The following is a 57,671-nucleotide window of genomic DNA, read 5'->3' as shown; positions in this document are numbered from 1 at the left end:
GTTGGGCACGAAGTCCACGGTGTCCTTGTCGATGTCACGCACCATCTCCATGGCGAGCGGCATCATGCGGCACTCCGTGTAACGCATGGCGGCGGGCGGATCGTCACCGGCCGAGCCGAAGTTGCCTTGGCCGTCGACCAGGGTGTATCGCATGGACCACGGCTGGGCCATGCGCACGAGCGAATCGTAGATGGCGGCGTCGCCGTGCGGATGGTAGTTGCCCATCACGTCGGCGACCGGTCGGGCGCACTTGGAGTAGCCGCGGTCGGGGCGGTAGCCGCCGTCGTACATCGCGTACACGATGCGGCGATGAACCGGCTTCATGCCGTCGCGCACGTCCGGCAGGGCTCGCTCCACGATGACGGAGATGGCGTAGTCGAGGTAGGACTGACGCATTTCCTGCTGGATGTCGGTGTGCTGCACGCGGTTCTCGTCCAGCACGAGTTTCTCGCCGGCCTGCGGGCTGGTGGGCTCCATCGAGCGTTCGGCACGCTCGTCGTTCTGCTCAGCCTCGTTGCCGCTGTTGGTTTCGTCTGCCACTTGGTTTTCCTTTTTGTATTGGTTAGGTCCAGGACCTCCCTCTGACGAGGGAGGTGGCACGCGCAGCGTGACGGAGGGAGAGATCGTGGCCGTCAGGCCACCGAATCCGTCGAATCAGCCTTCGACTGATTCGATTTTTCGGCTCCTTGACGGGGGCCCTCCCCTCAGTCAGCTTCGCTGACAGCTCCCCTCAGCGAGGGGAGCCGGAAGGGGTTACGCATCAATAAAGCGGACGTCTTTGGCGTTGCGCTGGATGAAGAGGCGTCGGGGTTCGACGTCGTCGCCCATCAGCATGGAGAACGTCTCGTCGGCGGCGGCCGCGTCCTCGATGTGGATCTGCTTGAGGATGCGGTGCTCGGGGTCCATGGTCGTCTCCCACAGCTCCTGGTAGGTCATCTCGCCCAGACCCTTGTAGCGCTGGATGCCTTCGCCCTTGGGCAGCTGACGGCCGGCGGCCTTGCCCTCGGCGAGCTTGGCGTCGCGTTCGGCGTCGGTGTACACGTAGTCGTGGTCGCCGCGCGTCCACTTGAGTCGGTAGAGCGGCGGCATGGCCACGTACACGTAGCCGGCGGTGATCATCGGCCGCATGTAGCGGAAGAACAGCGTGAGGTTCAGCGTGGCGATGTGGGCGCCGTCCACATCGGCGTCGGCCATGATGATGACCTTGTGGTAGCGCACCTTGGAGATGTCGAAGTCCTCGCCGTAGCCGCCGCCGACCGCGGTGATCAGCGACTCGATGGTGTCGGACTTCATGATGCGGTCGATGCTCGCACGCTCGGTGTTGAGGATCTTGCCCCTGAGCGGCAGGATGGCCTGCGTCTCCGGGTTGCGGCCCTGGATGGCGGAGCCGCCTGCGGAATCGCCCTCGACGATGAACAGCTCGCACTCCTCGGGGTTGCTCGACTGGCAGTCCTTGAGCTTGTCGGGCATGCCGGCCGTCTCGAAGATGGACTTGCGTCGCGTGGATTCACGTGCCTTCTTGGCGGCGATGCGGGCTCGGGAGGCCTCGATGCCCTTCTGCACGATGAGCTTGGCTTCCTTCGGATGCTCGCCGAACCAGTCGGTCAGCTTCTCGGTCATCACGCGCTGCACGAAGGTCTTGGCCTCGGAGTTGCCGAGCTTGGTCTTCGTCTGGCCCTCGAACTGCGGGGTAGTGAGCTTCACGGAGATGACGGCGGTCAGGCCTTCGCGCACGTCGTCGCCGGAGAGGTTCTCGTCCTTGTCCTTGAGGATGTTCTTCTCGCGGGCGTAGCGGTTCACCAGGCCGGTGAGCGCCGCGCGGAAGCCCTCCTCGTGGGTGCCGCCTTCGGTGGTGGAGATGGTGTTGGCGAACGTGTGCACGGATTCGGAGTACGCGCCCGTCCACTGCATGGCGATCTCGGCGGAGATGCCGAGCTTGAGGTCCTCGGCCTCGATGTCGATGATGTCGTCGACCACGGGCGCGGCCTTCTTGGCCTTCACCAGATACTCCACGTAGTCGCGGATGCCGTTGACGTACTGGTAGGTCACGGTCTGGTGCTGGGTCTCGGCGGCGTTCGCGTCGTCGCCGGCCACCTCGTCGCCGGCCTCGTCCACGTGGCGCAGGTCGGTGAGCGAGATCTTCAGGCCCTTGTTGAGGAACGCCATCTGCTGGAAGCGCGAGCGCAGCGTCTCGAAGTCGTATTCGGTGGTCTCGAAGATCGCCGGGTCGGCCCAGAACGTCACGGAGGTGCCGGTGTGCTCGTCGGCGCCCATCGGCTCGCCCTGCTTGAGTCGGCTCTGCGGCTTCTGGTCGATGTAGGTCTGCGTCCAGTGGAATCCCTGACGGCGCACCTCCACGTCCACGCGGGTGGAGAGGGCGTTCACCACGGAGATGCCCACGCCGTGCAGGCCGCCGGAGACCGCGTATCCGCCGCCGCCGAACTTGCCGCCGGCGTGCAGCTTGGTCATCACGGTCTCGACGCCGGAGATGCCCTCGCCCGGCACGATGTCGACGGGGATGCCTCGGCCGTCGTCGACCACGCGGATGCCGTTGTCGGGCAGGATCGTCACCTCGATATGCGACGCGTAGCCGGCGAGCGCCTCGTCGACGGAGTTGTCGACGATCTCGTACACGAGATGGTGCAGGCCGCGCGGGCCGGTCGATCCGATGTACATGCCCGGGCGGATGCGCACGGCCTCGAGTCCTTCGAGCACCTTGAGGTCGCTGGCGTCGTAGTGCTTCGGTGCAAGCGAATCGTCGAGCTGGGCGTCCTCAAGCCGGTCGTCGTTCGAGGAACCGTCGTTCTGATTTTCAGGTGATATGGATTCGGGCGGATTCTGGGTCTGGTCTGTCACCAACTGTCCTTTCCAACTAGCCCTGGCGTCGCGGAGGCGCAAACCGACGTTTCAGACGTCTTGCAAGGCTTTTTTCCAAGGTGCCATGCCCAAAATCTCGAAATATGGGGCCTTCCGCGCGCTTTTTATGCTGACTAAAGGGTACTAGCCAACAGGGACATTATGCCGTCCTGAGGCATTCTACGCAATACCTGCCGCATATGCGTCGTGGGGAGGCCGCCGTCATCCCAACGGAGGAGCGAAGGCCTTTCCCGTCATCCTGAGCGAAGAACGCAACAACCCACCCGTCATCCTGAGCAAGCGTAGCGAGTCGAAGGGTCTTTTTCTGACGCCGGTTGGAAGATCCTTCGACTTCGGACTTCGTCCTTCGCTCAGGATGACAAAAGGGGATGCTTCCAACACGTCCAACACGACGGTCCGGAGTCAGTAGCGTCCTCTTGGCCGCCACTGGCCGGTGGCGCGGTCGTTCGCGCCGTGCTTGAACGTGCCGGAGCGGGGCCCGGTCACGATGATGCGGTCGAGCGGCATGCCGGGCAGCCGTTCGGCGATCTTTCGCTGCATCTGCGGGATCATGTAGGTCAGCTGGGTGGCCCAGATCGTCGATTCGGCGCGGATGGTGAGCACGCCGTCACGGTACGACGCCACACGGGAATGCTGCGCGATGCCGGTGCCGACGACCTGGTCCCAGTGCCGACCGAGCTGCGCGATCATGAGGTGGGGCTTCCAGTTGCCTTCCTCGGCGATGCCGGCGACCACGGCGCCGAACGGGCTGGGGTCGCGGCCGGGCTTGCCGAAGTTCAGCCACGCCTGCCGCGAGCGCTCCCGGCGTTTGGCGATGCCGGCGGCACGGTTGGTGTACCGTTCGAACACGGTGGATTCGAGTCTGCGCGGGTCGAGGTTCAGCGTCTGGGCTATGGGGGCGCGCCCCCGGCCGGCGCCGCTCATGTGTTCCTCTTTCCGGCCGTGGCCGCCACCAGCGCCGCCATCTGTCCATCGATGGCGATGGAGCCGTCATCGGGGCCGTCCCCGCCGATCCCGTCCCTGAGCGCCCCCACGTCGATGCGGTGGGCGTCGAGGCCGTCAGGCATGTCAGTGGCGGCGGCCATGGTGATGAGCACCTGGCCCTGCCGGCGTGCGAAGTCGACGATCTGCCGCCGTCGGGATTCATCGAGCTGGGCGAACACATCGTCGAGGATGAGCAGCGGCTCGTCTCCACGGACGTCCCGGAGCAGTTCGAACAGCGCCATCTTCAGCGCCAGCGCGAGCGTCCACATCTCGCCGTTGGACGCATAGTCGCGTGCCGCCATCCCGTTGAGTTCAAAAATCACGTCATCGCGGTGCGGTCCGATGAGGTTCTGCGCCCGAGCCACCTCGCCGGGGTAGATGCGCTGGAAATGACGGCTGATCGCCGCATGGACCTGCATATCGACGTCGGCGTCGATACCGTCCGAATCCCCCGCATCGGCGTCCGAGGCGTCGGAGGGGTCTCCGCCGGCGTGCAGCACCTCGTCGAACGACGGCGCGTACGTCAGTCTGGCGTGCTGGCCCTCGCCGGCCAGTTCGCCGTAGATGCGGGAGAAGGGGCCGTTCAGCCGTTCGACGACGTGCCGCCGCATCCGCGTAAGCGCGATGCCGGTTTCGATGAACTGCCCGGTCCATATCTCCAGGCCGCTCAGCGCGGCGTCGACCGGCTCGCCGGCCGTCTGCCGCTGGCTGAGCTGGCGCAGCAGCGCGGAGCGTTGCCGGGCGGTCTGGTTGAACCGCTGCAGCGCATCGTAGTAGTCCGGCATGAGCTGGCTTGCCGCCTGGTTGAGGAACGTCCTTCTGCCGGCAGGGTCGGCCGAGACGAGACGCTGGTCCTCGGGGGAGAAGGTCACGGAGGGGACCTTGCCCACCACGTCGCGCATGTACAGCGACTTCCCCGAGTCGATGCGCGCGCGGTTCGCCCCCCGCACGGGAATCGACACCTCGAACAGCGTGGTCGCGCCGTCGTCCTCCACGTTGGCGCGGATGGTCGCCTTGGGACGTCCCGCCAGGACGAGGGGCATGGAGGAGGTCACGCGATGGCTGGAGCCGGTGGACAGCACCTCGACGGCCTCCACGATGTTCGTCTTGCCCAGCCCGTTCGCGCCGAACAGCACGTTCAGGCCGGGGCTGAAGTCGACGACGAGGCGATGCCACGACCGGAAGTCATCCAGCGCCAATCGGGAGACGAACATGATGGATATGCACCTTCACTCTGTATAACTATGCAATGCTATGCATAAGAAAATGGTATGCGTACCATTTTTGATGGGGCGGGGTCCACCGGCGGAAAGGACTCCCGACCGGTAAACCCCTCACACCCCCACGAGGGGTTTGCCGACGTCAGTCGGTGAACCGCATCGGCACGAGCAGGTAGCGGTAGTCGAGCGATTCCTCGGAGTCGGCCTCCTGCTGGCCGTTGAATTCCACGGCCTTCACGGCGGTCGTCATCTTCATGCGCACATACGGTTCGGCGATCGCGGACAGGCCCTCGATGAGGTAGTTCGGATTGAACGCCACGGTGATGTCGTCGCCGTCCATGTCGACAGGCAGCGACTCGGTGGCCTGGGATTCGTCGGCGGCACCGGCGGAGAGCACCACCTCGTCACCGGAGAACACCATGCGAATCGGGGCGTTGCGTTCGGCGACCAGCGCGACTCGGCGAATCGAATCGAGGAGACGCTGCTTGTCAAGCACCGCATGAATCGGGTACTCGTCGGCGAACAGGCGGTCGACCGCCGGGAATTCGCCGTCGATGAGCTGCGCGGTCGACGTACGGCCGGCGTTCTCGAAGCCCATGAGCACGGGCTTTTCGGTGTCGAAGTCGAGCACGACGTTCTGGCTGGTGTTCAGCGAGCGGGCCACATCCTTGAGCAGCGCGCCGCGGACGAGCGCCACGGTCTCAAGCTCCGGGTTCTGCGGCGTCCATGTGAAGCTGGCACGGGAGAGACGGAAACGGTCGGTCGCCGTCATGACGACCTTGTCGCCGGAGAACTGCATCTTCACGCCGGTCAGCACCGGGCGGCTCTCCTCGCGGGAGACCGCCACCGAGGCCTGGCCGATGGCATGGGCGAACGTGTCGGCGTCGACCTGGCCGAGCTTCGCCGGCACGATCGGCAGATCCGGGTATGCGGTCTCGGGCATGAGCTGCAGCGAGAACGACGACTTGCCGGAGGTGATGAGCAGCTTGGAGCCCTCGGTGCTCAGGTAGGCCTTCTCTCCCGGCAGGCTCTTGGCGATGTCGGCCAGAAGCTTGCCAAGGACGACCGCGGTTCCCGGTTCGTCGATGCCGGCCTCGATGTGATGTCGGGCGGAGACCTCGTAGTCGAATGCGGAAAGCTGCAGCGTTCCGTCGATGGCCTCCAGTTTTACACCGGAGAGAATGGGCGTCGTAGGGCGAGCGGGGATGACGCGTGACGTCCATGCCACGGCATCGGCAAGCGCTGCGGAGTCGATTTCTGCCTTCATTGCTGTTGTCCCTTAATGTTTTCGTTGGGTGTGATGGAATCTGACTTCATTGTATGTGGTGTTCACAGGTCAGGTGATAACTATCCCCAGAGTTGTGCATGGGGATTCATTGTGATGATTGTCATCTGAAGTATATAACCAAGTAATCGTCATAATAAGCGCTGTGGATAATGTGGATAAGTCGCGGATTCGTTGCGCCTCCGCGGTTTTCCACATTGCCTTTACTGTGGATAACTTTGGGATGGCCTGTGGATAACTTACCCGGTTTTCCACGCTTGCGGTAAATGCCTAATTTTTCAACATTTTCGACCGATTTTTCCACGGCTTATCCGCCGGTTTTCCACAGCAAAAGCAGTGGTTATCCACGGGCTTTCGCCGATGAAGTGGATAACTATGTGGATAACTTTGCACAAAAAAATTGCGCCTCCGGCGTGTTGAAATCCCCAATCCCGCACGTAGTGTGGATAACCCATCTCCCGCAATCGACGACAATGCGCCGGCCGGCCCCTGCGGACATCAACGCCCACGGAATTGGCCTCCACGGAAACGGCACTCTTCCCCCGGAAACGGTACGTCACGGCCAAGAGAACAACCCTACGACGAGTATTCCTCCGCGCTTTCCTGCATCCAAAGCGCTTTCCCATCCAACGAGAGCGCGCACCCTTAAATCGTTTTATGCCCCCGGATTGGAATGGCGTTTGATACGCCCGGTCAGCTCGTTGACGTAGTTGTACACCTCGCGTTTCTGCGCCATGCCGGCCTGGATCTTCTTATAGGCGTGCATGACCGTGGAATGGTCCCTGCCTCCGAAGATCTCGCCGATGTCGACCAGCGACAGGCTGGTGAGCTCGCGCGTCATGTACATGGCGATCTGCCGGGCCAGCGCCACGTTCTTCGCGCGCCACGGGCCGACGAGGTCGTCGAACGACAGCTGGAAGTAGGCGGCCACCTGGGTGATGATGTCGGTCGGCTTGATCTCCACCTCGGTGGTGAAGAAGTCCTGCAGCGTCTGCTCGGCCAGCATCCTCGTGATCGGCTGGTGGTTGAGGCTCGCCATGGCGCTCACGCGCGTGAGCGCGCCCTCCAGCTCGCGCACGTTGTCCGTGACCTGCTCGGCGATGAGACCGAGCACGTCGTCGTCCACCTCGAGGTTGGTGATCTGCGCCTTCATCCGCAGGATGGCGATTCGCGTCTCCACGTTCGGCGGCTTGACCTCGACCGACAGGCCCGACTCGAACCTCGAGATCAGGCGCTCCTCGAAGCCCTTGAGCTTCTTGGGCGCCACGTCGGATGCGATGACGATCTGCTTGTTGGCATCATGCAGCGTATTGAACGTGTGGAAGAACTGCTCGAGCGTCGCCTCCTTGCCGCCCAGGAACTGGATGTCGTCGATGAGCAGCACGTCGACCTCGCGGTAGCGGCGGTTGAACTCGGCCATCAGGCTGTTCGACTGCGCCTCGTTCTGCAGCGATTCGATGAACTCGTTGGTGAACTCCTCGGAATTCACGTACCGCACCTTCAGCGCGGAGTTCTCGCTCAGTGCATAGTTGCCGATGGCGTTGAGCAGATGGGTCTTGCCCAGGCCGGAGCCGCCGTACACACACAGCGGGTTGAACGAGCGTCCCGGCGCCTCGGCCACGGTCATGGCCACGGTGCGTACGAAGCGGTTGGAATCGCCGGGCACGAACGTCGAGAACGTGGCGTTGCGGTTGAGATGCGTCTCCTCGTCACGGGCCACCTTCTGGCCGCCCACCGGCACGCCCGGGATCGGGATGGCGCGCTCGCCGGCCGCCCCGGTGACGGGTACGTCGGCGAAGTCGTCCAGCTTCTGCTGCACGAACTTGCCGCCGTACGGCGGGTTGCCGAATCCGCGGGGCCGCGGTCGGGGCTTCGGCTTCGGACGCGCCGGCGACTGCTCGGCGCCGGCAGGTTTCGCGGCGCCGGCGGGTTTCCGCGGTGCCGTGTCGGTCCTGCCGGTGCCGTCGTCGCGACGGTCGCGGCCTTCGGACGGCCGTTCATCGGCGTCCTGCCGGGGCTTCCTCCGGGCGGGGGAATCCTGGGGCTTGCGCGGGGCGTCGATCTTGATGAGCGGGGTGAGCGGGACTCCGCCGTTGGCCGCCTGCAGCGCCTCCAGGATGACGTCCTTGCTTTCCACGGTCTTGCGCGTGAACTCGTTCGACGCGTTGAGCACGATCATGGAATCGAATACACCGACGGGGGTAATATCCTCGATGCAGCTGATGTCACGCGCGCTGAGGCTGTCGTCATGACGCAGGCTGCTGCATGCCGTGGTCCAGATACGGGACGCATCCTCGGCAGATGACGTGGCGTCGTTCCGGGCCATTGCTGCTCCTTCCTGTCGGTGCTGATTCAGATACACTTTTATACGCCCTTCAAAACAAGTTATCCACAAGCTCGCGTGTTGAAAACACTGGATTGTGAATAACAACGCTGTAGTTTGTGGATAACACGGGTGCCGTTTGTGGATAACTTATCTGTGAAAATCGCCGGAATTTCAGCGATTTGGACGAACCACCCAAGTTATCCACATTCGGCATTGTGGATAAATGTGGATAACGTGAACAACTTTGTGAATGTTCCATGACCGCAGGGTTGCCGGCGGGTTTGACTACGTACAGGGAGCCGTGTACTCTAGAACAGCTTGACTCATGAGGAGCCGCGCTTTAGCACGGCCAAAAACACCGGGAGCAAATATTATGAAGAGGACATTCCAGCCTAACAACCGTCGTCGTCACATGAAGCACGGATTCCGTGCCCGCATGCGCACCCGTTCCGGCCGCGCGCTCATCAACCGCCGTCGCAACAAGGGCCGCAAGGTTCTTTCCGCCTGAGATTCCACGACGGCAACGCAACGTTAGCTAGTCGGTAGACCGCAGACCAGAGAATCACCGGTTACTGAATGGAACGGCTGAAAAGCCACCGCGACTTCGTCGGCGTATTGAAAACCAGGGCCAAAGTATCCAGCAAGGATCTTGTGGTCCATTTTCATGTTCGCGGCCGGGAGGCGGGCGATGGCGCAGGGACCCGCAGGGCGGGCGTCTCCGATCTTGGATCGGGGCGGCGCCTCGGGCTGGCCGTATCCAAAGCGGTGGGTAACGCGGTGACCAGGAACGCCGTCAAGCGCCGCTTCCGCGTATTGGCCCGGCAGCACGAATCGCTGCTGCCGGACTCATGCGACGTGGTCATGCGCGCCAAGCCGTCCACCGCAGGGGCGGAGTTCGCTTCGCTCGACCGGCAGGTGGAGACGCTGTTCGCGCGTGTGGCGCACCGGGTGGCGAAGACCGCGGCGTCCGAGGGGCGACCGGGCCGGGGCGTCCGGCCGGAGGACGGGGTCAGGCCATGAGCATCGTGGCCGGGGCCATGGTCGGGGCGATACGCTGGTATCAGCGCAGAATATCGCCGTTGTTCGGCCCGTGCTGCAAATACTATCCTTCCTGCTCGCATTATGCCGTGACCGCGGTCTCCCGTTTCGGGGCGTTCCGCGGCGGCATGCTCGCCGCGCTCAGGCTGCTGCGTTGTCGCCCTTGGAGCGTCGGGGGAATAGACGACGTTCCCCAACAATTTTCCCTGTTCTATCGTTTTTCGTGGTCCAAGGCCCATGAGGAGCCTCGACTGACGCCACTGAACTACGAGGAGACATCAACGGAGCTTAGCAATCGTAGTGATCACAGTGATGCCTCCGTTCCTTCCGCTCCGTCGAACATGTAAGGAGGCAAATCCGTGACACCGTTGAATCAGAACGTGTTCTATCTGGACAACGCCAGTTTCTTCGCGTTCTTCTATAAGATCCTGTACCCCATCGAGTGGCTGATGACCCATCTGCTGGTCATCTTCCACAAGGCGCTGACGTTCCTTGGCTTCAAGGACGGCCCGGGCGCCGCATGGTGGATGTCCATCGTGCTGCTCGTGATTTTCGTGCACCTGTGCATCCTGCCGATCTTCGTGCGGCAGATGAAGTCCATGCAGAAGATGCAGGCGCTCCAGCCCAAGCTGCAGCACATCCAGGCCAAGTACAAGGGCAAGAACGATCCCGCCAGCCGTGAGGCGCAGCAGCGCGAGACCATGAAGCTCTACCAGGACATGGGCGCCAACCCGGCCGGCTCCTGCCTGCCGCTGCTCATCCAGTCGCCGATCTTCATGACCATGTTCTACGTGCTCTCGTCCGTGAGCTACGTGGCCCGCGGCGTCAAGGCCCCGTACGGTGCGTTCACCGTCGAGGTGGCCAAGGACTTCGAGGCCACGCACGTGTTCAACGTGTCGCTCGCCAGCATGTTCTCCACGTCCGGCTCCAGCGCCCGCATCACCATCGGCGTCTTCATCGCGCTCATGTGCGGCCTCATGTTCCTGCAGCAGTACTACAACCTGCGCCGCAACCTGCCGCGCGAGTCCATGCACGGGCAGCAGTACAACATGCAGCGTTCGATGATGTTCATCTTCCCGCTGATGTACATCTTCTCCGGTGCCACGTTCCCGTTCGGCGTGCTCGTGTACTGGCTCACCAACAACGTGTGCAACCTCATCCGTACCATCTGGCAGGTCGAGCACATGCCCACGCCGGGCTCCCCGGCCGCCGAGACCCGCGCCCGCCGCGTGCGCAAGCGCGAGGAGGAGCGGCGCAAGCGCAAGGGACTGCCGAGCGTCGAGGAGGAGGCCCTCGCCAAGGCCAAGGCCGCCGAGGCCGAGCGTGCCGAGAAGGGCCACCAGCGTCAGCAGCCCAACCGCAGGAAGAACAAGAGCAGGAAGAAGCGCTGACGTTCCACGTGGAACACGCCGACGTCGCGTCGTTCCCGTTCCTCGCCGGAACGGCGACGGTTCCGCGATGGGTCCTCCGGATACGTTCCGGGGGATTCCCGCGGTCCCGCCGCCGTACATGACCCGCCGGACTACGTACTTTTCCACGTCCCGGCGCGTGTTCGGTGTGGTGTTGCGGGACCGGTGCGATTACACTGGTCGGTATTGCGCGATTTGTAAGGAGTTTCAATGTCTCAAGCGGATGAGAGGACGATCGATCAGCTCAATGAGGAAGCTGATATCGCGGCCGACTATCTCGAGGGTCTGTTGGACATCGCCGACTACGAGGGCGATATCGAAATGGGTGTACGTAACAACCGTCCGGTCGTGCAGATCGTGGCCGACGACGATACCGACATCAAGCACCTCATCGGCCGTAACGGCGAGGTCGTGGACGCCCTGCAGCAGCTGACGCGCCTGGCCGTGCAGCAGAAGACCGGCGAGCGTTCGCATCTCATCGTCGACGTCGGTGGATTCCTCAAGCGCAAGCGCCAGCGTCTGCGCAACATGGCGCTGGACGCCATCGACGAGGTGCGCGAGACCGGCGAGCCGGTGTCGCTGGATCCGATGAACTCGTTCGAACGCAAGATCGTGCATGACGTCGTCCGCGAGGAGGGACTGAAGTCCCGTTCCCACGGCGAGGAGCCGCACCGCTACGTCACCGTCTACCGCAAGGCCAAGGCCGTCGCCGAGGATTCGGACGCCGAGACGGAGGACGACGGCGAGTTCGCCGAGGAGTGATATCACGCTTCGCAGGGGCCAGTCCGATGGGACTGGCCCCACCCATATCTCACTGGTTCCGTGGGCCTACCAGGTCGGTTTCGTGGGTCTGTTGAATCGGGTTTATGGGTCTATTGGTCGTCCGTGGGACTACTGAATCGGGTTTGTGGGTCCGCCGGGTCGCGCAACGCATGCTCGACTTGAATTTCGTGGGTCTGCCGGACCATAACGGCAGTCCGTGGGCCTATGAGTTCGGTTTTTGTGGGTCTCCCAACTCGTAATAGGGTTTTGTGGGTCCAACCTATTCAATAGTTGCAGGTCAAATCGTTCATTACGAGGTTTGTGGGTCTATGACATACGTGAGGAGACCGAAAACCCCTTCCTTATGAACGATTTTGCCAACTTTCGGATTCTTGTGGCCGTTTCGCTATCATTGACGTGATTGACAGAGGATTGAGGTATGCAATGACTGATCAGCTCGCAGGATCGCCGCTTATCGCCGAGGTACTCGGCCCGGCCGCGGAGGCGTTGGAGAAGTTCCATGACAAACTCGAGAAGGAGGGGGAGCCGCGTGGCCTCATCGGGCCCCGCGACGTGGACATCCTTTGGGAGCGTCACATCCTCAATTCGGCGGCCGTGATCCCGTTCATCCTTGATGCGCTGGGCGCACCCGGCACTGGTATGGAGGACAGGTTGGCCGCGACCGGCCGTATAGCCGACGTCGGCAGCGGCGGCGGGTTCCCCGGCATCATCGTGGCCGCGTGCCTGCCGCAGACGAAGGTCTCGCTCATCGAACCGATGGAGCGTCGCGTGGATTGGCTGAGCGAGGTCGTCTTCGAGCTCGGGCTGAAGAACGTGACGATCGTGCACGCCCGCGCCGAAGACGCACCCAGGCCCGGAGACGGATTCGACGTGGTCACGTGCCGCGCCGTCGCGCCGATGCGCAAGCTCGCCGGATTCACCATGCCGTTGCTGCATTCCGGTGGTCGGCTCGTGGCGTTGAAGGGCAGGAGTGCGCAGACGGAGGTCGACAAGGGCATGAAGCTCATCCTGCGTGCCAAGGGCGTCAATCCGCGTGTGGTCGAGGCACCCGTGGCTCCCGGCCTCGAATCCACCCACGTCGTGCTGGTCGACAGGAAATAGCGCACGTACAAGCGCGTACCCGGTGACGTCGTGCATGGACGGCGTCCAGCCCCCCGAATCGTCCCTGCCTGCCATCGATTTCGTGTCGGAGACCAGCGGGGACGACGGATGTTTCACGTGAAAAAATCGACAATCCAGGGCGCTGTTACTAGATATGGGGATGATGGTTACGGCCATCACTAGATATGGCGTTTTGTAAGTTATCCACATAGGGTGTGGATTGATTGTGGATAACTTTCGGTGATGTGGCAGGCATAATGATGCATCTGTAAAACGTTGGAATTCCAACGTTTTACAAAAGAAGGACGATTGTGGAAAACCCGAGAGATGAGGATTGTGGATAACTTATCCACAAGGTTATCCACACTTGTTCACATTCGTCCACAATGGCGTGGGAGCTTGCATTACCCTTGTGCAAGGGTGAAAATAGACTTCTAGTTACAACACAGAAGAAAGGTGAACCATGGCCAATGTTTCACGTGAAACATCATCGAAAAATGGTCGTGGCGATATCATTGAGTCCGCATCCGAGGTACTCAACCGCATATTCGGGTCGTCTTCTGGATTGGGAGCTCAGATAGTTGAACTGACCGAGCGTCGTCAACATCTCGAAGAAGAGACCTATCCTAAGCCCTCCACTATGCGCGTTATCGCCGTGGCGAATCAGAAGGGCGGCGTGGGCAAGACGACGACGGTGGTGAACATCTCCGCCGCGCTCGCCGAGGCCGGCGCGCATGTGTTGGTCATCGACATGGATCCCCAGGGCAATGCCTCGACCGCATTCAACGTGGAACATTCCTCCGGCAGCCCGTCCGTGTACGACGTGCTCGAAGGGCGCATGACCATCGGCGAGGTCCGCCGTACATGTGAGGACTTCCCGAATCTCGACGTCATCCCGTCCACCATCGACCTGAGCGGCGCCGAACTGGAGATCGCCAACATCGAGGACCGTACGATGCTGCTGCGCGACAGCATCGCCGACTATCTGAAGGAGACGGGGGAGCACTACGACTACGTGTTCATCGACTGCGCCCCCAGCCTCGGCCTCATCGTGCTGAACGCGCTGTGCGCGGCGCACGAGGTGATGATTCCCATCCAGGCCGAATACTATGCGCTTGAAGGCCTTGGCCAGCTCATGAAGACCATCGGACTGGTGCAGCAGACGTTGAACAAGCATCTCATCATCTCCACCATGCTGGTCACGATGTTCGACCGCCGTACCATCCTCAGCCAGGATGTATACGATGAGGTGAAGAAGCACTATCCCGACATCGTGCTCGACACCACGATTCCGCGCTCGGTCAAGATCGCCGAGGCCCCGAGCTTTGGCAAGACCGCCATCGCCTACGATCCGAGCGGTGCCGGTGCGATTTCGTATCGCGAGGCGGCGTTGGAGATAGCCAGACGTTCCGAGCATGTGTTGAAGACCATCGCGGCGCAGAAGAGTGGGGACTGATTATGGCAACGCGTTCACGTCGTTTGGGCAAGGGGCTTGGTGCCCTGTTCCCTACACTGCCCGGGGAGAACGAGGAGAAGAAGGAGACCGCGCCTGCGGCCAATGCGAACGATTCGTCGGCCGAGCGTCGGATTCGTCCGCGGGCGAATACGTCGACGGTCGAGACTGGAACCGCATTCGCGGTCTCCAAGGCCAATGCCGAGCGGAAGAAAAACGCTGGCGAAGAGCAGTCCGACGGTCCGGTCCGACAGACGCCGCATGCGAAGACGACGCGCAGCAAGAGCAAACGTCCGAGCATGCCGTCGCTGACCGATTCGCTGCATCCGAGCGACATGTTCTTCGGGGGAGAGGACTCTTCGGCCGCCGGCACCGTGCCCGCATCGGCGTCGGTGCATTCGGCCGCGGACTTCACCGCCCCTACCGGCGTACGGCCGGAACCGGTGCATGACGACTCCACTCCGGAGAAGAAGGACGCCGCCTCGGAGCCGTCGCATGGCGCTGCCGACGCCGACGACGCCAGCGACACCGAAATGCGACCGGTGGCCGGTGGCTACCTCGCCGAGCTCGACATCGACGACATCGTGCCGAACGACCACCAGCCCCGCCACGTGTTCAGCGAGGAGGAGCTGGATGAGCTCTCGCGTTCCATCAAGGAAGTCGGCGTGCTCCAGCCCATCGTCGTGCGCAAGCGCACCCAGCGTTCCGAGGAGACCGGCAAACTGGTGCACTACGAGCTCATCATGGGCGAACGTCGTTGGCGCGCCACGCGCCGTGCCGGGCTGGACGTCATTCCGGCCATCGTCAAGACGACCGCCGATGACGACATGCTGCGTGACGCCCTGCTGGAGAACCTGCATCGTGTGGCGCTGAATCCGCTCGAAGAGGCCGCCGCCTATCAGCAGATGCTCAACGAATTCGGACTGACCCAGGAGCAGCTGTCCAAGTCGGTGTCGAAGTCCCGTCCGCAGATTGCCAATACGCTGCGTCTGCTGCAACTGCCGTCCGGTGTGCAGAAGAAGGTGTCGGCCGGCGTGCTGAGCGCGGGTCATGCCCGTGCGCTGCTCAGCCTCTCCACTCCCGAGGAGATGGAGAAGCTCGCGGACAGGATCATCGCCGAAGGGCTTTCCGTCCGTGCCACCGAGGAGATTGTCTCTCTGGCGTCGTCGAAGCGCAGTGACAAGAAGAAGCGTGCGAAAAAGCCCGACATCTGGGCGAATTCCCCGGCGCTGCATACGCTGGAGAACCGGTTCGACACTAAGGTCGCCATCAAGGGCACCGCCAAGCGGGGCCGTATCGAAATCAGCTTCGCCTCGGAGGAGGACTTCAACCGCATCGTCGCGTTGCTGGGGGAGGAGGGCTCGAAGAAGCCCGGCTCCGACGGCTGGGTGTGACGCCATGGTGATGTGATGAACCGGGCGGGATGTTTCACGTGAAACATCCCGCCCGTTCTGTTTCACGCGGACAGCGTGCCGTCTCGACCATGCCCGCCTTGATGCTCGACTATTCGGTGATTCCGACTCTATCGAGCGGCGCATCATCCGCCGGCAGCAGATCGTAGGGCATCTGCTTCTTCACACAGTAGAACACGAGTAATGCGAGTATGAACGTGACGGACTGCGGAATCAGCAGTGCGAACACGACGATTACGAACACCGCCGTCCGTGCCGCGTAGAACAGCACGCGCCGCCAGCCGGAACGCGGCCTCGTCTCGCACGTCATGTGCGTGAACCAGCCACCGAGCGTGCTCCCGCCACGCAGCCACGGCATCAGCAGTTCGAAGATGAGCAGCGAGACCAGCATCACCACGTCGGAGAACGCCACCTCATTGCCGAACACGTGGCCGACGGGCGGAATCGCATGCCACGTCGTGATATCGTGCACCACCGTTATGTCGTAGATAATCGTGGCCAGCGCGGTCACCGGCATCGCAGCGGCTATGACGACCGTCAGATCGATGATGTACGTGATGCAGCGACGCAGGAACCCCGGGCGCGTCACCGTCGTCAGATCGTGCGAGCGCGGCGGCACGAGACGGTCGAACAGTCCGGCCGCGGCATAGCCGAGCATCGCGCCCAACGTGTTCGTCATCAGGTCATCCACGTCGAACAGCCGATACGAGCACGGGTAGAAGCCGAGAAATCCCGTCAGCTGCAGCGTCTCTATCATCAGACTCGTCGCGAAGCCGACCGGCAGCGCCACGGCGATCGGCCAACGGAACACGCGGCCCATGATGAAGCCAAGCGGCAGAAAGAACACGACGTTCAGCGCAATCTGCATGATTGCGGACAAGCCGTCGGTGCGGATGTCGCCGATGAACTGCAATGGGTTGAGTTGCGGGGTGAGATGATGCGCGGCGCAGTAGGCGGCAGCATCCTCCGGCATCGGATACAGCGTGAAACAAAGCAGACCGATGGCATACAGCACCGTGCTATACGCGACGAGCGCCTGCGAAAAACGGATGCGGTTGTATCCGTGGTACAGCAGCGCGAGCACCGGCACCGTAAGCACCGCCGACACGAACGGCCACAGCACGACCGCCAGCATGAACGGCCGGCTGAAATATGCGATGTATCCCATGGGTCTTTCTTGTTCTCCTTCATTCTCCGATTCCCGTTGCCCCACGTAGCGACGGCCATACGGCACAATAGTGGCCATTCGCATCGCCCGGCATCGATCGGAAGGATGATGTATGCGGCCGGAGTGCGGATGGTTCATCCCGCAGACCGATGGAGGACCGGACATCAAACCCCTAGCCTCGGAACCATGAACGCAATGACAATGACACAGCAATCCCCGTGCCCCGCACCGGCGGCCCAGTCGGTGCAGCCCCGACTCCGGCAGTCGAACCAGTGGTCGCCGATACTCGGAGCGCACGATCTCGTGATGGACTACACCGCCACATCCGTTCCGGGTACCCCAATCGGCAGGCATATGCTCGCCCTGGATCACGTGGACTTTGCACTGGGGGAGGGCGAGACGGTGGCCGTTATGGGACCGTCCGGCTCCGGCAAATCAACGCTGCTTCATGCGCTCGCCGGCATCATCCGTCCGACCGCCGGAACCGTGACGTTCCGTGGCGTGGACATTGGAACCATGAGTGACGCCGACCGCACCAAGCTGCGTCGCAACGCCTTCGGCTTCGTGTTCCAATCCGGCCAGCTATTGCCCGAGCTGCCGGCGGTGGAGAACATCGCCCTGCCGATGATGCTTGACGGCATGCCATACCGCGCCGCAACGGACATGGCCATGCTCTGGCTCGAGCGCATGGGTCTCAAGGCGCTCGCCACGCACCGGCCCGGCGAGATGAGCGGTGGCCAGATGCAGCGCATCGCCATCGCCCGCGCGCTTGCCGTGAAACCCGCCGTGGTGTTCGCCGACGAGCCGACCGGCGCGCTCGACCAAGCCACCGGCCGCGAGGTCATGGGCATGCTCATGGCCGCCGCGCACGACAACGGCGCGGCCGTGGTCGTCGTCACCCACGACCCGAACGTGGCCGCCTTCTGCTCGCGTACCGTGACCATGCGGGATGGGCGACTGTGCCAGCCGGCATCCCGCCCCGACGCGAACGTCGAGTTCGAGCCGATGGGAGCCGCATGATGAGCACGCTTGCACTCTGGCGTCTGTTCCATCGGCCCGGTCGGTCGAGCACGTCCGGGCACACCTCGGCATTGGCCATCATCGCGTTCGCCGCGGCCACGGCCATCTTTCTCACGGTGCTCGGCGGCGTGCACGGTTTCGTGTGGCGTGCCTCCGCCGACCACACATTCGGATGCATGCTCAATGAAACGGTGTGCCAACCCGGCACGTTGGACGTCTGGCGGCATCGGGTCGACAGCCCCACCGATCCGGCATCGGACGCCTCCGGATACGTGATGCTCGCCGGATTCGCCTGCACGCTGCTCGTCGTGCCGTTCGCGGCGCTCGCCGGTTCCGCGGCCCGATTGGCAGCATCCCGACGCGATGCGCGCCTCGCCGCCTTGCGACTGGCCGGCGCCACCACCGGTCAGGTGGTCCGTCTCACCGCGCTCGATGCCGCCGGCCAGGCCCTGGTCGGTTCGTTCATCGGTGTGCTGGGTTACTGCGCGCTCATGCCGCTGATCATGCTGCTACGCTTCCAGAATGAGCGGTTCACGTTCGAACAGCTCTGGGTCGGGATTCCGGTCCTTGCCGCCACCGTCGCGGGCGTCGCCGTGCTGGCGCTGGTCTCCTCGCTGATGACGTTGCGCCGCGTGGCCATCACGCCATTGGGCGTCACCAGTCGTGTGGCGGGCCCGTTACCGTCCGCGCGACGCGCGGTGATGTTCGTCCTCGCAATGCTCGTCGCCGTGATCATATTCAAAAACCCGGCCATGCTGGCACGCTTCGGCCTAGGCGGGGTGATGCTTTACGCCGTGGTGATTGGGTTTGTGCTGCTTTGCTTCGCGCTGTTCAACCTCATCGGGTCGTGGGTGGTCACGGCCCGCGCCAAGTCCAAGGTCCGCCGTCCCAAGGATGCTGCGACCATGATTGCCATGCGTCGCATCCTTGACAATCCCAAGCGTGCCTGGCGTAATGTCTCCGGCATCGCGCTGGCCGTGTTCATCGCCGGCATCACGTCGATCTGCGGCTTCCTCGGCTCGGCTGCGTCGGCCGGCAGTCCGAACGATCCGTCGACCATGTTTCTGCGCGACATCGGCACCGGCGGACTGCTGACGCTGGTGTTCGCCGCCGTGCTTGCGGCTGTCAGCTCAGGTGTGATGCAGGCCGGCAGCGTCTACGATCAGGTGAACGAATACCGTATGCTCGTGCTGGAAGGCACGGATGTGAAGACCCTGAACCGTGCGAGATTCATCGAGGTGCTCACGCCGCTCAATGTCGTGGTGATTGTGGGCGGCGGCTGTTCGATGCTGCTTATGGCGCCGTTGTTCGCCTTGGCGATGGCCCAGCCGGCTACGCTGCTGAGTTTCCTCGGCGGCCTCGCGCTGTGCTATGCACTGGTCGCGGTCGGCGCATTCGCCTCCAACCGTGTGGCAACCAATCTCAATCTGACCGATTACCGCGCCGACGACTGATTAAGACGTATGGGATATGGAATCCCGTCGTTGTTTCACGTGAAACACTCGTGATTGCCGATGGCTCCGTTTCTGCCTCATCATGGGTTTTCTGCCTCATTTTCACGTACAGTGAGGCAGAAAATCTCTTCATGATGCAGAAACGGATGCCGCGCATCTGTCCCGGTCCTTTGTGTTTCATCACCATCCGCCATGTACTTGGGGGCTGTCAATCATATTTTTGTCAAACTCCTTGCCGGCCATGTCTATGATGGAGCATTCCGTCAGGCGATTATGGAGAAGTTCCGTCCACTGGTGAAAAAAGCCTTGAAGAGGTATCTCAATGACCAGGTCAACGATCGTCTGAAGGCCGCATTGGGGGCGGACGATATCAGAATCAGTTCCGGCGGCGATGCACAGTCGGAATCCGATGAAAACCCCGACGACAATGCGCCCGCCGAATCTGAACCGGATGATGGGATTGTCACGACGGAGGAGGAGATTGCCGCATATCGCATCATCAAGGCGATTGCGTGCAGTGAGGCCGACCCGGAACGCATCACCATGCGTGACTCCAAGAGTTATTGCGCCGTCTTTTTGGATGACAATAATCGCAAGCCGGTTGCCCGGCTGTTCTTCAACACCAAGCAAAAATACATCGGCTTGTTCGACGAGAACAAGAAGTGCGAGCGATATCCCATCGATAACTTGAACGGCATCTATCTGTACGCCGAGCAGATTCGCGCCGAGGTGCAGTGTTTGCTGCAGTAGTCATTTCGCATACATGCCGTATGCCATATCGGAATCCCGTCGTTGTTTCACGTGAAACAACGACGGGATGATGGCGGATGTTTCACGTGAAACATCCGCCATACGGGCTATGCGTGGGAATCGATGAGATACGTCTGGGCGTCGAGGGCGGCACGGCAGCCCATGCCGGCGGCGGAGATGGCCTGACGATATACGGAATCCGCATTGTCGCCGGCGGCGAAGACACCGTCCGCTGACGTGCGCGTGGAGCCGCCGTCCACGCGAATCGTCCCATCGTCGTTCTTCTCCACGGCGTCGCCAAGGAAATCCGTCTGGGGGTCATGGCCGATGGCCACGAACACGCCGTTGGCGGGAATGGTCCTGACGCTGTCATCGACCGTGTCGGTCAGTTCGACCTCGGTGGCGCCGGACTGGTCGTCGCCATGGATCGCGGACACGACGGCGTTCATGGCGAGCGTGATCTTCGGATTCTGTCGTACACGGTCCACCATGATCTGCGAGGCGCGGAACTCATTGCGACGATGCACCAACGTGACCGACGAACCGAAGCGCGAAAGGAAGTCCGCCTCCTCCATGGCCGAATCGCCGCCGCCGACGACGACGATGGGCTTGTTGCGGAAGAAGAACCCGTCGCACGTAGCGCAGTAGGAGACGCCGCGGCCGGAGAACTCCTCCTCGCCGGGGACGCCAAGCTTGCGCGGCTGCGAGCCCGTTGCGACGATCACCGTCCGTGTCTGATAGGTTTTGCCGGAATCGGTGCGCAACGTTTTGACGTCGCCATCGAAATCGACGGATACGACATCGTCCTGCACCAGTTCGGCGCCGAACTTCTTCGCCTGCTCGCTCATGCGGTCCATGAGTTCGGGGCCGAGGATGCCGTCGGGGAAGCCGGGGAAGTTCTCCACCTCGGTGGTGTTGATAAGCTGGCCGCCGGGCGTCAATGCGCCGGTGATGACCAGCGGACGGTAGCCGGCCCGTCCGAGATAGATGGCCGCGGTGTATCCCGCCGGGCCGGAGCCGATGATGATGGAGTCATGAATACGCTGTTCGGTCATGGTTTCACAGTACAACGAGTGATGTCGCCATGCCGCTTCTCGTGTGATTCTGAGCGAAGGGCGTAGTCCATAGTCGAAGGAGCTTGCCTTGTCCAAAGATCCTTCGACTACGCCGCAAGCGGCTCCGCTCAGGATGACAGCAGAGACAGGCTTTGCTCAGGATGACAGTAGGGGAACAGCTACCCTTGCTCGGGATGGCAGCAGGGACGGGCTTCGCTCGGGATGACGGTAGGGACGGGGTTCGCTCGGGATAACGGTAGGGACAGGCTTTGCTCGAGATGACAGTGAGGGGAGTCTTTCGCTCGGGATGACAGCAGGGGTAGGGGTGAAAGGCGCAGCTGTGGTTAGTACACCTGCACGGAGTTGAAGTAGAGACCGCCCTCGGGAGTGGTGTCGGTCGGCACCCAGATGACGAGGTCCTGCGCCTTCACCGTCTTCGAGAGCTTCACCTCGGTGGTGCCGCCGGCGGCGAACGAGAACTCCGCGACCTTGGTGCCGCCGGTCGGATTGGCGCTGGTGGCACCCGCATACACGGCCGCCTTGCCGCCGGACTGGCGGATGGAGATCTCCAGACGGCTCACGTCCTGCGCGGACGCCAGCCGTACATACCAGCCGCGGCCGCCCTGTCCGTTGTCGCTGATGTACGTCTGCTCCGAGGTCTCATACGCGGTCGTGTTCGACGGTGTCGGGGTCGCGGTCGGGGACTGCGTGGTCTTCGACGCCGACGGGGATGAGGAGGTATCGCCCTGCGGCCATCCACCCACGTTCGACGTGTCGATTGACGGCCAGAGGGTCTTGTCGTTCTTGCTGTCCTTCGGCGAGAACAATCCCAGACCGAGCGCGGCGCCGGCGAACACGGCGGCGAGTACCACCGCGGTCACGACGATGATCACGATACGGTGCATGCGCTGCTTGCGGGCGTCGGCCGGGTTCTGCGCCGCCTCCGCGGCGTCGCTCTGCGCGACGTAGCTCTGCACGTTGCCCGACGGCGAGTAGGAAGGCGGATTCACCGGCATCTGCGGTTCGAAGCCCGCGGGGAGTGGTTCCATGACGATGGTCTTCTCGCCGGAATCGTTGGGCGGCATCTGTGGCGGAATCGACGGTGCGGGCACCCTGCCGCCATCCCCGGCGGGCATGGGCACCGGTCCGGGATTGCCGGGGACTCCGCCCGCCGCGGGCACGGGGTTCTGCCGGCCGGTGGGCGACGAGTGGCGAATCGAGGATACGTCCAGGCCCAGCGTGGGCTTCGACGAGAAATCCTTGCCCGGCAGAGGCACCTGACCGGACTGCGAGCCGAAGTAGTCCGCGGCGAATTCGTCCGGATTGACCTCGTCCACGCCCTGATGCGCGGCGAACAGCAGCTGGTTCGTGCTCCATGCGTTGTTCGGCTCCTGGGCCAGTTCCGGCTTGTTGGAGACGGTGAGGAACGATGCGGGAATCTGCACGAGATTCTCCTGCCTCGTGGGGGCCACGTCGACGAGCTGCGCCGACTGGCTCGACGAATGCGAGGCGATGACGATGTCCTTCGACGTGAGCTGTTCCATCGGCGTCCACGTGCCCAGCAGCGCCTCGAACTCGTTCAGCGTGCTGATCGGCACCGGCTTGCGGCCCTTCGGATGATGCATGCCGAGACCGCGCGTGCACAGGATGCGGAACTCCTCGGGCACGTTCTCGGGCAGCACGTTCGGCGAGACATGCGCCGCCGGATCGTATGGATGCCCGGTCAGCGCCTCGAACAGCACGCCGGCGAGCTGACGAATCGTCACGGCCTCCGAATCGGGGTTCTCCTTCGGCCCGCGCAGCGGCGCCGCCAACGCCGACGAGATGGCGGCATCGGCCAGCGTGACGTTCTGCGAGGTCAGTCGGATCACGCCCGTGCCGATGGCGCGGTGGTTCAGCCCGACCTCGCGCAGCGACTTGGCCGCTTCCGCCGTCTCGCCCACAATCGTGCGGATGGCCTCGAAGCTCAGCGAATGGTCCTTCTTGCCCGAATTGTGCGCGATGTACCGCAGCAGCGAGATGCCCGGGTCGAGGTCGGTGACGATGAGGCAGGAGCCCTCCTCGCTGCGCAGCTGCTGGATCGGCGTGAACCGGGGGTTATGCGTCAACGCCAGCGACGAGGCTATCTCGTTCGCGTTCTTCGCCACGACGGCATCGGTGATGAGGAACAGCTGGCAGTCCTTGGCCATGGCACTGTCGTTGGCACGCCACACATACAGTCCCGGCTCCTCACGCAGGCTCTGCACCAGCGTGTAGCGGTCGATCAGGGTGTCTCCAAGTCCAGGCTTCATGGTGTCGCTCTTCTCATATGCAAATATTGTTCGCGCGGGGATATCGGCTGTAGATATTCTATAAGCGGGAGTGCCCGAGGACGTGCTCCGCCCGGAAACTGCCGACGAATCCGTTACACTTGCCGCATCGGCGGCATCCGCCGCCTCTCCCAACGGTTCGAGTACTTCGGTGGCCTCGCCCGTCCGGGCGTTGCCGTCCGTCTGCGCATTGTGAGGACGCGCATGCTCCGGCACGTGACTGGCGGCATGCTCGGGATTATGTGCGGCGGGCAGGGCATCGTCACTGTGCGTGCCGGCTACCGCAGTGCCGACCCCCGTCGCATTCGCGGTCTCCGCGGCCGGCGCCGGGGACACGGCCGCGCCGCGGTGCAGCAGCCTGGCCGTCACCGTGCGCATGAGGTCGGTGAACTCGGTCACGCGCAGCACCACCAGCATCAGCGCATACACGAGTGCGATGACCACGGTCAGCACCATGCAGATGATGACCGAGTCAACCCAGCTCATGCGTCCGTCGTCCGGTCCGACGACCACGCCGAGCATCGCCATCAGCGGATTCGACAGCACCCTGCATACGATGCCGGCCACGACGGCGGCCACCAGCGCCTTGAGATGCATGACGGTGATGCGACGGCCATCAAGACGGCCGCCCATACGTTTACGCAACCGCAGGAAGATGAACGGCAGCGTGACGATATACGCGATGCTCAACGACAGGCCCACAAGCGTCGCCCACATGCGCGGCGGCAGCAGCATGATCGCCGGAATCAGGAACGCCAGCTGCACCGCGTTGTTGAGCAGCGCGCACATGAACGGGCTCTTGCCGTCCTCGTACGCGTAGAACGTGCGCTGGATGAGCAGGAAGTCGCTGATGAACACCAGACCCACCGACAATCCGACCAACGGCCCGGCGATCAGCAACGCGTCATGCACGTTCACCGACGGCAGCAGCGCGCGGATGATCGGCACCGGCATGGCGATCAGCGCCGCCGAGAAGAACATCATCATCAGTCCCACGCTGCGCAGCGACGAGCTCAGGTCGGCGCGCGCGGTGTCGACGTCGTCGTCGCTGATCGCGCGCGACAGCTTGGGGAACACCGCCGTCGTGATGGACACGGCGATGAGCGAATACGGCAGGATGTACAGCGAGTACGCGTACTGGTACGAACCGTTGCCGGCGATGCCCAGCAGGTCGTGGCCCGCGTGCGGCGCGCCCGTGTTGATCTGCGACGTCACCATGCCGATGACGAGGTTCAATACCGTCAGCGCGAGGCTCCACACGGCCACCTTGCCCATGGACCGCAGCCCGATGCCGTGCAGTCCCCAGCGGATGCGGTACTTCAGCCCGATGCGCAGCAGGGGGATGAACAGCACGAGGGCCTGGAACGCCACGCCCAACGTCCATGTGCCGGCCGTGAGCATCACCTTGTCGGTGGTCCAGAAGTCCATCGGCTGCATGGCGGCGTTCCCGAACAGTCTGATGAACATGATGAAGCCGGCGCAGCTGATGATGTTCGCGAATACGGAGCTCCACGCGTACGTGGCGAACCGTCCCTTCGCGGCCAGGATCTGGCCGAGCAGCAGATACAGTCCGTAGAAGAATATCTGCGGCATGCACCACAGCGTGAACGCGTTCGCCAGCGCACGCTGCTCCGGCGCCCAGTTGGGGTTCACGTACAGTCTCGTGACCACCGGGGTGAGCAGCATCATCACGGCCGTGATGCCGAGCAGCAGCGCGATGGACACGGTGATGAGCTTGCTGAGTCGTTCGTTCGCGTCCTTGTGCTTGAGCGTGCGTACGATCTGCGGTACGAGCACGGCGTTGAAGATGCCGCCCGAGACCAGCGTGAAGATGACCTGCGGGATCATCGATCCGGTCTGGTATGCGTTCGCGGCGATGCCGGTCGTGCCGATGGCCGCCGCGAGGAGAATCGAACGAATCTGGCCGGTGACGCGGGAGGCCGCCGTACCGATGGCCATGATCAGCGAATTGCGTCCTACGGAATTACTCATTCGTCGGGATCCTTTATGCGATGGAATTGCCGCCAGAGTCCGAAAGCGCCCAGGAGGAAGGCCAGCGCGAGGATCGCGTAGCCGCTCCAGTCGTTGATCTGCAGCACGCTGGTCACGTGGGCGGACGTGGACGTGCCGAACGTCCTGCCGTCGCGGTCCTGCAGCTGGATGATGACGTTCGCCGAACCGGAGCTGAGAATATGCACGTTCACCGTGGACTGCACCTCGGCATGGGGAAGCACCACCACATCGGTGTCGTCCGCCGATGCGGTGATCTGTTCGGATGTGGTCCGCGCCGTGAACCTGATGTGCACCGGATACGGATGGTCGTTCGCGATGGTGATGGGCATTTTCGCGCTTTGGCTGACGATGTTGATGGAGTCCGGCTGCGCGACCGAGATGCCCGCGTACAGGCCGTTGTTGAGCTGCCGGGCCGCGCGCGTCATGATGGAGTTCTGCACGGTGAACGAACTGAACGATTTGATGGCCAGGTCGCGGTAGGCGTTCTCCACCGATTGCATCCAATGCTCCGCCGTGTTGGTCCTGTCGTTGTTGTTGGCATTGCCGTCGGCGTTCGGCCGGTCCGTGACGACGACCGATGCCGCGAACCGGCGGATGCCGGCCTGTGAGCTCGTCAGCGATTTGATGTGCGTGGCGAATTCCTCGGCGTCGCTGCCGCCGAGCTTCTTCACGGCCTTCGAACGCTGCTCGGCCTGGGCGGACGACACGTACGGCTGCGCCTTGAGGAGGCTGGCCAATCCGTCGAGTTTGAGCCAGGAGCAGGATTCCAGTTTGGAGACGAGCGTGTCGACCGACGCCGTGTTCGGCGACTGCCCGAGCGAGACGAGCAGCGTGCGCGACTCATACGGGGCCTCCCGCTGGTAGAACGCGCTTTGCGCCACGAACCGGGCCAGACGCCCGGATTCGGTGTTCTCGGCCGTCGCGTCCGTGGACGTGGCGTTGCCCTGCGCCAGCGTGGAAAGCTCCTTCTGCGTGTTGAGCACGGTGATGTCGCCGGCGCTCGTGGGCACGACCATCTTCGACGTGTGCACCGCGTCGGGCGTGTCCGGGTCGTATCCGGATTCCGCCACGACGGCCGAATACCCCTGCTGTCGGGCGGCGGCCAGCGATTCGGTCGTCCAGGCGGCGCGACTCTGCCATGCGATGGCCGTGGGGGCGTCCGCCTTGTCGTTGCCGATGGCCGTGCGGTACAGGTCCGCGCCGCTGCTCGCGTTCCAGCGCGACGGCGTCAGGCCGGCGGATTTCCAATCGTATTGCGAGGCGGTCTGCGCCTGATACGCCAGGTCGAACCCGTACGGCTGCATGATGGCCGCCACCGTCGGTTTGGTGTCGAACGTCTGGAGATACCCCGGGTCGCCGATCACCTGGATGGACCGGTGCTTGCGCAATACGCCCGCCAGCGCCTCCTGGCCGCTCGCCGCATCGTCGCTGATGGACGTGACCGTCGCGCGTGAGGCGGCCGTGTCGGCGTCGGCGTGCGTCAGCAGCCGTGAGACCGCCGTGTCGCTGGTCTTCCATTGCGATGTGGTCAACGGCATGGCGATGACCACGTTCAGATTCGGCGTCGCATGGGAGGACAGTCCGTCCCTTGTGCGGGTGACGAACGAGTGGACCGACGCCAGTTCGGTGTCGTCCGAGCCCTCCGTATAGATGATGTTCAGCGGTTTCGGCCCCCATGAGGTGAACTGCTGCATGGCGTCGCTGTCGGCCGACGAATGCACGATCACCGTTTTCGTGGCGCCGACGTCGAGCGCGTCGACCTTCGTGGAGCCCAACGATACGTCCATCCAACGCAATACGGGGCTGATGTCGTCATAGTTCTTATCGGCCCACGCCTGCATGAGTTCGCTGGAGTCGAACGAGAAGTTCGGGTCGGTGAGGATGCGGACGTTGCCCGCCGTGAGCTTTCTGCCGGTGTTGTTCGTGACGGAGATGACGGCGGTATAGTCGTCCTTGCCGTTGATGGTCGTGCTCGTGTTGTCCTCGATACGGAGGCTCACGCCCTTCTGGGACGTCGTCGTATCGACGGACGCGGCGTTGGAGACGCCGGCGTTCGACGCGTCGTCCATCGCCCATGCCGGGCGTATGCCGACGGCGGCGCACATCACGCCCATGCAGATGATCACCCAGACGCACATGAATATGCGACAACGCCGCAGCGGCGACGTCCCGCCACGGCCGGTGCAATGTCCGGTTGGTGTACGCAAAATCTTTTACTTCCTGTGCTTCCGGGCATACAGCCACGCAATCCTACGTTCGTTAGGATAGCTCAGGACATCGTTCAAATCATCAAAATCCACCCAAATCGCGTCTTCGGCCTCATGGTCGGGATCGCCTTCGACGGTGAGTTCACCACCGATCATGCGCAATGCGTAATGGTGGACCAGCTTGTGCACGCGCTGCGCCGTGCCGGTGAACCAGTAGTCGATGGTCGCGATGGACGTGATGACCTCGCCGAGGATGCCGGTCTCCTCGTGGACCTCGCGCACGGCTGTCTGCTCCGGGGTCTCGCCCTTCTCGATATGGCCTTTCGGCAGACACCATTCCAAATGTCCGGAACGGGAATGACGGGCGATGATGGCGACGCGGTTGTCTTCGTCGAAGATCAGGCCGCCGGCGGAGTATTCACGCACGACGGGCAGGTCGCGGGTGTCAAGCGAGGCGAACTTGGTCGGCTGCGTCTGCTTCTTCGCCATGATGGCGGGCGTCGGCCGGGGCGGGATCGGACTGTCCTCCACCTCGCGCGAGTCGATACGGTTCTCGACGAATTCGACTTCTCCCTCAGGCAACCGCAATGTGGCCCTTTGTCCATATTGTGGCGTCTCGGAGCTGTACAACGGGCGTGGTCCGGCCTCCTCGAACACATCGACATAGGCCTCGGAAACCCCGTCATTTTGGGTATAACTCGCCGAAGAACTGGCGGCGCGGGCCATCATGCGCGCAACATCTCCGGGAGTAGTCATACCTCTTACAATACGCAAAACAATGTGCAGGTGGGGTAACGGTAAGCTTGATTGCGCAAAGCGAAAGGAGCGAGCGTGGGATTTACGGTATGGCCGGAGGCCATCGAACTGGGAGAGCTGTTCAACGAGCACGGGTACGAACTGGCGCTGGTCGGCGGCCCCGTGCGCGATCTGCTGCTGGACAGGCCGTCGCACGACCTGGACTTCTGCACCTCGGCACGGCCCGAGGAGTTCGAACCCATCCTGCGCAAATGGGGCCACGGCTTCTGGGACATGGGTCGCAAGTTCGGCACGCTCGGCGCGATGAAACGCCGCGCCGACGGCAGCGAGATCGGCGTGGAGGTGACGACCTATCGCTCCGACACCTACGACCCGGACTCACGCAAGCCCGAGGTGAACTACGGCGACAGCCTCGAAGGCGACCTCTCCCGCCGCGACTTCACCGTCAACGCCATGGCGCTGCGCGTGCCGCAATGCGAGTTCGTCGACCCGTTCGGCGGCGCCAACGACCTCAACCGCAGGATTCTGCGTACGCCGGTCGATCCGCGGCAGTCGTTCGACGACGACCCGCTGCGCATGATGCGCGCCGTGCGGTTCGTGGCCCAGCTCGGCTTCCGCATCGAACCGGAGACCGCCGAGGCCATCACCACCATGACCGACCGCATCTCCATCGTCTCCGCCGAACGTGTGCGCGACGAACTCGTCAAGCTGCTGCTCAGCGACAACCCGCACGCCGGCATCGAAGCGCTCGTCGACTCCGGACTGGCCGACATCGTGCTGCCGGAGATTCCCGCGCTGCAGCTCGAACTCGACGAACACCACCGCCACAAGGACGTGTTCCAGCACACGCTTATGGTGCTCGACCGCGCCATCGCGCTCGAAACCGGCCCCGACGGACCCGTGCCGGCGCCGGACCTCACGCTGCGTCTGGCGGCCCTCATGCACGATGTCGGCAAGCCGAAGACCCGACGATTCGAACCGGGCGGCAAGGTCAGCTTCCATCACCACGACTACGTGGGCGCGAAGCTGACGAAGAAACGGCTCAAGGCGCTGCACTTCGACCACCACATCATCGACGACGTCACCGATCTCGTGACGTTGCACCTGCGGTTCCACGGGTACATCGACGAGCCGTGGACCGACGCCGCCGTGCGCCGGTACGTGCGCGACTCCGGGCACCTGTACCATCGCCTCAACCGGCTGACCCGCGCCGATGCCACCACGCAGAACAAACGCAAGGCGCAGATGTTCTCCGACGCCATGGACGACATGGAGGCGCGTGTCATCGAACTGAAGAAGCGCGAGGACATCGACGCAATCCGCCCCGATCTGGACGGCCAGCAGATCATGGAAATCCTCGGTCTGGAACCCGGCCCCGAGGTCGGACGCGCGCGCAAGCACATGCTGGAATTCCGGTTGGATAACGGCCCGGTCGATTACGATACGGCCGTCGCGGAATTGAAGCGCTGGTACGCCGAGGAGGTGTGAAAAAGCTCCCGCTGGCGGGAGCTGTCCGCCAAAGGCGGACTGAGGGTGGTCGAATGCCATGCGGCGTACCAGCCACCCTCAGTCATGCTGCGCATGACAGCTCCCGCCGGCGGGAGCATATCGTCACTTCACCGCGTCATGCTTCACCGCGGCCGGCAGGTCCTTGATCTTGTCAGGCGAGACGCAGTTCTGAATCGACGTCAGCTCCTGATCCGTACCGGTCTTCACATCGTCCTCATCCACCAGATTCGAGAACGTCGAACCGATGATCACATCCACCAGCTTGTCGGAACGATCATCCATCCGCAGGATCGCGTCGTTGAAATGGCCGGCGACCGTGTACGCCTGATTGATGCCGTTCTTGCCGAACCGGATCTCCGTGCGCTCGAACGTCTTCGTGCCCGGATAGTTGGACACGCCCTTCGCCGTGAACCCGCGGTTCACCAGAGCCTCGCTGACGGCGTCCGCCAGACCGGACTTGCCGGTGGCGTTCAGCACGCGGACGCTCACGCTGCCAGCCGCGATGCTCTTCGCCGTACCGTTGCTGTTCGCCGTGGCGCATGGCGCGGTGACGCCATAATTCGGCTTCTCGGCGGCCGTCACCTTCGTGGACTTGCCCAGCACGCCGAAATAGAACAGGAACGCCACCACCAGAACGACGGCCAGCAGGGCGATCATGATCGTGAACACGATCTTCTGCCTGTCTCGTACGAACTGCTGACGGGCCTTGCGCTCGTCGAAGGCTTCAGGATTCGTCATGACGTACCTTCCCGCTTTCTGTCTGTAATGTGTAACACCTTAACGTGCATGGCTGACTCTGCGAACCGGCCTACGGCACGGAGACGATGGGCGTGACCGGCGCCGTGGTCTCGAACAGACGGTCCACGCTCCGTCCGGCCATCCACGCACGGCACACCGCCGCCGACGTCGTCTCATCCGGCACGCAGGCCACGACGGACGGGCCCGACCCCGAGACGAACGCCGCCGTGGCGCCGGCGTCGAGAGCGGCGCGAATCGCCTCGCCGGACCGCGGATGCAAGGCCACCGCGGCCTTCTGCAGATCGTTCGTGTTCCGCGGATCGGTGCCGATGGCGTCGAACATGCGGTACACGTCGGGCGTGCTCAGCTGCGTGTCGTAAGCGCCCACGACCACGCCGCCCAGCATCGATTCATCCACCTGCGGATGCGAGGCGTCGACCGTCTCGATGATCTCGCCGTACCCGGTGCCGCGGGCCAGCCCGCCGGCCAGGCAGAACGGCATGTCCGCGCCCAGCGTGGCGGCTATCGGGCGCAGCCGGTCCAGTTCCCAGTCCAGACCCCACAAACGGTTCAGCGCGAGCAGCGTGCCGGCGGCGTCGCTCGAACCGCCGCCCAAGCCGGCACCCACGGGAATGCGTTTCTCCAGGCAGATGGCCACATCGGTCGGCATACCCGCCGCCTCGGCCAGCGCGAACAACGCCATGACGGCGTGGTTGCGGCGCATATCCGCATGGTCCATGGCCAGATCGCCAAGATGATGGCCGCTCAGCTCCAACGAGAACCCGCTGCCGGCGGGCTTGGACTCGACGGTCACGGTGTCGTAGATGCCCACGGCGCAATACATCGTGTCAAGACGATGACGGCCACCCCATTCGGCCACGGGCTCGCCCACGGCAAGGTTCAGATTGGTCTTCGCCGGACACTCCACACGGACGACGGACGGGAGCCGTGTGGAGCCGCGACGCGGCGCATCGGCGGCGAACGACGGGGATGCAACGGAGGCGGCGGTCATGATTCGGCTCCCGTCCCTACGGTCCGCATGGCGGCGACGGCGTCGGCAAGGGCGGCGAACCGGTCGATGGTCAGCGTCTCGCCACGCACGGTCGGATCGATGCCGGCGCTCGCGAACGCATCCGCCGGCACGAGCTTCTTCAACGCGGCGTGCAGGGTCTTGCGCCGCTGGGCGAACGCGGCGTCCACCAGCGCGAACGTGCGCTTGCGGCGGTCGGCATCGGCCTCGGTGCGGTCGGTGCGCGTGCGCGTGAACCTCACCAACGCGGAATCCACGTTCGGGGCCGGCCAGAACACGTTGCGGCCGATGGTCCCGGCCTTTTCGGCGGTGCCGAACCACTGCAGCTTGACCGACGGCGTGCCGTAGATCTTCGAGCCGGGGCCGGCGGTGAGACGGTCGGCGACCTCCTTCTGCACCATGACCACGAAGCCGTCGAGATTCGGATACTTCTCCAGCAGGGTGATGATGATGGGCGTGGCCACATTGTACGGCAGGTTGGCCACCAGCGTGAACGATTCCGTCTCGGCGAGGGCCGGGGTGTCGGCGGGGGAGACCTTCAGCGCGTCCCGGTTGATGACGTTGAAACGTTCCGTGGCCTCGGGCATCCGCTCGGCGATGGTCCCGGGCAGGCGCTCGGCCAGCGGCGGGTCGATTTCCACGGCCGTCAGCGTGGCGCCGGTTTCGAGAATGGCGAGGGTGAGCGACCCCAGGCCCGGGCCGACCTCCATGACGCGGCTGCCTTCGCCGATCCCGGCCGTGCGGGCTATGCGGCGCACGGTGCCCGGGTCGATGACGAAGTTCTGACCGAACTTCTTGGTGGGGGTCACGCCGGCCTCGGCCGCGATGCGGCGGATGTCGGCCGCGCCGAGCAGCCCGCCGTGGTTCTCGGAGGTCTCGGGACCGTTGTGATTATCGGGACTGTCGGGATTATGCATGTCGGTGTTGTCGGTGTCGGTCATCGATTTAGTACCATCCGGTGCTCTCGGAGTGCGCCCATGCGGCATTCGGGCTGCCGTACCTTTCGGCGATGTACGCCAGACCCCAGTTGATCTGGACGGAGGCGTCGTCGCGCCAGTTGGCGCCGAAGGCGGCCATCTTGCTGCCGGGCAGCGACTGCGGGATGCCGTATGCGCCGGAGGAGGCGTTCTGGGCATACCACAGCCAGCTGGATTCACGGTTCCAGAGGTTCACGAGACTCGTCCAGTTGCTGCCGGTCCAGCCGCGCTGGGCGGCGGCGCCACGGGCGTAGGTCTGCGCGGCGGACGGGGAGGGATGCCACAGGCCACTGCCACTGCTGCTGGAGGAGCCGCTGTTGCTGCTCGGCTTGGAGGTCGTGGGCTTTTGGGTCGGCTTCTGCGTGGTCGGTTTCGACGTGGGCTTCTGCGTGGTGGGCTTGCTGGTCGGTTTCTGGGTCGGCTTCTGCGTGGGCTTCTGCGTCTGCGTGGGCTTGGACGTGGCCGACTGGGAGGGCTTCGCCGTGCTCGCACCCGTGCTCGGCTTCGGTGTCGAGGTCGAGGTCTTGTCGGAATCCGTGCCCTGGTTGTCACTCGGCGACTTCGAGGCGTCGGACGATGAGTCGCCGCTGGCGCTTTCGCTCGGCGACGCCGACTGCGTGGGCTTCGGCTTATCCGGTCCGACGGCGATGATCTCATCCAGCGCCATCTTCACGGTCTGCTCCTTGATGAGCGTTGCGGTCTCCGCCTTGCCGTCGACGAACGTGGTGTTGTAGGTCTGCTTCTTCTCGCCGTTCTGGCCCTGCTGACGCACGACCTTCTCGCCGGGTTCGAGGCTGGAATCGACGACGGTCTGCGTATCGTACGGGATCGTCACGGTCTTCGTCGTCTCGCCATGGGTCACGCGCTGCACGCGCAGCACGGTCTCCTTGCCGTCGTCGCCGACGCTGACGCGGTCCTCCTTGCCCAGCACGATGCCCTTGGCGTCAAGGATCGACGCGGCGGGCAGCTTGCCGTTCGGCACCTCGCTGGTCTTGCCGTCCGCGATGACCTTCACCGGGCCGTTCCTGTTGATGACGAATCCGCCGGTCAGCTGATTGTAGACGTTTTTGATGTTCACCGTGACCTTGGACGCGGCCTTCTCGTTGTCCTTGAAGAATCCGAGCAGCTGGTCGGCGCTGGTGGCGACCGTCCAGAACGGCACGTCCTGCCCTTCGATGTTCACCGTGGCCTGATACGCGCTCTGCACGGTCACGACCGCATGGTCCTTGAGCACGTTGCCCGACGTGGACTTGACGATGTCGTGGGTCTTGACGTCGACATGCTGCTCCTGCAGCAGGCGGTCGACGCTCATCGCGTTCGTCTGCACCGTGGTGGTCTTGCCGTTCACGTCCAATGCCACGGTCTTATGCGTGGCCACGATAAAGCTCGCCACGCAGGCCACGGTCACTACAACGGCGCATGCCACCACACGAATACGCCGAAGCGTCATGAATCGCTGTGGGGTCCATCGACGTGCCATCAAATCCTCCCGAAATCCACGCAATACTCATCTCATTGTATGGGTTGTGCCTTAAACCGGTTCGGGCATGTTTCGGATGCCTCCAAATTCCCACATTTCCAACGTTCCGTCGGATAGGGAATCCGTCAGATAAAGAAAAATGAGAGAGGGACCGGCTTAGAAGGGGGATGATTCCGGTCCCTCTCTCGAAGACGGAGCGGGTTGGGGGATGCTCCGTCCCTGTTTCTCAGAAGCTGTATTGATGGGGGAAGCTCCTGAGTCCTTACTCGCGGTAAGTCTTTCAATCCCCTTTGCGTATGCGCCATATGGGCGTTATCACTGCTCATATTACTCGTACGCTGCAGGCAAATCCACGGCGTGTTCTCGTGTTAACGAAAACACGCAGACGTTTTTTCCGTTCTTTTCAGTTATCGTTCAGCGTTCGTCCGGCGGGCCGCCGTTCGGAGCCTCCTGTCGGGATCGAACCGACGACCTGCCGCTTACAAGGCGGCCGCTCTGGCCATCTGAGCTAAGGAGGCATGCTCACGCAATCATGAACGATGGCCAGTATAACCAAACGTCGGAATATTGTCATATCGGCCCCTACGGCCCCTTGGATTTGTGGGTCCGGAGGTTGGGTTTGTGGGTCGGGACGTTGGCGCTGGAGTGCGGACGTGGACTTGGTTGGTCTGGACGTGGGCTTGCTAATCCGAACGTAGGTTTTGCTGGTCTGATTGTTGGTCTTGTGGGTCCGGCTGTTGGTCTTGTGTGTCCGGAGGTCGACCTTGTGGGTCCGGACGTGGGTTTTGTGGGTTTAATCGTTCTCCAGACCGTGAATGCGCGGCGGGATTGACGGATTTGTGGGTCTGGAAGGCCGTAAATCTGGAATCATAGGCCCGTACGGTAGGATTTGTGGGTCTCATCGATTGTCGTAATCATAAAGTGGGTCTAATGCATACGTCAGGACGATGAAAATCCCCTCCTCGCGTATATGCCAGACCCACAAAGCTCTTTATGAGCGGATTGACCTGCAATTATTGAATAGTTTGGACCCACAAATCCGTCGTGTAATCGGTTGGACCCACGAAACCGAAGGATTGGACCCACGAAACTGATTGGGCGGACCCACAAATCCGTCCACCGAGACCAGATGGAGACCGGACATCATTGACGTGAACGATTAGACCCACAAAACCAGCCGATGAGGGCGGGATTGGATGAGAGCGGGATTGTAGGAAGGGCCATGGGGAGTCCATGTTGCCGGCCCCGGCCGATGAGATTGGGGTTGTGGGTCTGCCGGGTCGTGAAAATATGAAAGTGGGTCTAGACGTTCGCAAGGAGGGGGATTGTTACCGCCTCACGTATACGCTAGACCCACAAAACTCTTTATGAACGATTAGACCCACAAAACCGGCCGATGAGAACGGGATCGTGGGCCCAATCGTCCATGAGGGGCGGGGTTTGTTGTCTTGTACGTTTTTGTAGACCCACAAACCCGGTCGATAAGCGGGCCTGCTACGGAAGGATGGGCAGATACGTCCCCGCAGATCCCGTAAATCAGCGGATCACGGGTACAGCGGGCCCTTGTCGGTGCCGACGGACGGCATCTTGCCGGCCTTGCCGACGGACGAGGCGTCGAGGCCGATGGCCTTGAGGAACGCCGTGGTCTGATCGGTGTCGGTCGGGATGGCGTTGCGGTTCCAGTACTTGCCGTTGACGGTGATCGTCGGCGTGCTCATCTGTCCCTTGAGCTGGCCCTGCGTGTTCCACAGCTCCTGACGCAGCGGCGTGTACGTGCTCATCGCGGAAAGCCACGTCTTGTACTTCGGCGTCTTCGCGGTGGCCTCGGCGGCGACGGACTCCTTGACGCCCGCTGCGACGGCCTGCGCCTTGATCTGCTCGTTCGTCACGGGCTTGTAGTCGGTCTCGGACGGCTGGAAGTCCTCGGCGTACATGCGTGTGATGAACGGCAGCAGATGCGTCGGGTCCTTCTCGGCGATGATGATGGCCGCGTTGCCGGCGCGCGTGGAGTATTCGTCGGTGGAGTACCGGTCCATGAAGTTCATCGGATGAATCTCCATGTTGATCTGACCGGCCTCGACGAGGCTCGTGTACGTGCCACCCAGAGCACGTTCCATGGCGCCGCAGCCCGGGCACATGAAGTCCATGTAGACGGCGACGGTGGGTGCGCCCTTGACCGGCTTGTTCAGACCGTCCTTCGAAATGAGGAAGCCGCCCTTCTCGGTGACGCCGGCCGGTTTCGGCGAGGCCGATTCGACCTTCGACCAGGCGTCCTGGAGCTCGCCCGCGTCCTGCGTGGGATGGTTCGACTTCCAGATGTTGAATCCGATAACCGCCACCAATACGACGACGATGGCGACGACGACCGCGCCGATGATGGTCTGCGTGCGGCGGTCCTTGCGCGCCTGCTCCTCGCGCGCCTTGGCCGCGGCCGCCTCCGCGGCCTCGCGGGCCTTGCGGTTGGTGGGCTTCCGTCCGGAACGGTTCGCCGGCTGGTTGGACTTGTTCGTCCTGTTGGTCTTGTTCGTCGCCATGTGCTTGGTGTTCTCCTCACGGTCGTGATTATCGCGGCGCGATTTCAGTCCCCTTATGCAATATCCTTTGGGAAGTCTAGCGAGGGGAGGTAAATAAAAGGTGATGATTCACGCTTTGTGAACTGTGCCCCGCTGATTGGTCATGCTGGTTGGGTCTGCTGGCCGCCTTGCTAGTTGGCCAGGGTGATGGGGGACCAGTCCACGCTGTCGCCGGCGATGAGCAGGGCGATGCCGGCGAGGATGAGGATGGTCCACAGTATGGTGAGCGTCCATTGGCGGCGTTGGGCGGCCTGGGCGGGATCCGTCTCGTCGTACCGGTCGTCGTACTGGTCGGCGTCGGCGGGGTTGACGGGGTTGACGGGGGAGGCGATGACGAACGGGGCTCCGTACGATCCGCGCAGATGGCCGGCGCCGATGCGCGCGAATCGGGAGTACGGGCCGAGTGCGGCGGTGAACCAGCCGGCCGCCATGCATACCGCGAGCATCATGCCCGACGCCGAGAACGGTTTGCCGGCGAGCAGGGGGATGGGGATGGTCAGGCCGAGGAGACTGATGTCGCCGGTGGCGTCGGGAAGGCCGAGCGCCAGCGACAGGACGGCGGTCAGGGCAGTGAACAGGGCGATCATCAGTGCCGTGGGGGCGAGGTTCAGCACCAGGCCCTTGACGAGATGCCATGGCAGGGAGGCGATGATGAGCGCGCTGTCGGTGCCTTTGCGCAGTCCTCCGCGCCGGGCCTCGCGGATGAGCTGCGACTGGCGGGAGAGGCCGGCGGCCGTGAACAGCCACAGGACGACGGTCGAGATGATGAGGCTGCCGGCGGGCTTGCTGGCGGCGAACAGGCACAGCGGCACGGCCAGCAGGCACAGGAGGGTGTGGCCGCGCTGCATGTACCAGCTGGTCATGGCGGGTACGTAGGCGTCCGGGTTCACCGGCTGGGCCGGAGGGGTTGCCGGCGGCGCTGGTTCCGGGGGAAAGTCGTCGGAGGCCGCGTCCTCCGGTTCGGGCAGGGGCGCCGTGGTTGGGGCGGAGCTGCTCACCCGGGGGATGGATCCCGAAGGCGGCAGGATGCTCGTGGCGTCGGCCTCCGGCTGCGGGAACGAGGCGGGCCGGGCGGGGGCCGGCTGGGATTCCACAACACGGCCGGCGGCGGGTTCGGCGGTGGCGTGGTCGGTGACGCCGGAGAGTATGCGCGTCTGCTGGGCGTTGCCGAGCGGACGGATGGCCGGGGCCGCCAGGGTCTGCGTGGCCTGCTGGTCCGGTTCGGGAGCGGGTCCGGCGGCGACCGGGGGATTCAGCGTCTGCGTCGCCTCGATGTCGTTCGGCGAAGGCGGTGGCGCCAGGGTTTGTGTAGCCTGTGCGTCAGGGTCCTGCGCGGCGGAGGCCGGCTCGGCGGCTGGTTCCGTGGGAACGCGTTGTGGCATCGCCTGCCGCGGTGACGACTGCGGGGCGCGGTGCCGGGCATGGGTGGCGTATGGGATGTTCGGTAGCATCGCGGTGCCGGTCGGACCGGCCGACGCCGTCGTGATGGCCTGCGTGGCGGCCGCTTCGGCTGCGTCCGCGGCCAAGGTCGGCGCATGCAGTGACGGCATGGCGAGGTTTGATGGCGCGGCAATGGCCGACGTCTCGGCCCCCGCCACGTTTCCCGCCATCCGCGGCGCTACGGGCACGCCTCGGGTCTGCCCGGCGAGCGCCACCGGCTTGTCCAGCGGGTTGCCGGCGGCGCTCGTCGGCGTGGAGACGTCGATCAGCTGTGTGGTGGCGGCGCGGCGTTCATCCAATCCGCGCCACATGGATCGTGGATTCTCGGGGTCCTCGGGACGATGGTCCGGGTCCGCGTTCGATCCGGGCCCGGCATCTGTCCGGTCAACGGCCTGGGAAGAGCTTCTTCCAAAAGGGCGCACCACCCCATCTCCCGTCGTTCCGCCCGGCTCCGACGGCGGCGCGGCCGCGCCCGTGCCGGCGAGCGGTCTTGCCAGCGGTTTCGCCTCCCCGATCAGTCCGGTTCCGGCCGTGCCGGCGCCGGCAACCGCGCCGCGCCACAGTTCCGGCGCCAACGCGTCCTGCTCGATGACCTGCAGCAGCTCCTCGGGCGTGCACCGGTTCTCCCTCTTGGGGTCGAGCGCACTGCGGAACGCCGCGGTCGTGCGCTGCGGCAATCCCGCAAGATTCGCGTGGCCGGTCGCCGCGCGCTCCAGCACCGCCATCATCGGGCTCGTGCCGAACACCGGCCGTCCCGTGGCCGCGAACGCCAGCACCGCCGCCGTGCTCCACCAGTCCGTCTGCTCGTCCGACTCGGCCCCATCGATGATCTCCGGCGCGATGAACCCCGGCGTGCCCATCACCAGGCCGGTGCGGGTCACATGGCTCTCGCCCTCGCCCATGGCGATGCCGAAATCCACCAGTACCGGCCCCGTACGCGAGATCATCACGTTCGTCGGCTTGATGTCGCGGTGGATGATTCCCGCATGATGCACCGCACGCACCGCGTCGATGAGCTTGCGCGTCAGCCTCACCAGGTCGTCGGCCTCATACCGGCCGTTCTCCGACACGTCGACGCGCAGGTTCTTGCCCTCGATGAGCTCGGTCACGATGAACGCCACCGAATCGTCCAATTCCATGTCCGCGATCTGGCAGACGCCGGGATGGTTCACCCGTCGCAGCGCCGCGGCCTCGCGACGCAGGCGCTCGCGGGCGGTGGCCGCGTTGTCCTTGCCGCCGACGGCCGGCCCGTCGTTCGCGGCGTCGTCCCCGTCGTCGTTCAACGAATCACGCAGGATCTTCATGGCGTAGATGTTGCCGCCGTCGTCCTTGACCCGCCATACGGAGCCCATGGCGCCCCCGCCGAGGCGGGAGATCAGCGTGTATCCGCCGACGAGGCTACCCGGTTCCAGATTCAGCGCAGTCAAATCACTCATGCCGCCCATTGTGGCACGTATGTTCGATTCGTGGTGTGGGCCACGTCACTTCATTACGCAAGTTTTGCGCGATGTTCGGGGCTGTTGCGCCCCGCTCGACGGGTTCCGGGCGGCCGGACGCCTCATATATGTGGGTATACATGGGCAATCTTTGACTTCTGGGGCGATTCCGGCGTTCCTGGAACAGCTATCTTAGAGTTCTGGGGCTTTATTGGGCGATATCGGCAGTATGAACCATTGTCTTTGCTGCGCCGATACTCCGGATATGGCTGTTGAACACCCCAGAACATGGAGTTAGACCTTTCCATCGTCTTCGCAATCGTGCCAATCGGTCCGGGTACCATGGGGAGGGAATCGTGGTCTTGCGGAGGTGAAGTATGGTCGACGGCCCGCTTGTCTCGGTGATCGTGCCGGTATATAAGGTCGAGCAGTTCCTCGACGAATGCGTGGAGGGCATCGTCGCGCAGACGTATCGGAATCTCGAGATTCTGCTCGTCGACGACGGCTCACCCGACAACTGCCCGGCCATGTGCGACGCGTGGGCGGCGAAGGACGACCGCATCCGCGTGATCCACAAGACCAATGGCGGCCTTTCCGACGCACGGAACGCGGCGCTCTCCGAATCGCACGGCGACTACATCTATTTCGTCGACTCCGACGACGCCATCGAGACGAACCTCGTCGAACGCTGCCTCGCCACGGCCCGCGAATACGATGCCGACGTCGTCATGTTCAAGTTCGACACCATATCCGAGACCGGTCGGCCGTTGAAGTCGTCGTATCGGCATAACGAGTTCGACGACGTGCAGGTGCTCACCCCGCAGGATGCCATCAAGGAGCAGGTGAAGTCCGAAATCGGTGGGTATTTCTGGGCGTTCATGGCCGCTGGCCGCATCTACCGCGACCAGGATTTCTCGTTCCCCGTGGGCCGCAAGATCGAGGACATGGCGCGCATCTGCAACGTGCTGGGCGAGGCCACGCGCGTCGTGCGCATCCCGGAGACGCTGTACCACTACCGGATGCGCCGCGGCTCCATCACCGCGTCGTTGAGTCCGGAACTGTACCGCGACTGGATGAAGGCTGCGGACGACCGCGCGGAATACGTGGAGCGGAACCATCCTGAACTCAAACGGTTCATGGCCTTGCAGCAGTTGACGTTCTTCGCGAACCTCGACTACGAGACGATTCGCCAGTCGGTGGTCGCCGGCCTCAAGATCGACCCGGAGGACGCCGATGCGATGCGTAGCCGCATCGACCGTCTCGCACAGGATGTCAAGGACAACGGCGACGAGGTGCCCGAGGACATGAACGAGCTGCTGCCGTTGCTGCGGGAGTTCTTCGGCGGGTTCAAGACCGACGTGAAAGACAACTTCCGTGAGATTCGTGACGATTGGCGTCGCTTGTGCGAATTGGTGCATGAGGGGGTCCGTGTCATTTCCGAGGGGGATTACGGCAGCCGGTGGGCGAAGCATCGTCCGAAGTCAGGTGGCGCCGCGGCGGAGGCTCCGGCCGACTGACGCCTGCATCGGGCCATGCGGCGGCAGGCGGACGTTTCGTGGTTTCGTAGGTGTTTCGAAAAATCGAACAATTCTTTGAAACCGGTTTCTTTTTTCGTCGAATGGTGTATATTGGGCATTGGCTCACAGGAGAGTGATTTCCTCGACCACAAACAACGCTGTTGGCGGTGCGACAGACTCGGCAACCCGGAGTCGGGATGCGGGAACGTTAATCCAATGACGGAATAATTGAACACAATAATCAACAACTCCCTTTTACAACGGATCGTGAGGCACGTACCTGCCTCTGAAAGGAATCGATTACCATGGCAGAAGTGGTATTCAACCATGTCACCCGCGTCTACCCGGGCAACGACAAGCCCTCGGTCGACGACCTCAACCTCGATATCAAGGACGGCGAGTTCCTCGTGCTCGTCGGACCGTCCGGCTGCGGCAAGTCCACCACGCTCCGCATGCTCGCCGGCCTCGAGGAGGTCAACAAGGGCAAGATCTTCATCGGTGATAAGGACGTCACCAACATGCAGCCGAAGGACCGCGACATCGCCATGGTCTTCCAGAACTACGCGTTGTACCCGCACATGACCGTCGCCGACAACATGGGCTTCGCCCTGAAGATCGCCGGCACCCCGAAGGAGGAGATCGACAAGCGCGTCAGGGAGGCGGCCAAGATCCTCGACCTCACCGAGTTCCTCGACCGCAAGCCGAAGGCCCTCTCCGGCGGCCAGCGCCAGCGTGTGGCCATGGGCCGCGCCATCGTGCGCAAGCCGAAGGTCTTCCTCATGGACGAGCCGCTGTCCAACCTCGACGCCAAGCTCCGCGTGCAGACCCGTACGCAGATCGCCAACCTGCAGCGCACCCTCGGCGTCACCACGCTGTACGTGACCCACGACCAGACCGAGGCACTGACCATGGGCCACCGCATCGCCGTCATCAAGGCCGGCAAGCTGCAGCAGGTCGGCGCCCCGACCGAACTGTATGACCGTCCGGCCAACGTGTTCGTCGCCGGCTTCATCGGCTCGCCGTCCATGAACATCAACGTGCACCCGGTCGTCAACGGCCAGGCCAAGATCGGCGACGACACCGTCGACCTGCCCAAGGACATCGTCGAGAAGCTCACCCCGGAGGACGACGGCAAGATTGTCGTCGGCTTCCGTCCGGAGGACGCCGACCTCGCGACCCCGGAGGACGCCAACGCGTTCCAGCTGCACGTCGTGAACGTCGAGGACCTCGGCTCCGACGGCTACATCTACGGCAACATCGTGACCGACGGATCCGTGGCCGAGCAGGCCACCACCGTCATGGGCGACCAGGACAAGATGACCACCATCCGCGTGAATCCGCGCAAACTGCCGAAGGTCGGCGAGACCGTGCGCATCAAGATCGATCCCGAGAAGATGCACCTGTTCTCCCCGAGCACCGAAGACCGTCTGAACTGACAAACAGGTCGGGTCGTCCGACGAATGCGCCCCGTGGCCGCCATCGGTCGCGGGGCGTCCCTATGTGACGAGGCAACGGATGGGAACCGTGCCGTTTCTCCGGTTCCCTCCCGTTGGTGTTATGCGACGCACGGGAACCGTATCCGTTCCTCGATTCCTGTTTGTTGTGGTGCCCATGACCAACGGGAACCGTGCCGTTTCTCCGGTTCCCATCCGGTGGTACTACGCAACCAACGGGAACCGTGCACGCCGTACGGTTCCCGTTGGTTGTATTTCGTAATCGCCCTGGTGATTGATGACCGGCGATCATACGGTGGTAATCATACGGATTAGGTAAGTTGGTTGCTATGGAAAACGTGGAATTGGATCCCAGACTCGTACAGGCCACATCGGTGAAGGCCACGGACGGGGCCGTAGGCGGCCCGAGGGCAACGCAGCCCAAGGCGCTGAAGATCACCGCGGCCAGCTCGAACCCGAAGATGTTCACGCTGCCATGGCACAAGCCGCTCTCGCAATGGCCCGACGACCTGCTCGCCAACCTGCCGCGCGGCATCTCCCGCCACGTTGTGCGGTTCGTGCGCGTCGGCAACGACGTCTACGCGATGAAGGAGATCACGCAGTCGGTGGCGCAGCGCGAATACGAGCTGCTGCGGCAGCTTGAGAAAATCGACGTGCCATCCGTCAAGCCCATCGCCGTCGTCACCGGCCGCCACGACCGCGACGGCAAGCCGCTCGAGGCGATGCTCGTCACCCAGCATCTCAAATTCTCGTTGCCGTATCGCGCCCTGTTCGCGCGCAATCTACGCGAAGACACCGCCGACCGGCTCATCGACGCGCTCGCCGTGCTGTTGGTGCGGCTGCATCTCGTCGGATTCTATTGGGGTGATGTCTCACTGTCGAACGTGCTGTTCCTGCGCGACGCCGACTGTTTCGCCGCCGTGCTCGTGGACGCCGAGACCGGCGAACTCTACCCCGCGCTGACGGAAGGCCAGCGCGAATACGACATCGATCTGGCGCGGACGAATATCATCGGCGAACTTATGGATCTGAGTTCCGGCAAGTTGCTGCCCGATGATGTGGACGAGATTGAGGTCGGCAACCGGCTCGTCGAACGCTACCATTCGTTGTGGAGTGCGTTGACCGACGTCGAAAGCTTCAGTCCCGACGAAATGTGGAAGATCGAGAAGCGTGTGAACAGGCTCAATCAGCTGGGATTCGACGTGGACGAACTGGAGATGAACACGTCGGAGGACGGCAACCGCGTGCGTGTGCGGCCGCGTGTGGTCGACGCCGGCTATGCGTCACGCAAACTGCTGCGTCTTACGGGACTCGACGTGCAGGAGAACCAGGCGCGTCGACTGCTCAACGATCTGGACGCCTACCGCACGTCCACGTGGCGGCAGGGCGAGGATCTGGAGATTGTGGCGACCGATTGGATGCGCGAGGTGTTCGAGCCGACCGTGCGGATGATTCCGAAGGAATACCGTTCGCAGATCGAGCCGGCGCAGTTCTTCCACGAGATTCTCGACCATCGTTGGTATCTCGCCGAAAACGTCGGCCACGACGTGCCGATGGCGGAGGCCGTGAACAGCTATATCGACAACGTGCTGCCCCAGTACAAGCTCGACGCCAAGGCGATGGACGCCATCAACGCCGACGCCGATGCGGGCGTGATCGACGATGAGGCGGCGTACGGCGATGGCGACGACGGATACGGTGATGCGATCGACGACGACCCCGATGCCGCTGTGTGGGCCCACTAGTGGGTGATTGAGCGGCGTACGGTTCCCATCCGTTTGGAACATGCGACGAACAGGAACCGGGGGGTGCCGCTCGGTTCCCGTTCGTCGCGTGATGTACGACGAACCGGAACCGAAGCCGACGCACGGTTCCTGTGGGTTGCAACAGTCGCGACGGAACGGAACCGTGGGTGTCGTGAGGTTCCTGTTTGTCGTAGCATCCGTGACGAACAGGAACCGGGGGGTGCCGCTCGGTTCCTGTTCGTTGTACCGATGCGTCGTCCGGCCGTTACTTCGACACGGCCTCGCGACGGGCGCGGGCCACGGCGTAGAGGCTGATGCCGGCGGCCACGGAGGCGTTGAGCGATTCGACCATCGAACTCATCGGGATGCCGGCGATGGAGTCGCACGTCTCGCGCACGAGACGGCTCAGGCCCTTGCCCTCCGAACCGAGCACCACGACGAGCGGATCGGTCTCGAATCCGGTCTCGCCGACCAGCGCGTCGCCGCCGCCGTCAAGGCCGACGGCATAGTAGCCGCGCTCCTTGAGGCTTTCGATGGCCTTGGTGAGGTTCACCACGCGCGCGACCGGCAGATGCGCGGCGGCTCCGGCGGAGACCTTCCATGCGGCGGCCGTCACCGAGGCGGAACGACGTTCCGGCAGGATCACGCCGTTGGCGCCGAACGCGGCGGCCGAACGGATGACGGCGCCGAGGTTCTGCGGGTCGGTCACGCCGTCGAGCGCGATGAACAGCGGACGCGCCTTCATCTGCGCCTCCGGGCCGGCGGCCTCCATGGCCTTGGACTTCTTGTCGGCGCGGTCGGCCAGATCGAGCAGCGAGGAGTACTGGTACGGCTGCACCTTGAGCACCACGCCCTGATGGTTGGACGAGCGTGCGATGCGGTCCATCTCGAGACGGTCGGCCTCCATGAGATGCAGGCCGTTCGCCGTGGCGAGGCGCACGATCTCGCGTGTACGGTCGTCGTGTTCGATGCGTGCGGCCAGATACAGTTCCTTGGCCGGCACGTTCACGCGCAGCGCCTCAAGCACGGCGTTGCGGCCGATGACCATATCGTCGGAATCCGACGTGAACTTCGCCACGCGGCGCTTGGCCGCCAGGCGCGGATCGGCCATTTTGCGACGGTTCGCCGCCTGCTTGGCCTTGTATGCCTTGTGGTATACGCGGTCCTCGGCCTTGGGAGTGGGGCCGTGCCCGCGCAGTTTATTACGATGTTTTCCGCCCGACCCCTTGGTCGGTCCTTTCTTGATAGCCATAGATTCCATTGTCCCACAAGGTGTTCCGTAGGGTTTTCTGTTGGATTCGCGGGGATTTTGGCCGGCGTCAACGCCGTTGTTGGCGCCGTGATTTCGATTATCCGCAGGACGGGGCGGCGGCGCAATAAACAGGATTCGGCGGGTTGTCGTATTGCTCGGGGGTATGGTTGCGGGATGCGTGGGTCGATCGCTTCACGTGACGTGTGACGGACGTCGCGTAGATCGGCAAAACGACGGAATCTGCAAAACTGTCAGTCGTGTTGAATGTCGTCGACCGATACAATACCGATAACCACGCATGAAGTATGGCGTGGGGAAGGTATCCGCACAGTCCTGCGAGACGGACGGCGACGGACCCGCCGGCAATAGCGGCGACGGCCCGACGATGGTCTCGCTTTCGGGGGATTGACTACTCTGCGGCGGAACCCAAAGGGGATATCATGACCGAGATCATGACAACCAAACGACCGGCCGACGGGCCGGCGGCAAACGACATCGCGGCCGGAGGCAATGCCGGTTTCAACGTGCCCGACGACCCCTCGCTGGCGACCATTGACGACGTGGCCGTCGCACTGTACACCGATGTCGAACGGGGTCTCGACTCCGACGAAGCCGCCCGTCGATTGGCGGCATTCGGGCCGAACGAACTCGCGGGCGCCCCTCCCGTTCCCAAGTGGCGGAAGTTTTTGGCGCAGTTCAACGATCCGCTCGTATACCTGCTGTTGGCGGCCACGGCGATTTCGCTGGTCGCATGGTTCATCGAACGTGCGAGCGATCCCGCCGAGGCGGAGAAGCTCCCGTTCGACTGCATCGTCATCGTATTGATTCTTATTGTGAACGCCGTGCTTGGCTATGCGCAGGAGGCCAAGGCCGAGCAGGCAGTGGCGGCGTTGTCGCGCATGGCGGCCGCTCATGCCACGGTATTGCGGGACGGCGTGGCCGTATCCGTGCCGACTGCCGACGTGGTGCCGGGCGACGTGGTGATGCTTGCCGAAGGAGACACCGTGGCCGCCGATGGCCGGCTGTTCTCGGCCGCCGCACTCCACGTGGCCGAGGCGTCGTTGACCGGCGAATCCGTGCCTGTGACCAAGAACGCGGGCGTGCTGGAAAACACGGCGGCGTTGGGCGACCGCACGAACATGGTGTTCAACGGCACATCGGTGACGCAGGGCACCGGACGGTTCATCGTGACCGCCACCGGCATGAACACCCAGGTGGGCAGGATCGCCGGAATGCTCTCCGAACAGAAGGAGGAGCCGACGCCGCTGCAGAAGGAGATCGCGTTCGTCTCCAAGGTGCTCGGTCTGGCGGTGTGCGCCATCGCCGTGCTGGTGCTCGTGCTGCTTGCCGTCGTCTACGGGTTCAACTCCACGCAGGACATCATCGAATCGTTGCTGCTGGCCGTGTCGCTGGCCGTGGCCGCCGTGCCCGAAGGCCTGGCCGCCATCCTCACCGTGGTGCTCGCACTCGGCGTGCAACGCATGGCCAAACACCACGCCATCGTGAAGAAGCTCTCCTCGGTGGAGACGCTCGGCTCGGCCTCCGTAATCTGCTCCGACAAAACCGGCACGCTGACGCGCAACGAGATGACCGTGCAGCGTGTGGTCACGGCATCGGGGGAGGTGCTGCTCACCGGCACCGGATACGACCCGGTCGGCGACGTGACCGATACGGACGGACGGGTAATTTCGGCTGATGACGATGACGTGCGGTTCGACGAGGCGGCGGCCGTGCTGCGCATCGGCGCCATCGCCAACGACGGGCAGCTGAACGACGACGGCAGCATCGTCGGCGACCCCACCGAGGTCGCGCTGATTGTGGGGGAGCGGAAGATGCTTCGGCTGCGGACTTCGTCCTCCGCTCAGCATGACCATGGTACGGGCTCTGCCAGTGCCGATGTGCCCTCTACTTCTACCGGTACGAGCGAGCCCGCTACTTCTGTCATCCTGAGCGAGCGCAGCGAGCCGAAGGATCTCCCCACCCGCCTAGCCGAAATCCCCTTCACCTCGGATCGCAAACGCATGACCGTCATCACGACAGACGCGGCGTCCGACGGTCTGTTGACCGCCTTCGCCAAGGGCGCGCCCGACGTGCTGCTCCGCTACTGCGACCGCATCGCTGTCGGCGGTGAAGTACGACCCCTGACCGACGATGACCGGCATCGCATCCTCGCCGACGTCGAACGGCTCTCCGGCGAGGCGTATCGCACGCTCGGCGAGGCGTATCGCCCGTTGGGCGTGACCTCCCTCGAAGCCATCGACGGTGTGCGACTCGACGATTCCGGCGCGCTCGCCGTCGACATCGCCGACCAGGCAGATGTCATCGAACGCGACATGATCTGGGCCGGCATGGTCGGCATCATCGACCCGCCGCGCACCGAAGTGCGCGACGCCGTGGCCGAGGCGCATTCGGCCGGCGTACGCACCGTCATGATCACCGGCGACCATCCGCTCACCGCGGCACGCATCGCCAAGGATCTCGGCATCATCGACGACAACGGCAGGGCGTTGACCGGCGACGAACTCGACCGGCTCGACGACCGAGAATTCAGCGAGGCCGTGCGCGACGTTTCCGTGTACGCGCGCGTCGCGCCCGAACACAAGATGAAGATCGTCGACGCCCTGCAATCCCAAGGCGAGATCGTGGCGATGACCGGCGACGGCGTGAACGACGCCCCCGCCGTCAAATCCGCCGACATCGGCGTGGCCATGGGCATCACCGGCACCGAAGTGACCAAGGAATCCGCCAAGATGATCCTGACCGACGACAACTTCGCCACCATCGTGGCCGCCGTGCGCGAAGGCCGGTCCATCTTCGACAACATCCGCAAGTTCCTGCGGTATCTGCTCAGTTCCAATATGGGCGAGGTGCTCACTGTGTTCGGCGGCGTGCTGCTCGCCGGCTTCCTCGGCATCAGCGAACCCGGCGCGGAAAGCGTGACCGTGCCGCTGCTCGCCGTGCAGCTGCTGTGGATCAACCTGCTCACCGACGCCGCGCCCGCCATGGCCATGGGCGTCGACCCCTCCATCGAGAACGTGATGAACCGCAAGCCGCGCAAGCCCGGCGACCGGGTCATCGATGCCCGCATGTGGAGTGATGTGATCGTCGTCGGCCTGCTCATGGCCGTCGTGACGCTCATCGGCATGGACCTGTACCTGCCCGGTGGTCTGCTCACCGACGATTCCGCCATGGGTGCCACGCACGACGAGCAGATCGTGATGGCACGCACCATGGGCTTCACCATCCTCGTGTTCGCGCAGCTGTTCAACGCGCTCGCCGCCCGTTCGGCCACACAGACCGCGTTCAAGGGCATGTTCGCCAACAGGTGGCTCTGGGGCGCGATCGCCCTGTCGGTGGTGCTGCAGCTTGTGGTCATCTACGTGCCGGTGCTGAACACGGCCTTCGGCACTACGCCGCTCGACCCGCATCAGTGGCTCGAATGCCTCGGCCTCGCCGCATTCGTGCTCGTTGGCAGCGAACTCTACAAGCTCGTCCTCCGTACCTTAGCCCGGCGGTAGACGCGCTGCGTTCCGCAGGAGCCGCCGCGCGGAGCAATCGTGCTCTGTCTCGTGTCATTTGGTGGCGCCGTTATGTTCTTCTGTGTCATCCTGAGCGGAGGACGAATCCGTCATGTTCTATTTTGTGTCATCCTGAGCGGAGGGCGACGCCCGGAGTCGAAGGATCTTCCACCTCGCCATCCCAGGATCCTTCGACTCCGCCGCAAGCGGCTTCGCTCAGGATGACGGAATCGGCGGCACGACGCCACGTGTGAGTTTGTTGGATGTTGCGGCAACACGTCTAGAACGTTCACATGCTATGGGATAATCAGAGCGGTGTGTAACGGTTTCTATAACCGTCGATAACGAAACAAGAGGTGAACGTATGGTCAGCATCCGCGATGTGGCGCGCAGGGCGGGGGTCTCGCACCAAACGGTATCGAACGCCATCAATTCCCCCGACATCGTCTCCGAGGCCACCCGCGCCAAGATCCAGGAGGCCATCAAGGAGCTGGGGTACAAGCCGAACGCCTCGGCCCGGCGTCTGCGTTCCGGCCGGTCGGACGTCGTGGCTGTCGGCATCTCGGCCGGCGCCCACCGTGCGCCGTCGCCGATCTTCGACGCGTTCCTGCACATGCTTGCCGCCGAAGCCAACAACGACGGCAAGCAGATCATGCTGTATCCGCGCATCGATGAGGAGAGCGAGCTCAAGCACATCGAAAGCCTGATGGAGCAGTCCGACGTCGACATGATCATCCTCAATGAGCTTGAGGTGGGCGACACCCGTCCGCAATGGCTCATGGAGCACAAGCAGCCGTTCGTGCTGTTCGGGCGGCCGTGGAACATCGACGAGGAGACCGCCGCGAAGATACCGTGGGTAGACGTGGACGGCTACAGCGCCATCAAGGAGATGACGCACCGGCTGATCGACGCCGGACGCCGGCGCATCGGCTACATCGGCTGGAACACCGGCACGGGCACCGCCATCAACCGGTATTCCGGCTGGCGTGACGCGCTCGACGAGGCCGGCCTCATCATCAACGGCATGTATGAAGGTGAGCCGCTGGAATCATGGGCCATCGGCACCGTCGAGGCCATGCGCGCCGGGGAGGAGGCCGCGGCCGAACTCTACACGCGGCATCCGGGGCTCGACGCCATCGTCTGCCCGTCCGACAATCTCGCGGTCGGCGCGCTGTCCAGCATCAGCCATATCGTCAAGCACTCCGTGATCGACGGCAACCCCAATGTGAACATCCTGTCGCGCCCGGTGCTGGTCACGGGATTCGACAATTCCGCCATCGCGAAGGCGTTCTCGTTCCCGTCGATCCAGCAGCCGCTCGACGTGGTGGCCAAGGAGCTGTTGCGTATGACCTGCGACATCCTCGCCGGCCAGCAGGTGACGGCCGACGAACGCTGGCACCGGCTGCTCAAGCCCCAACTGTTCTGGCGAGCCTCGCCCTACGATGAAAAATAACAACGATGAAAATAGCGACGGCGAGAAATAGCGACGGCAAAAAATAAGCCCCTCTGGAGGGAGCTCCCGGCGAAGCTGGAAGCCGGGTGGTGAGGACCGGACCCGGCTACGCTTCAACCCACCGTTCAGTCGTTCACGTCCGCGCGGTAGAAGTTGATGTAGGACCGGCTCGGCGTCGGGCCGCGCTGGCCCTGATAGTGCGAGCCGAGCTTGCCGGAGCCGTACGGGTTGTCGGCGGGGGAGCTCAGCGAGAAGAAGCACATCTGGCCGATTTTCATGCCCGGCCACAGTTTCACGGGAAGCGTGCTTACATTCGAAAGCTCCAGCGTGATATGGCCCTCGAAGCCGGGGTCGATGAATCCGGCGGTCGAATGCGTGAGGATGCCGAGGCGGCCCAGCGAGCTCTTGCCCTCAAGACGGGCCGCGATCGAGGCGTCCAGCTTGACGTACTCCCACGTGGAACCGAGGATGAACTCGCCCGGATGCAGAATCCACGGCTCGTCCGCCGGCACCTCGAACTGCTCGGTCAGGTCCCCTTGGTTCTCGGCCGGATCCACGTACGTGTACTTGTGACTGTTGAACACGCGGAAGAAGCGGTCGAGCCTCACGTCCACCGACGCCGGCTGCACCATCTCCGGGGTCCACGGGTCAAGCGATATATTGCCGTTCTCGTGGGCGGCGAGAATGTCATGGTCACTAAGCAGCATGGGCTGGTCTCCTTACGCGGGTGTTCTTTTCGTGCGTGGTCGTCGCACGGCAACGTCTTTCTGTGCCCCAAGTCTAGTGGACCAGCCAGAAACCGCGAATTGTGGGTGTTTGATATTGCATAGTGCCGCCGAGTGCAACTGGCATCGATGCTGCATTCGTTGAAATTGCAACGATTTCTGAACGTAATGAAACGCGGCCGTCATCGAAGTCCGTCGGGGCAACACCCACAACTCGCGTTTTCGGCTTAATCCTCCTCCGGTTCCATCTCCCAGACGGTGCTCAGCACGTTCTGCGTGGCGGCGAGGTCGGCGTTGTGCTTGTGCGCGGCCATGACAAGGCACTGGATGGCCGCCAGCACGTCGCATGCCAGCCGCGACTGCTCGGCCACGCGCGCCTTGCGGCCCGGACTCGTGACGATCAGCCCGTTCGCCTCCAGATCCTCATACGCGTGCTTCACCGAATTCGCGGAAACATCGAGGCTCTGCGCAAGCTGGCGGATGGACGGCAACGGCGAGCCCGCCTCCATAAGCCCGGAGCGAATCAGACCCTCGAACTGCACGTAAATCTGATTGAATACCGGTGTGGGGCTGTTGCGGTCTATGGCGAACGTCATTGCGGTCCTCGATTCCAAGCTGGTCGATGCGACAAACTGTATCGCTTAAATAATACAGTCGAAAATACGTTTCGTTGATATTCCAACGCTTGACGCCGGCGATTCTCTCAGGGCAAATCATGTGCAGACCATGCGCGACAATGAATTTGAAACGTTATATGTCCGATTCAGATATTTATAGGTATATGGGAGGAACCATGGCCAAGATTCTGTTCATCGTCGGTTCTCTGCACAAGAACGGCTTCAACAAGCAGCTCGCCGAGGAAGCCAAGAAGCTCATCGGCGACCGTGCCGAAGTCGAATTCCTCGACTACACCAACGTCCCGTTCTTCAGCCAGGACGACGAATACCCGGCCCCCGACGCCGTGTCCGCCGTGCGCCGCGAGGTCGTGCTCGCCGACGGCGTGTGGATCTTCTCCCCGGAGTACAACTACAGCTACCCGGGCGTGCTGAAGAACCTGCTCGACTGGCTGTCCCGCCCGCTGGAGCCGTTCCCGGCCGAATCCGCCTCCGTGCTCGCCGGCAAGAAGATCGCGCTGAGCTCCGTCGCCGGCCAGTCCGCCGGCGCCGGCACCCGCGGCAAGCTCACCGAGCTGCTCGGTTTCGGCAAGGCCGAACTGCTGGACGACCAGCTCGGCGTCACGCTGGCCCCCGAAGCCTGGGGCACCGGCGAACTGGGCCTCTCCGATGAGGACCGCAAGAAGCTGAGTGCTCAGGTTGACGGTTTTTTGGAGTTTATTAAGTAAGTAAACAGTTCACGAATCGCGAGATAGGGCCAAAAACCACCGGTTTTTGGACCCTATCTCGCGATTCGTGAACTATAGCAGGGGAATATACTCCCCATACCCTTCCTCTTCCATCCGCTCCAACGGCACGAACCGCAGCGCGGCGGAATTCATGCAGTACCGGTGCCCGCCCAATTCGGCCGGCCCGTCATCGAACACGTGCCCCAGATGAATTTGCGTCTCGGCCGTGCGGATTTCGATACGAGGCCGACCCGGCACGCGGTCATCCTCATGCTCCGTGACCAGATCGGCCCGGATCGGCTTCGAGAACGCCGGCCAGCCACAACCGGAATCGAACTTGTCGGCCGACGAGAACAGCGGCTCCCCACTGACGACATCGACGTAAATGCCCGGCTCGAACGTATGGTCGTATTCGTTGACGAACGGCCGCTCCGTGGCCGCGTGCTGCGTGACCGCGAACTGCTCTAACGTCAGGTCCCAGATGCGGTCGACGTATTTCTGCCGCCGTCGCACGTTGCGGATCTTCCTCAACGGAATATGGCAGTATCCGCCCGGGTTCTTCTCCAGATAATCCTGATGATGCTCCTCGGCCGGGTAGAAATTCCGCAACGGCTCGATGAGCACGGCCGGACGCTGCGGAATACGGTCGATAAGCTGCTCGATTGCCGCGATATACACCGCCTGTTGCGTCGGGTCCGTAAAGAACATGCCGGTCCGGTACTGCCGGCCCGTATCGTTGCCCTGCCTGTCGACGGAGAACGGGTCGATGACCTCCAGAAACAGCAGGCTCAGCGTACGCAACGTCACCCGCGACGAGTCGAACCCTACGCGAACCGTTTCGGCAGCATCCGTCTCGCCGGAGCACACCTGCTCATACGTCGGGTCGGGCACGCGCGACTGCGCGTAGCCGACCGTCGTGGCCGTCACGCCGTCGACCTCCTGGAAATACCGTTCCAGTCCCCAGAAGCAGCCGCCGGCGAAATACGCGGTCTGGGCAGCCGGGTTGGTCTGGGCGGCTTGGGTGGCCGGGGACGCGGCGGTCAGGGACGCGGCGGTGCCCGGCGCGGACGCGGCCGGCGTCCCGCCTTCTGCGGTCTGGCCTGTCGTGCTTATACTGTGTTCGGTCATGTTCACCATAGTGCACAGTGTATGGCCACAACACGAACGTTGCAGCAACGAATACGGAGACGTCGAGAAGAAGTCATGACGAGTTTTAGAACGCAGGCCATTCACGCCGGATACGAGCCGAACGACGAACATGATCACGCCGCCGTGCCGCCGATCTACGCATCCGCGGCATTCAACCTCGGCGACGCGTTGCGTGGCGACGCGCTCGCGGCCGGCGAACTCGACGGATTCGAATACTCGCGCGTCGCCAACCCCACCGTCGACGCGCTCGAACGCCGCATCGCCGCCCTCGAAGGCGGCATCGGCGCCGTCGCCGTCGGCTCGGGCATGGCTGCCGTCACATACGCGCTCATGTGCGCCGGCGAAGGCGGCGGCCGCATCATCGCGCCCACCGACCTGTACGGCGCCAGCGTCGACGCGCTCGGCGACTTCCTCCCACAGTTCGGCATCCATGCCGACTTCGTGAAGGAGATCAACGACCTCGACGAGGTCGCATCGAAGATCGGCCCCGACACACGCGCCATCTTCGCCGAAACCGTCGCCAACCCCTCGACGGAGGTCCTCGACGTCGAACCGTTGGCTGCGCTCGCGCACAGGCACGGCATCGCGGTGATCGTCGACAACACCGTGCCGACGCCCTACCTGCTGCGGCCCATCGAATTCGGCGCCGACATCGTCGTGCACTCCACCACCAAAGGCATCACCGGGCACGGCAACGCCATCGGCGGCATCATCGTCGACGGCGGTCATTTCGACTGGGCGAACGGACGATTCCCGCAGTTCACCATGCGGCAGCAGGTCATCAGCGACGATCGCGCCGGCGAATGGCACAGCTTCGCCGAAAAATACGGTTCGGCCGCGTTCATCAAACGCATCCGCATCAAATACCTGCGCACATTCGGTGCCGTGCAAAGCCCGTTCAACGCGTACCTGTCGCTCGTGGGTTTGGAAACGCTGCCGCAGCGCGTCTCGCAGCAGGTCGCCACGGCCATGCGCATCGCCGAACACCTCACGCATAATCCGCACGTGACGAAAGTCAACTACTCCGGACTCGGCACCACGCCGCAGTACGAGCTCGTCCGCAAATACTTCCCCAACGGCGTCGGCCAGATCATGTCGTTCATCGTCGACGGCAGTCCCGACAACGTGCGACGCATCATCGACGGCACGCGACTCTTCTCCTACGTGCCGAACATCGGCGACGCGCGCTCGCTGATCGTGGACCCGGCGCACATCACCCACCGCGAGGTGCCGGCCGAGGCGCGTCGCGCCGCCGGCGTCACCGACAACATGATTCGCCTCTCGATCGGCCTTGAGGACGTCGACGATCTCATCGCCGACCTCGACCAGGCCATCGCCGGCGCGTACTGACCGGGTGCGGCGGTTCGCGGGGTGATTGCCGCGGTGCGGTGACGTGGGCCGTGCGTCTTCGTCGGCCCGCTGGCCGGTCGTCGTCAGCGCGAGGCGAGCAGGAGATCGTGGTCGTTCACCGGCCGTCCGACGATGATGGCTTTCGCATCGTCGTCGTATCTGCCGCTGCCGACGCATTTGACCGCGCCCTTCTCGTCGAATTCCGCGCGCTGCTCGAACGTACTGATGGGGTCGATGTCGGCAATCGTGGCCTGCCCGTGCGTCACATGAAGCACGATATAGGCGGTATGACGGCTCTCGTTGTCGAGGGTCGCGGCGAGGGTCTCGCGGAAGGACGACGAGATCTTTCCCGCCGCCTCCATCTGGTCGAGTCTGTCGCTGATGTCCTTGTCGAGGCCGGTGCGACCGGGCTCGTTGCGATTCGTGGGCTGGGGTTTGACGCATCGCCGCCACAGGTCGATAGGGATGAAGACGGGGAATCGTACCGTCGCGTCGGCCGTCGGAGTAAACAATACGTAGCGGATTTCAAGATGATCGGGGTCGTTGTCCTGATCGTAATGCGGCATTTCCAGCGATTCGTCCGGGTCATTGCCCACGGCGTAGGCAATATCCTTGCCGTATACGCCGATGAGGCCATCGTAGGGGTTGTTGTCGTGGCGCAGGACATGCCATCGGCGGAACGACACGGTGGCGACGACGGTGGTGATGGCCGCCGGAATACCGAACAGCAGCACCGGCAGGATGGTGTCGAAGGCGATTCTGCCGCCGTATTCGTCCAGCTGGAAATAGAGGCCGCCGATGGCGAACACCCAGCAGAACAGGGCGAACTTGGTATAGAACCACGCCATGTGCAGCTCCGCGTTTTTGGCGTCTTTCTCGGCGTCGGCACGGACCTGGTCGGTGCCGGTCCACATGGTGGGCCGCCATGCCGGGGTCGGGGGTTGGTGCGTCGGGTATGGGGTCTGGCCCGGTATTGGTGAGGTTTGGGCTGGGGTTTGTGGGGCTTGGGCCGGCACTTGGTACGAGGCCGGTTGCGTTGGTGGGGTCGGAGACTGCGGACGGTTGACGGGAGGCTGCATCGGATTCATCGGCGTCGGTGATGGGCGCGGCGATGATATCGGAGGCTGGTCGAATGTCATGGTGGATTTCGGTGCTTTCGCTGGATGGGTGTGATGTATGCGAGGGTGATATGACGATATGCGGAGCGACGGTGTGACTATGGTGTGACGGTCTGGCGAGTAGCAACCCGATGATGGGCAATCCAAAGGACGACGGCGCAAATCGCCGAAAATGCGACGTCGTCCATCGTCATGGCCGGTTTTTCAATGGACGACGCCGCATATTATGAAAAATCGCGCGTTGTCCATCGTCATATTGTCGTATCGATTATGAAAACCGCATGATTGCAAGGATTGCGTGGTATCGATATCGTGTTGATGATGGACGACGGCGCAAATCGTCGAATCTCGCACGTAATCCATCGGAATTCAGTGAATAACGATGGATTACGATGCGTTTTGACCCAAACGTGGCGCAATCCACGATGTTGTTATGAACGACAGGTCGTCATGAACGACGGAAGAAAGCGGTTGCGCCGCATTCCTGCTGATTCCTACTGACGATCGTACGGCGATTGCTGCTGAGTGTCGTAGGGAGAGGCGGCCTGTCCGGTGTAGGGAGATTGCTGACCGGGCTGGACGTTCTGCCCGGCGTACGGCTGCTGGACATTCTGCTGCGGATACGGCTGACCGGGGTATGCGGGCTGGTTCTGCTGGACGTTGGCCGGCATCGGAGGAACGTACTGCTGGTTCGTCTGGGCGTTCGTGGCGGCTTGGCCGTACGGGTTCTGGGCGTAGGCGTTCGGGCCGTTCGGAGTGCTCGGCGCGTTCGGGGTGGCGAATCCGCCCTGCGCCGGTGCTCCCTGCGGCGTCTGGAAGTTCTGCTGTGCGGCGATGCGTTCGTTCTGTTCGGCCTCGCTCTTCGCCTTCTTCATGTTGTAGAGCAGCTGTAGCACCCAGACCACCGCGAGAACGACGTCGAACACAATGCCGAGCATGACGCTGCCATACTGGTTGGCCGTGTAGAACGGTGCGATTATACCGACGATGATGCAGATGGGAAGCATGACCCACGTTCGACGCAGCTTGCCCTTGTAGTTCATGTTCCAGTAGATGAGCGACTTGTCTTTCTTCCCTGCCAAATGAACCCCTTCGTTGGTTGTAATGGCTGCGATTCCGGGTTAAGGGTCAAAACGTGGGTCTTAAATCCGTGGTGAGGTGTTCTCCGGTCTTGCGTGTCGGGGTGTGATTAACGTTTTGGGTGTTAATCCGGCGGGGTGCTTGACTTTTCGGGTTGGCTTGTTC

Annotated in this window: 42 protein-coding genes and 1 tRNA gene (1 of these 43 running past the window's edge); 19 read left to right on the top strand and 24 right to left on the bottom strand. The window is 63.2% G+C overall.

Translation table 11 applies throughout. From position 1 onward, the window contains the following. The 6 genes from gyrA to dnaA all read right to left on the bottom strand — a co-directional run. A protein-coding gene (gyrA, locus tag KIH77_RS08045; protein WP_219100786.1) for a DNA gyrase subunit A crosses the window boundary here: on the bottom strand, nucleotides 1-540 show its start. It extends 2,139 nt beyond the left edge of the window; only the first 540 of its 2,679 coding nucleotides appear in the window; it begins with the start codon at nucleotides 538-540; its stop codon lies beyond the left edge, outside the window. 213 nt (nucleotides 541-753) lie between these two features. Then, nucleotides 754-2,823, bottom strand: coding sequence for a DNA topoisomerase (ATP-hydrolyzing) subunit B (gene gyrB, locus KIH77_RS08040; protein WP_219100878.1), 2,070 nt, complete (start codon nucleotides 2,821-2,823; stop codon nucleotides 754-756). 456 nt (nucleotides 2,824-3,279) lie between these two features. Beyond that, nucleotides 3,280-3,801, bottom strand: coding sequence for a DciA family protein (locus KIH77_RS08035; protein WP_219100784.1), 522 nt, complete (start codon nucleotides 3,799-3,801; stop codon nucleotides 3,280-3,282). Further along, nucleotides 3,798-5,075, bottom strand: a complete 1,278-nt coding sequence (recF, locus tag KIH77_RS08030) for a DNA replication/repair protein RecF (protein WP_219100782.1) — start codon at nucleotides 5,073-5,075, stop codon at nucleotides 3,798-3,800. Before recF ends, KIH77_RS08035 begins: the two co-directional genes overlap by 4 nt. A 148-nt stretch (nucleotides 5,076-5,223) precedes the next feature. Continuing rightward, nucleotides 5,224-6,348: a DNA polymerase III subunit beta gene (gene dnaN, locus KIH77_RS08025; RefSeq protein ID WP_219100780.1), complete on the bottom strand. Its 1,125-nt coding sequence runs from the start codon at nucleotides 6,346-6,348 to the stop codon at nucleotides 5,224-5,226. Nucleotides 6,349-7,021: 673 nt separating this feature from the next. Further along, nucleotides 7,022-8,692, bottom strand: a complete 1,671-nt coding sequence (dnaA, locus tag KIH77_RS08020; protein WP_219100778.1) for a chromosomal replication initiator protein DnaA — start codon at nucleotides 8,690-8,692, stop codon at nucleotides 7,022-7,024. Between the two features lie 373 nt (nucleotides 8,693-9,065). Here dnaA and rpmH point away from each other — a divergent pair, with 373 nt between their 5' ends. From rpmH to KIH77_RS07980, 8 genes are all read left to right on the top strand, one after another. After that, on the top strand, nucleotides 9,066-9,200 hold the full coding sequence (gene rpmH, locus KIH77_RS08015; RefSeq protein WP_219100776.1) for a 50S ribosomal protein L34: 135 nt from the start codon (nucleotides 9,066-9,068) through the stop codon (nucleotides 9,198-9,200). A gap of 68 nt (nucleotides 9,201-9,268) precedes the next feature. Continuing rightward, nucleotides 9,269-9,712 (top strand): ribonuclease P protein component, encoded by a 444-nt coding sequence (gene rnpA / locus KIH77_RS08010; RefSeq protein ID WP_219100774.1) that lies wholly within the window; start codon nucleotides 9,269-9,271, stop codon nucleotides 9,710-9,712. Between the two features lie 17 nt (nucleotides 9,713-9,729). Continuing rightward, complete coding sequence (gene yidD, locus KIH77_RS08005; protein WP_219100876.1) at nucleotides 9,730-10,077, top strand: membrane protein insertion efficiency factor YidD; 348 nt, start codon at nucleotides 9,730-9,732, stop codon at nucleotides 10,075-10,077. A 21-nt stretch (nucleotides 10,078-10,098) separates the two neighbouring features. Next, on the top strand, nucleotides 10,099-11,121 hold the full coding sequence (gene yidC / locus KIH77_RS08000; protein ID WP_219100874.1) for a membrane protein insertase YidC: 1,023 nt from the start codon (nucleotides 10,099-10,101) through the stop codon (nucleotides 11,119-11,121). Nucleotides 11,122-11,349: 228 nt separating this feature from the next. Further along, nucleotides 11,350-11,901 (top strand): Jag family protein, encoded by a 552-nt coding sequence (locus KIH77_RS07995; RefSeq protein ID WP_219100772.1) that lies wholly within the window; start codon nucleotides 11,350-11,352, stop codon nucleotides 11,899-11,901. Between the two features lie 444 nt (nucleotides 11,902-12,345). Continuing rightward, a complete protein-coding gene (gene rsmG / locus KIH77_RS07990; RefSeq protein ID WP_219100770.1) occupies nucleotides 12,346-13,023 on the top strand; it encodes a 16S rRNA (guanine(527)-N(7))-methyltransferase RsmG in 678 nt (225 codons plus the stop codon). Between the two features lie 463 nt (nucleotides 13,024-13,486). Beyond that, entirely contained in the window at nucleotides 13,487-14,479 is a 993-nt protein-coding gene (locus KIH77_RS07985) for a ParA family protein (protein ID WP_219100768.1), read from the top strand. 2 nt (nucleotides 14,480-14,481) lie between these two features. Next, nucleotides 14,482-15,870 (top strand): ParB/RepB/Spo0J family partition protein, encoded by a 1,389-nt coding sequence (locus KIH77_RS07980; protein ID WP_219100766.1) that lies wholly within the window; start codon nucleotides 14,482-14,484, stop codon nucleotides 15,868-15,870. A 109-nt stretch (nucleotides 15,871-15,979) separates the two neighbouring features. Here the strand turns inward: KIH77_RS07980 and KIH77_RS07975 are convergent, their stop codons facing one another. Further along, on the bottom strand, nucleotides 15,980-17,056 hold the full coding sequence (locus KIH77_RS07975) for a VanZ family protein (protein WP_219100765.1): 1,077 nt from the start codon (nucleotides 17,054-17,056) through the stop codon (nucleotides 15,980-15,982). A gap of 201 nt (nucleotides 17,057-17,257) precedes the next feature. Between KIH77_RS07975 and KIH77_RS07970 the strand changes: the two genes are divergently transcribed. From KIH77_RS07970 to KIH77_RS07960, 3 genes are all read left to right on the top strand, one after another. Beyond that, nucleotides 17,258-18,076: an ABC transporter ATP-binding protein gene (locus KIH77_RS07970; RefSeq protein WP_219100763.1), complete on the top strand. Its 819-nt coding sequence runs from the start codon at nucleotides 17,258-17,260 to the stop codon at nucleotides 18,074-18,076. Further along, nucleotides 18,076-19,530, top strand: coding sequence for an FtsX-like permease family protein (locus KIH77_RS07965; protein WP_219100761.1), 1,455 nt, complete (start codon nucleotides 18,076-18,078; stop codon nucleotides 19,528-19,530). The genes KIH77_RS07970 and KIH77_RS07965 overlap by 1 nt, the downstream gene beginning before the upstream one ends. 198 nt (nucleotides 19,531-19,728) lie before the next feature. Beyond that, a complete protein-coding gene (locus KIH77_RS07960; RefSeq protein WP_236024573.1) occupies nucleotides 19,729-20,280 on the top strand; it encodes a hypothetical protein in 552 nt (183 codons plus the stop codon). A 107-nt stretch (nucleotides 20,281-20,387) separates the two neighbouring features. Here KIH77_RS07960 and trxB read toward each other — a convergent pair whose 3' ends face one another. From trxB to KIH77_RS10570, 4 genes are all read right to left on the bottom strand, one after another. Beyond that, on the bottom strand, nucleotides 20,388-21,335 hold the full coding sequence (trxB, locus tag KIH77_RS07955; RefSeq protein WP_219100759.1) for a thioredoxin-disulfide reductase: 948 nt from the start codon (nucleotides 21,333-21,335) through the stop codon (nucleotides 20,388-20,390). Nucleotides 21,336-21,679: 344 nt separating this feature from the next. Next, nucleotides 21,680-25,636: a murein biosynthesis integral membrane protein MurJ gene (locus KIH77_RS07950; RefSeq protein WP_219100757.1), complete on the bottom strand. Its 3,957-nt coding sequence runs from the start codon at nucleotides 25,634-25,636 to the stop codon at nucleotides 21,680-21,682. Next, entirely contained in the window at nucleotides 25,633-27,795 is a 2,163-nt protein-coding gene (locus KIH77_RS07945) for a DUF6049 family protein (RefSeq protein WP_219100755.1), read from the bottom strand. Before KIH77_RS07945 ends, KIH77_RS07950 begins: the two co-directional genes overlap by 4 nt. A gap of 75 nt (nucleotides 27,796-27,870) precedes the next feature. Further along, nucleotides 27,871-28,620, bottom strand: coding sequence for an NUDIX hydrolase (locus KIH77_RS10570; protein WP_274607450.1), 750 nt, complete (start codon nucleotides 28,618-28,620; stop codon nucleotides 27,871-27,873). A gap of 75 nt (nucleotides 28,621-28,695) precedes the next feature. Between KIH77_RS10570 and KIH77_RS07935 the strand changes: the two genes are divergently transcribed. Beyond that, nucleotides 28,696-30,108, top strand: a complete 1,413-nt coding sequence (locus KIH77_RS07935; RefSeq protein WP_219100753.1) for a CCA tRNA nucleotidyltransferase — start codon at nucleotides 28,696-28,698, stop codon at nucleotides 30,106-30,108. A gap of 123 nt (nucleotides 30,109-30,231) precedes the next feature. Here the strand turns inward: KIH77_RS07935 and KIH77_RS07930 are convergent, their stop codons facing one another. The 7 genes from KIH77_RS07930 to KIH77_RS10670 all read right to left on the bottom strand — a co-directional run bounded on the left by KIH77_RS07930 (nucleotide 30,232) and on the right by KIH77_RS10670 (nucleotide 39,812). Continuing rightward, nucleotides 30,232-30,867, bottom strand: coding sequence for a LytR C-terminal domain-containing protein (locus KIH77_RS07930; RefSeq protein ID WP_219100751.1), 636 nt, complete (start codon nucleotides 30,865-30,867; stop codon nucleotides 30,232-30,234). A gap of 70 nt (nucleotides 30,868-30,937) precedes the next feature. Further along, nucleotides 30,938-31,879 (bottom strand): 4-(cytidine 5'-diphospho)-2-C-methyl-D-erythritol kinase, encoded by a 942-nt coding sequence (locus tag KIH77_RS07925; protein ID WP_219100749.1) that lies wholly within the window; start codon nucleotides 31,877-31,879, stop codon nucleotides 30,938-30,940. Then, nucleotides 31,876-32,814 (bottom strand): 16S rRNA (adenine(1518)-N(6)/adenine(1519)-N(6))-dimethyltransferase RsmA, encoded by a 939-nt coding sequence (gene rsmA / locus KIH77_RS07920; protein ID WP_219100870.1) that lies wholly within the window; start codon nucleotides 32,812-32,814, stop codon nucleotides 31,876-31,878. The genes KIH77_RS07925 and rsmA overlap by 4 nt, the downstream gene beginning before the upstream one ends. A 28-nt stretch (nucleotides 32,815-32,842) precedes the next feature. Continuing rightward, nucleotides 32,843-34,354, bottom strand: coding sequence for an aggregation-promoting factor C-terminal-like domain-containing protein (locus tag KIH77_RS07915; protein WP_219100747.1), 1,512 nt, complete (start codon nucleotides 34,352-34,354; stop codon nucleotides 32,843-32,845). Nucleotides 34,355-34,798: 444 nt separating this feature from the next. Continuing rightward, nucleotides 34,799-34,872, bottom strand: a tRNA-Thr gene (locus KIH77_RS07910). Between the two features lie 1,026 nt (nucleotides 34,873-35,898). After that, nucleotides 35,899-36,888 (bottom strand): DsbA family protein, encoded by a 990-nt coding sequence (locus tag KIH77_RS07905; protein ID WP_219100745.1) that lies wholly within the window; start codon nucleotides 36,886-36,888, stop codon nucleotides 35,899-35,901. Nucleotides 36,889-37,058: 170 nt separating this feature from the next. Continuing rightward, complete coding sequence (locus tag KIH77_RS10670) at nucleotides 37,059-39,812, bottom strand: serine/threonine-protein kinase (RefSeq protein ID WP_443623253.1); 2,754 nt, start codon at nucleotides 39,810-39,812, stop codon at nucleotides 37,059-37,061. Between the two features lie 368 nt (nucleotides 39,813-40,180). Between KIH77_RS10670 and KIH77_RS07895 the strand changes: the two genes are divergently transcribed. From KIH77_RS07895 to KIH77_RS07885, 3 genes are all read left to right on the top strand, one after another. Then, nucleotides 40,181-41,320 carry a glycosyltransferase family 2 protein gene (locus KIH77_RS07895; protein WP_219100741.1) on the top strand — a complete coding sequence of 380 codons (1,140 nt, stop codon included), beginning with the start codon at nucleotides 40,181-40,183 and terminating at the stop codon, nucleotides 41,318-41,320. Nucleotides 41,321-41,625: 305 nt separating this feature from the next. Then, nucleotides 41,626-42,756, top strand: coding sequence for an ABC transporter ATP-binding protein (locus KIH77_RS07890; RefSeq protein ID WP_219100739.1), 1,131 nt, complete (start codon nucleotides 41,626-41,628; stop codon nucleotides 42,754-42,756). A 347-nt stretch (nucleotides 42,757-43,103) separates the two neighbouring features. Then, nucleotides 43,104-44,519 carry a DUF4032 domain-containing protein gene (locus KIH77_RS07885; RefSeq protein WP_219100737.1) on the top strand — a complete coding sequence of 472 codons (1,416 nt, stop codon included), beginning with the start codon at nucleotides 43,104-43,106 and terminating at the stop codon, nucleotides 44,517-44,519. 265 nt (nucleotides 44,520-44,784) lie between these two features. On the opposite strand, the gene rlmB is transcribed toward KIH77_RS07885, so the two are convergent. Further along, a complete protein-coding gene (rlmB, locus tag KIH77_RS07880) occupies nucleotides 44,785-45,771 on the bottom strand; it encodes a 23S rRNA (guanosine(2251)-2'-O)-methyltransferase RlmB (RefSeq protein WP_219100735.1) in 987 nt (328 codons plus the stop codon). A 440-nt stretch (nucleotides 45,772-46,211) separates the two neighbouring features. Here rlmB and KIH77_RS07875 point away from each other — a divergent pair, with 440 nt between their 5' ends. Together KIH77_RS07875 and KIH77_RS07870 are read left to right on the top strand one after the other, a co-directional pair. Next, complete coding sequence (locus KIH77_RS07875) at nucleotides 46,212-49,289, top strand: cation-translocating P-type ATPase (protein ID WP_219100733.1); 3,078 nt, start codon at nucleotides 46,212-46,214, stop codon at nucleotides 49,287-49,289. Between the two features lie 364 nt (nucleotides 49,290-49,653). Then, nucleotides 49,654-50,742, top strand: coding sequence for a LacI family DNA-binding transcriptional regulator (locus tag KIH77_RS07870; RefSeq protein WP_219100731.1), 1,089 nt, complete (start codon nucleotides 49,654-49,656; stop codon nucleotides 50,740-50,742). A 125-nt stretch (nucleotides 50,743-50,867) separates the two neighbouring features. On the opposite strand, the gene dcd is transcribed toward KIH77_RS07870, so the two are convergent. Beyond that, nucleotides 50,868-51,449, bottom strand: a complete 582-nt coding sequence (dcd, locus tag KIH77_RS07865; protein WP_100510334.1) for a dCTP deaminase — start codon at nucleotides 51,447-51,449, stop codon at nucleotides 50,868-50,870. Between the two features lie 245 nt (nucleotides 51,450-51,694). After that, nucleotides 51,695-52,063, bottom strand: a complete 369-nt coding sequence (locus KIH77_RS07860; protein WP_219100729.1) for a GntR family transcriptional regulator — start codon at nucleotides 52,061-52,063, stop codon at nucleotides 51,695-51,697. 197 nt (nucleotides 52,064-52,260) lie between these two features. On the opposite strand from KIH77_RS07860, the gene KIH77_RS07855 reads away from it, so the two are divergent. Further along, nucleotides 52,261-52,809: an NADPH-dependent FMN reductase gene (locus KIH77_RS07855; protein WP_219100727.1), complete on the top strand. Its 549-nt coding sequence runs from the start codon at nucleotides 52,261-52,263 to the stop codon at nucleotides 52,807-52,809. A gap of 72 nt (nucleotides 52,810-52,881) precedes the next feature. Here the strand turns inward: KIH77_RS07855 and msrB are convergent, their stop codons facing one another. Beyond that, nucleotides 52,882-53,946, bottom strand: a complete 1,065-nt coding sequence (gene msrB, locus KIH77_RS07850) for a peptide-methionine (R)-S-oxide reductase MsrB (protein ID WP_236024572.1) — start codon at nucleotides 53,944-53,946, stop codon at nucleotides 52,882-52,884. A 66-nt stretch (nucleotides 53,947-54,012) separates the two neighbouring features. Between msrB and KIH77_RS07845 the strand changes: the two genes are divergently transcribed. After that, nucleotides 54,013-55,308 carry an O-acetylhomoserine aminocarboxypropyltransferase/cysteine synthase family protein gene (locus KIH77_RS07845; RefSeq protein ID WP_219100725.1) on the top strand — a complete coding sequence of 432 codons (1,296 nt, stop codon included), beginning with the start codon at nucleotides 54,013-54,015 and terminating at the stop codon, nucleotides 55,306-55,308. Nucleotides 55,309-55,391: 83 nt separating this feature from the next. Here the strand turns inward: KIH77_RS07845 and KIH77_RS07840 are convergent, their stop codons facing one another. Continuing rightward, nucleotides 55,392-56,222, bottom strand: coding sequence for a hypothetical protein (locus KIH77_RS07840; protein WP_219100723.1), 831 nt, complete (start codon nucleotides 56,220-56,222; stop codon nucleotides 55,392-55,394). A gap of 698 nt (nucleotides 56,223-56,920) precedes the next feature. After that, the gene (locus KIH77_RS07835) at nucleotides 56,921-57,508 is read right to left on the bottom strand and encodes a hypothetical protein (protein WP_219100721.1); all 588 of its coding nucleotides are present in this window, start codon (nucleotides 57,506-57,508) and stop codon (nucleotides 56,921-56,923) included. Nucleotides 57,509-57,671 lie beyond the last annotated feature (163 nt).

The sequence above is a fragment of the Bifidobacterium pluvialisilvae genome (assembly GCF_019331695.1).
Lineage (GTDB): Bacteria > Actinomycetota > Actinomycetes > Actinomycetales > Bifidobacteriaceae > Galliscardovia > Galliscardovia pluvialisilvae.
The sequence above is the reverse complement of the archived record's forward strand: the minus strand, read 5'-3'. Positions and strand labels throughout refer to the sequence as shown.

What these genes read in the sequence shown, in the direction of transcription:
- KIH77_RS08035 (WP_219100784.1), bottom strand. Translation starts at nt 3,801, where the DNA reads ATGAGCGGCGCCGGCCGGGGGCGCGCCCCCATAGCCCAGACGCTGAAC.
- recF (WP_219100782.1), bottom strand. Translation starts at nt 5,075, where the DNA reads ATGTTCGTCTCCCGATTGGCGCTGGATGACTTCCGGTCGTGGCATCGC.
- dnaN (WP_219100780.1), bottom strand. Translation starts at nt 6,348, where the DNA reads ATGAAGGCAGAAATCGACTCCGCAGCGCTTGCCGATGCCGTGGCATGG.
- dnaA (WP_219100778.1), bottom strand. Translation starts at nt 8,692, where the DNA reads ATGGCCCGGAACGACGCCACGTCATCTGCCGAGGATGCGTCCCGTATC.
- rpmH (WP_219100776.1), top strand. Translation starts at nt 9,066, where the DNA reads ATGAAGAGGACATTCCAGCCTAACAACCGTCGTCGTCACATGAAGCAC.
- rnpA (WP_219100774.1), top strand. Translation starts at nt 9,269, where the DNA reads ATGGAACGGCTGAAAAGCCACCGCGACTTCGTCGGCGTATTGAAAACC.
- yidD (WP_219100876.1), top strand. Translation starts at nt 9,730, where the DNA reads ATGGTCGGGGCGATACGCTGGTATCAGCGCAGAATATCGCCGTTGTTC.
- KIH77_RS07995 (WP_219100772.1), top strand. Translation starts at nt 11,350, where the DNA reads ATGTCTCAAGCGGATGAGAGGACGATCGATCAGCTCAATGAGGAAGCT.
- rsmG (WP_219100770.1), top strand. Translation starts at nt 12,346, where the DNA reads ATGACTGATCAGCTCGCAGGATCGCCGCTTATCGCCGAGGTACTCGGC.
- KIH77_RS07985 (WP_219100768.1), top strand. Translation starts at nt 13,487, where the DNA reads ATGGCCAATGTTTCACGTGAAACATCATCGAAAAATGGTCGTGGCGAT.
- KIH77_RS07980 (WP_219100766.1), top strand. Translation starts at nt 14,482, where the DNA reads ATGGCAACGCGTTCACGTCGTTTGGGCAAGGGGCTTGGTGCCCTGTTC.
- KIH77_RS07975 (WP_219100765.1), bottom strand. Translation starts at nt 17,056, where the DNA reads ATGGGATACATCGCATATTTCAGCCGGCCGTTCATGCTGGCGGTCGTG.
- KIH77_RS07970 (WP_219100763.1), top strand. Translation starts at nt 17,258, where the DNA reads ATGACACAGCAATCCCCGTGCCCCGCACCGGCGGCCCAGTCGGTGCAG.
- KIH77_RS07965 (WP_219100761.1), top strand. Translation starts at nt 18,076, where the DNA reads ATGAGCACGCTTGCACTCTGGCGTCTGTTCCATCGGCCCGGTCGGTCG.
- trxB (WP_219100759.1), bottom strand. Translation starts at nt 21,335, where the DNA reads ATGACCGAACAGCGTATTCATGACTCCATCATCATCGGCTCCGGCCCG.
- KIH77_RS07950 (WP_219100757.1), bottom strand. Translation starts at nt 25,636, where the DNA reads ATGAGTAATTCCGTAGGACGCAATTCGCTGATCATGGCCATCGGTACG.
- KIH77_RS07945 (WP_219100755.1), bottom strand. Translation starts at nt 27,795, where the DNA reads ATGTGCGTCTGGGTGATCATCTGCATGGGCGTGATGTGCGCCGCCGTC.
- KIH77_RS10570 (WP_274607450.1), bottom strand. Translation starts at nt 28,620, where the DNA reads ATGACTACTCCCGGAGATGTTGCGCGCATGATGGCCCGCGCCGCCAGT.
- KIH77_RS07930 (WP_219100751.1), bottom strand. Translation starts at nt 30,867, where the DNA reads ATGACGAATCCTGAAGCCTTCGACGAGCGCAAGGCCCGTCAGCAGTTC.
- KIH77_RS07925 (WP_219100749.1), bottom strand. Translation starts at nt 31,879, where the DNA reads ATGACCGCCGCCTCCGTTGCATCCCCGTCGTTCGCCGCCGATGCGCCG.
- rsmA (WP_219100870.1), bottom strand. Translation starts at nt 32,814, where the DNA reads ATGCATAATCCCGACAGTCCCGATAATCACAACGGTCCCGAGACCTCC.
- KIH77_RS07915 (WP_219100747.1), bottom strand. Translation starts at nt 34,354, where the DNA reads ATGGCACGTCGATGGACCCCACAGCGATTCATGACGCTTCGGCGTATT.
- KIH77_RS07905 (WP_219100745.1), bottom strand. Translation starts at nt 36,888, where the DNA reads ATGGCGACGAACAAGACCAACAGGACGAACAAGTCCAACCAGCCGGCG.
- KIH77_RS10670 (WP_443623253.1), bottom strand. Translation starts at nt 39,812, where the DNA reads ATGGGCGGCATGAGTGATTTGACTGCGCTGAATCTGGAACCGGGTAGC.
- KIH77_RS07895 (WP_219100741.1), top strand. Translation starts at nt 40,181, where the DNA reads ATGGTCGACGGCCCGCTTGTCTCGGTGATCGTGCCGGTATATAAGGTC.
- KIH77_RS07890 (WP_219100739.1), top strand. Translation starts at nt 41,626, where the DNA reads ATGGCAGAAGTGGTATTCAACCATGTCACCCGCGTCTACCCGGGCAAC.
- KIH77_RS07885 (WP_219100737.1), top strand. Translation starts at nt 43,104, where the DNA reads ATGGAAAACGTGGAATTGGATCCCAGACTCGTACAGGCCACATCGGTG.
- rlmB (WP_219100735.1), bottom strand. Translation starts at nt 45,771, where the DNA reads ATGGCTATCAAGAAAGGACCGACCAAGGGGTCGGGCGGAAAACATCGT.
- KIH77_RS07875 (WP_219100733.1), top strand. Translation starts at nt 46,212, where the DNA reads ATGACCGAGATCATGACAACCAAACGACCGGCCGACGGGCCGGCGGCA.
- KIH77_RS07870 (WP_219100731.1), top strand. Translation starts at nt 49,654, where the DNA reads ATGGTCAGCATCCGCGATGTGGCGCGCAGGGCGGGGGTCTCGCACCAA.
- dcd (WP_100510334.1), bottom strand. Translation starts at nt 51,449, where the DNA reads ATGCTGCTTAGTGACCATGACATTCTCGCCGCCCACGAGAACGGCAAT.
- KIH77_RS07860 (WP_219100729.1), bottom strand. Translation starts at nt 52,063, where the DNA reads ATGACGTTCGCCATAGACCGCAACAGCCCCACACCGGTATTCAATCAG.
- KIH77_RS07855 (WP_219100727.1), top strand. Translation starts at nt 52,261, where the DNA reads ATGGCCAAGATTCTGTTCATCGTCGGTTCTCTGCACAAGAACGGCTTC.
- msrB (WP_236024572.1), bottom strand. Translation starts at nt 53,946, where the DNA reads ATGGTGAACATGACCGAACACAGTATAAGCACGACAGGCCAGACCGCA.
- KIH77_RS07845 (WP_219100725.1), top strand. Translation starts at nt 54,013, where the DNA reads ATGACGAGTTTTAGAACGCAGGCCATTCACGCCGGATACGAGCCGAAC.
- KIH77_RS07840 (WP_219100723.1), bottom strand. Translation starts at nt 56,222, where the DNA reads ATGTGGACCGGCACCGACCAGGTCCGTGCCGACGCCGAGAAAGACGCC.